The sequence below is a fragment of the Afipia birgiae 34632 genome, assembly GCF_000308295.2.
In the GTDB taxonomy this organism is placed as follows: domain Bacteria; phylum Pseudomonadota; class Alphaproteobacteria; order Rhizobiales; family Xanthobacteraceae; genus Afipia; species Afipia birgiae.
The window spans coordinates 2491419-2549089 of sequence record NZ_HG326652.1 but is presented as its reverse complement, the minus strand read 5'-3'; the positions used below and the strand labels follow the sequence as shown (position 1 = coordinate 2549089).

At 62.5% G+C, this 57671-nt stretch carries 46 protein-coding genes, 1 other RNA gene and 2 pseudogenes (2 of these 49 cut by a window edge); 32 read left to right on the top strand and 17 right to left on the bottom strand.

Annotated elements, in window-relative coordinates; all coding sequences use genetic code 11:
- Positions 1-1288, top strand: the 3' portion of a protein-coding gene (locus BN32_RS11960) for a CHASE2 domain-containing protein (RefSeq protein ID WP_019198435.1). Its footprint begins 617 nt before the window's first position; 1288 of the gene's 1905 nt are visible here — the last part of the coding sequence; the start codon falls outside the window, past its left edge; the stop codon is at positions 1286-1288.
- Between the two features lie 23 nt (positions 1289-1311).
- On the opposite strand, the gene BN32_RS11955 is transcribed toward BN32_RS11960, so the two are convergent.
- Positions 1312-2157, bottom strand: a complete 846-nt coding sequence (locus BN32_RS11955; protein ID WP_019198434.1) for a LysM peptidoglycan-binding domain-containing protein — start codon at positions 2155-2157, stop codon at positions 1312-1314.
- 155 nt (positions 2158-2312) lie between these two features.
- Positions 2313-2746, bottom strand: an RNA gene (gene rnpB / locus BN32_RS25620) — RNase P RNA component class A.
- Positions 2747-2898: 152 nt separating this feature from the next.
- Between rnpB and BN32_RS11950 the strand changes: the two genes are divergently transcribed.
- The 3 genes from BN32_RS11950 (at position 2899) to BN32_RS26175 (ending at position 5311) form a co-directional block, all read left to right on the top strand.
- Positions 2899-3252, top strand: coding sequence for a YciI family protein (locus BN32_RS11950; RefSeq protein WP_019198433.1), 354 nt, complete (start codon positions 2899-2901; stop codon positions 3250-3252).
- A gap of 17 nt (positions 3253-3269) precedes the next feature.
- On the top strand, positions 3270-4505 hold the full coding sequence (locus tag BN32_RS11945; protein ID WP_019198432.1) for an RNA polymerase sigma factor: 1236 nt from the start codon (positions 3270-3272) through the stop codon (positions 4503-4505).
- A 54-nt stretch (positions 4506-4559) separates the two neighbouring features.
- Positions 4560-5311 (top strand): IS5 family transposase gene (locus BN32_RS26175; RefSeq protein ID WP_156946932.1). Its coding sequence is split into 2 segments (ribosomal slippage): positions 4560-4890 and positions 4890-5311, totalling 753 coding nucleotides; the frame shifts between segments, so codons are not numbered across the junction.
- Positions 5312-5337: 26 nt separating this feature from the next.
- On the opposite strand, the gene BN32_RS11930 is transcribed toward BN32_RS26175, so the two are convergent.
- Positions 5338-6111, bottom strand: a complete 774-nt coding sequence (locus BN32_RS11930; protein WP_019198431.1) for an N-acetylmuramoyl-L-alanine amidase — start codon at positions 6109-6111, stop codon at positions 5338-5340.
- A gap of 361 nt (positions 6112-6472) precedes the next feature.
- Between BN32_RS11930 and rsmH the strand changes: the two genes are divergently transcribed.
- From rsmH to murG, 9 genes are all read left to right on the top strand, one after another.
- Positions 6473-7657, top strand: a complete 1185-nt coding sequence (gene rsmH, locus BN32_RS11925) for a 16S rRNA (cytosine(1402)-N(4))-methyltransferase RsmH (RefSeq protein ID WP_019198430.1) — start codon at positions 6473-6475, stop codon at positions 7655-7657.
- A 1-nt stretch (position 7658) separates the two neighbouring features.
- On the top strand, positions 7659-8069 hold the full coding sequence (ftsL, locus tag BN32_RS11920; protein WP_019198429.1) for a cell division protein FtsL: 411 nt from the start codon (positions 7659-7661) through the stop codon (positions 8067-8069).
- On the top strand, positions 8066-9805 hold the full coding sequence (locus BN32_RS11915) for a peptidoglycan D,D-transpeptidase FtsI family protein (protein WP_019198428.1): 1740 nt from the start codon (positions 8066-8068) through the stop codon (positions 9803-9805). Before ftsL ends, BN32_RS11915 begins: the two co-directional genes overlap by 4 nt.
- A gap of 82 nt (positions 9806-9887) precedes the next feature.
- The gene (locus BN32_RS11910; protein ID WP_019198427.1) at positions 9888-11336 is read left to right on the top strand and encodes a UDP-N-acetylmuramoyl-L-alanyl-D-glutamate--2,6-diaminopimelate ligase; all 1449 of its coding nucleotides are present in this window, start codon (positions 9888-9890) and stop codon (positions 11334-11336) included.
- On the top strand, positions 11333-12769 hold the full coding sequence (locus tag BN32_RS11905) for a UDP-N-acetylmuramoylalanyl-D-glutamyl-2,6-diaminopimelate--D-alanyl-D-alanine ligase (RefSeq protein ID WP_019198426.1): 1437 nt from the start codon (positions 11333-11335) through the stop codon (positions 12767-12769). Before BN32_RS11910 ends, BN32_RS11905 begins: the two co-directional genes overlap by 4 nt.
- A gap of 11 nt (positions 12770-12780) precedes the next feature.
- A complete protein-coding gene (gene mraY, locus BN32_RS11900; protein WP_019198425.1) occupies positions 12781-13866 on the top strand; it encodes a phospho-N-acetylmuramoyl-pentapeptide-transferase in 1086 nt (361 codons plus the stop codon).
- Positions 13867-13870: 4 nt separating this feature from the next.
- Entirely contained in the window at positions 13871-15268 is a 1398-nt protein-coding gene (murD, locus tag BN32_RS11895; RefSeq protein WP_019198424.1) for a UDP-N-acetylmuramoyl-L-alanine--D-glutamate ligase, read from the top strand.
- A 187-nt stretch (positions 15269-15455) separates the two neighbouring features.
- Complete coding sequence (gene ftsW / locus BN32_RS11890) at positions 15456-16607, top strand: putative lipid II flippase FtsW (protein ID WP_019198423.1); 1152 nt, start codon at positions 15456-15458, stop codon at positions 16605-16607.
- Positions 16608-16622: 15 nt separating this feature from the next.
- On the top strand, positions 16623-17723 hold the full coding sequence (gene murG / locus BN32_RS11885) for an undecaprenyldiphospho-muramoylpentapeptide beta-N-acetylglucosaminyltransferase (RefSeq protein ID WP_173405771.1): 1101 nt from the start codon (positions 16623-16625) through the stop codon (positions 17721-17723).
- 11 nt (positions 17724-17734) lie between these two features.
- On the opposite strand, the gene BN32_RS11880 is transcribed toward murG, so the two are convergent.
- Positions 17735-18640: a LysR family transcriptional regulator gene (locus tag BN32_RS11880; protein WP_019198421.1), complete on the bottom strand. Its 906-nt coding sequence runs from the start codon at positions 18638-18640 to the stop codon at positions 17735-17737.
- A 177-nt stretch (positions 18641-18817) separates the two neighbouring features.
- On the opposite strand from BN32_RS11880, the pseudogene BN32_RS11875 reads away from it, so the two are divergent.
- The 3 genes and pseudogenes from BN32_RS11875 (at position 18818) to murB (ending at position 22427) form a co-directional block, all read left to right on the top strand.
- Positions 18818-19944, top strand: a pseudogene (locus tag BN32_RS11875) (MFS transporter).
- Positions 19945-20095: 151 nt separating this feature from the next.
- Complete coding sequence (murC, locus tag BN32_RS11870) at positions 20096-21499, top strand: UDP-N-acetylmuramate--L-alanine ligase (RefSeq protein ID WP_019198417.1); 1404 nt, start codon at positions 20096-20098, stop codon at positions 21497-21499.
- A gap of 4 nt (positions 21500-21503) precedes the next feature.
- Positions 21504-22427, top strand: coding sequence for a UDP-N-acetylmuramate dehydrogenase (gene murB / locus BN32_RS11865; RefSeq protein WP_019198416.1), 924 nt, complete (start codon positions 21504-21506; stop codon positions 22425-22427).
- A gap of 4 nt (positions 22428-22431) precedes the next feature.
- Here the strand turns inward: murB and BN32_RS11860 are convergent, their stop codons facing one another.
- The gene (locus tag BN32_RS11860) at positions 22432-23205 is read right to left on the bottom strand and encodes a bestrophin-like domain (RefSeq protein ID WP_019198415.1); all 774 of its coding nucleotides are present in this window, start codon (positions 23203-23205) and stop codon (positions 22432-22434) included.
- 124 nt (positions 23206-23329) lie between these two features.
- On the opposite strand from BN32_RS11860, the gene BN32_RS11855 reads away from it, so the two are divergent.
- The 8 genes from BN32_RS11855 to ligA all read left to right on the top strand — a co-directional run bounded on the left by BN32_RS11855 (position 23330) and on the right by ligA (position 34724).
- Positions 23330-24256 carry a D-alanine--D-alanine ligase gene (locus tag BN32_RS11855; protein WP_019198413.1) on the top strand — a complete coding sequence of 309 codons (927 nt, stop codon included), beginning with the start codon at positions 23330-23332 and terminating at the stop codon, positions 24254-24256.
- Entirely contained in the window at positions 24223-25206 is a 984-nt protein-coding gene (locus BN32_RS11850; protein ID WP_040425664.1) for a cell division protein FtsQ/DivIB, read from the top strand. Before BN32_RS11855 ends, BN32_RS11850 begins: the two co-directional genes overlap by 34 nt.
- Positions 25203-26525 (top strand): cell division protein FtsA, encoded by a 1323-nt coding sequence (gene ftsA / locus BN32_RS11845; protein ID WP_019198411.1) that lies wholly within the window; start codon positions 25203-25205, stop codon positions 26523-26525. The genes BN32_RS11850 and ftsA overlap by 4 nt, the downstream gene beginning before the upstream one ends.
- An 87-nt stretch (positions 26526-26612) precedes the next feature.
- Positions 26613-28373, top strand: a complete 1761-nt coding sequence (gene ftsZ / locus BN32_RS11840) for a cell division protein FtsZ (RefSeq protein WP_019198410.1) — start codon at positions 26613-26615, stop codon at positions 28371-28373.
- 360 nt (positions 28374-28733) lie between these two features.
- Complete coding sequence (lpxC, locus tag BN32_RS11835) at positions 28734-29696, top strand: UDP-3-O-acyl-N-acetylglucosamine deacetylase (protein ID WP_019198409.1); 963 nt, start codon at positions 28734-28736, stop codon at positions 29694-29696.
- A 262-nt stretch (positions 29697-29958) separates the two neighbouring features.
- Positions 29959-30852, top strand: a complete 894-nt coding sequence (locus BN32_RS11830) for an outer membrane protein assembly factor BamD (protein ID WP_019198408.1) — start codon at positions 29959-29961, stop codon at positions 30850-30852.
- Between the two features lie 28 nt (positions 30853-30880).
- On the top strand, positions 30881-32554 hold the full coding sequence (gene recN, locus BN32_RS11825) for a DNA repair protein RecN (protein WP_019198407.1): 1674 nt from the start codon (positions 30881-30883) through the stop codon (positions 32552-32554).
- Positions 32555-32564: 10 nt separating this feature from the next.
- Complete coding sequence (gene ligA, locus BN32_RS11820) at positions 32565-34724, top strand: NAD-dependent DNA ligase LigA (protein ID WP_019198406.1); 2160 nt, start codon at positions 32565-32567, stop codon at positions 34722-34724.
- A 16-nt stretch (positions 34725-34740) separates the two neighbouring features.
- Here ligA and BN32_RS11815 read toward each other — a convergent pair whose 3' ends face one another.
- Together BN32_RS11815 and BN32_RS11810 are read right to left on the bottom strand one after the other, a co-directional pair.
- The gene (locus tag BN32_RS11815) at positions 34741-36021 is read right to left on the bottom strand and encodes a multidrug effflux MFS transporter (RefSeq protein WP_019198405.1); all 1281 of its coding nucleotides are present in this window, start codon (positions 36019-36021) and stop codon (positions 34741-34743) included.
- A gap of 60 nt (positions 36022-36081) precedes the next feature.
- The gene (locus BN32_RS11810; RefSeq protein WP_019198404.1) at positions 36082-37917 is read right to left on the bottom strand and encodes an aminopeptidase P family protein; all 1836 of its coding nucleotides are present in this window, start codon (positions 37915-37917) and stop codon (positions 36082-36084) included.
- 214 nt (positions 37918-38131) lie between these two features.
- Here BN32_RS11810 and BN32_RS11805 point away from each other — a divergent pair, with 214 nt between their 5' ends.
- Positions 38132-38338, top strand: coding sequence for a hypothetical protein (locus tag BN32_RS11805; RefSeq protein ID WP_040425663.1), 207 nt, complete (start codon positions 38132-38134; stop codon positions 38336-38338).
- Between the two features lie 19 nt (positions 38339-38357).
- Here BN32_RS11805 and BN32_RS11800 read toward each other — a convergent pair whose 3' ends face one another.
- Positions 38358-39293: a 50S ribosomal protein L11 methyltransferase gene (locus BN32_RS11800; RefSeq protein WP_019198402.1), complete on the bottom strand. Its 936-nt coding sequence runs from the start codon at positions 39291-39293 to the stop codon at positions 38358-38360.
- Positions 39294-39465: 172 nt separating this feature from the next.
- A pseudogene (locus BN32_RS11795) lies at positions 39466-41066 on the bottom strand (phytoene desaturase family protein).
- A gap of 293 nt (positions 41067-41359) precedes the next feature.
- On the opposite strand from BN32_RS11795, the gene BN32_RS11790 reads away from it, so the two are divergent.
- Positions 41360-43633, top strand: a complete 2274-nt coding sequence (locus BN32_RS11790; RefSeq protein WP_019198401.1) for a fused MFS/spermidine synthase — start codon at positions 41360-41362, stop codon at positions 43631-43633.
- Between the two features lie 8 nt (positions 43634-43641).
- On the opposite strand, the gene BN32_RS11785 is transcribed toward BN32_RS11790, so the two are convergent.
- A complete protein-coding gene (locus BN32_RS11785; protein WP_019198400.1) occupies positions 43642-44397 on the bottom strand; it encodes a L,D-transpeptidase in 756 nt (251 codons plus the stop codon).
- Positions 44398-44607: 210 nt separating this feature from the next.
- On the opposite strand from BN32_RS11785, the gene BN32_RS11780 reads away from it, so the two are divergent.
- Both BN32_RS11780 and BN32_RS11775 read left to right on the top strand, forming a co-directional pair.
- Entirely contained in the window at positions 44608-44913 is a 306-nt protein-coding gene (locus tag BN32_RS11780; RefSeq protein WP_019198399.1) for a hypothetical protein, read from the top strand.
- A 213-nt stretch (positions 44914-45126) separates the two neighbouring features.
- A complete protein-coding gene (locus tag BN32_RS11775) occupies positions 45127-45465 on the top strand; it encodes a hypothetical protein (protein WP_019198398.1) in 339 nt (112 codons plus the stop codon).
- A 49-nt stretch (positions 45466-45514) separates the two neighbouring features.
- Here the strand turns inward: BN32_RS11775 and BN32_RS11770 are convergent, their stop codons facing one another.
- The 5 genes from BN32_RS11770 to BN32_RS11750 form a co-directional block, all read right to left on the bottom strand.
- Complete coding sequence (locus BN32_RS11770) at positions 45515-46276, bottom strand: ABC transporter permease (RefSeq protein WP_019198397.1); 762 nt, start codon at positions 46274-46276, stop codon at positions 45515-45517.
- A 19-nt stretch (positions 46277-46295) separates the two neighbouring features.
- Positions 46296-47219, bottom strand: a complete 924-nt coding sequence (locus BN32_RS11765) for an ABC transporter ATP-binding protein (RefSeq protein WP_040426351.1) — start codon at positions 47217-47219, stop codon at positions 46296-46298.
- Between the two features lie 67 nt (positions 47220-47286).
- Positions 47287-47577, bottom strand: a complete 291-nt coding sequence (locus BN32_RS11760) for a type II toxin-antitoxin system HicB family antitoxin (protein WP_019198395.1) — start codon at positions 47575-47577, stop codon at positions 47287-47289.
- Positions 47578-47585: 8 nt separating this feature from the next.
- On the bottom strand, positions 47586-47780 hold the full coding sequence (locus BN32_RS11755) for a type II toxin-antitoxin system HicA family toxin (protein WP_019198394.1): 195 nt from the start codon (positions 47778-47780) through the stop codon (positions 47586-47588).
- Between the two features lie 85 nt (positions 47781-47865).
- Positions 47866-50346 (bottom strand): ATP-dependent helicase, encoded by a 2481-nt coding sequence (locus BN32_RS11750; protein WP_040426349.1) that lies wholly within the window; start codon positions 50344-50346, stop codon positions 47866-47868.
- 291 nt (positions 50347-50637) lie between these two features.
- Here BN32_RS11750 and BN32_RS11745 point away from each other — a divergent pair, with 291 nt between their 5' ends.
- Complete coding sequence (locus BN32_RS11745; RefSeq protein WP_040426347.1) at positions 50638-50811, top strand: DUF1328 domain-containing protein; 174 nt, start codon at positions 50638-50640, stop codon at positions 50809-50811.
- 30 nt (positions 50812-50841) lie between these two features.
- On the opposite strand, the gene BN32_RS11740 is transcribed toward BN32_RS11745, so the two are convergent.
- Entirely contained in the window at positions 50842-51360 is a 519-nt protein-coding gene (locus tag BN32_RS11740) for a thioesterase family protein (RefSeq protein WP_019198391.1), read from the bottom strand.
- A gap of 78 nt (positions 51361-51438) precedes the next feature.
- Between BN32_RS11740 and BN32_RS11735 the strand changes: the two genes are divergently transcribed.
- Complete coding sequence (locus BN32_RS11735) at positions 51439-52866, top strand: FAD-binding oxidoreductase (RefSeq protein ID WP_019198390.1); 1428 nt, start codon at positions 51439-51441, stop codon at positions 52864-52866.
- Entirely contained in the window at positions 52863-53687 is an 825-nt protein-coding gene (locus tag BN32_RS11730) for a 2-keto-4-pentenoate hydratase (protein WP_040425662.1), read from the top strand. Before BN32_RS11735 ends, BN32_RS11730 begins: the two co-directional genes overlap by 4 nt.
- A 9-nt stretch (positions 53688-53696) precedes the next feature.
- On the opposite strand, the gene BN32_RS11725 is transcribed toward BN32_RS11730, so the two are convergent.
- A complete protein-coding gene (locus BN32_RS11725) occupies positions 53697-54557 on the bottom strand; it encodes an SAM-dependent methyltransferase (RefSeq protein ID WP_040426344.1) in 861 nt (286 codons plus the stop codon).
- Positions 54558-54718: 161 nt separating this feature from the next.
- Between BN32_RS11725 and BN32_RS11720 the strand changes: the two genes are divergently transcribed.
- Positions 54719-57671: the 5' portion of an AsmA family protein gene (locus BN32_RS11720; protein ID WP_051488457.1), read on the top strand. The gene runs 752 nt beyond the window's last position; only the first 2953 of its 3705 coding nucleotides appear in the window; the start codon lies at positions 54719-54721; its stop codon lies off the right edge, out of view.

Here is a 57671-nt window from a genome sequence, read left to right as displayed (position 1 = left end):
CGCTGCGGAGAATCCCGGTGTAGAGCCGGACCGCCTGACGCTCGCAGGCAAGTCGATTCCGACAGATATCAGTCACGTTCTTCCGCTGAGTTTCTATGGCCCTCGCGGCACAATCCCGACGTTCAGCGCCGGGGCGGTACTCAACGGACAGATAGACAGCAAGGCGATCCGCGACCGGATTGTGGTGATCGGTGCAACCGTCACCGGCGGAGGTGACGTTTTCCCGACCCCCTTCGATTCCGTGCTGCCGGGTGTCGAAGTCATTGCCACCGCGATTACGCATTTGATCGCCGGCGACGGTATCGTCCGTAACCGGAACGTGCGGCTTGCCGATGTCGGCATTGCCGTTTTGCTGCCCATGATTCTCGTCGGCCTCCTGGCATGGCGTCGCAGCGCTGTCGCACTGATCTTGATTGCAGTCGTGTTTCTGTCCTGGCTTGGATTGAACTTCGCCGTGTTTTCGCGGGGCGTCTGGTTGAGTGCAGCACTGCCGATGGCCGCTGCAATTCCGCCGGTCATGCTGTTCGGCGCCGTGCAACTCTTGCAGGGAAGGCGGCGTGCGCAATATTTTGCGATGAGGAACAGTCTCCTCCAGCAGTTTCAGGCACCCGTCGTGCGAGATTGGCTGACTCGTCATCCCGATTTTCTTTCGGAGCCGGTCCAGCAGCATGCAGCGATCGTTTTTATCGATCTGTCCGGTTTTACGGCGCTGAGCGAGACGATGGACGCGGACGAGATCCGTGAACTGCTGAAGTCCTTTCATGCCTTGATCGATAAGGAAGTTGTGGCAGCCGGCGGTGTGATCACGAGTTTCATGGGCGATGGCGCGATGATCCTGTTCGGTTTGCCCGAACCGGGGCGTGGCGATTCCGCCAATGCAGTTCGTTGCTGCGTCAGTCTCTGCACCGGGACTCAAAGATGGCTTGCTTCGCTGCCGCCGTCGATCGCGGCGCGGCTCGGCTTCAAGGTCGGCGCGCATTTCGGGATGATCGTTGCATCCCGATTGGGCGGCAGAAGCTATCAGCACATCACCGCAACCGGCGATACCGTCAATGTCGCGAGCCGCTTGATGGAAGTCGCGGCGCGGCAGGGCGCCGAGCTTGCGATGAGCGCGGAAATGCTCCGCGCGGCCGGTGCCGACAACGCGTTGTCGGCGTCGGGTTTTCTCAGCGGACCGCTGGATACCAAGATCAGAGGGCGGTCAGGCTCACTGACGATCTGGCTCTGGAAAAGTGCCGCGCATCCTTTGCTGGATCACGCGCAGATAAAGCAACCGGCCAGTCTCTAAGCCGGGTTTGCAGGGCGCGCGTTTCAACGCGCTGGCACCGGAAGGGCAAAGACCTGACCGGGATAAATAAGATCTTGATGTCGGATTTGGTCACGGTTCGCCTTTAGAACGAGCGGGTATCGCATGCCCGTGCCGTAGGTGGCGCGGCTGATGCGCCAGAGGCTGTCGCCGCGCGATACGACGACGGAGGAGCGTGAGCCTCTGTCTGACGAAACGGGCGCTTGAGAAGATCCAGCGGCTTGATCCCGCCCGGAACGGTTCGCCACTGCCGTCTCCGGAACATTGGCCGGTGCTCCGGCGCGCGATTGACCCGCGGCTCCGAAACTCGGCTCCGTCGCGTCTAGCGCGACCGCCACGCTCTGTTCGGATGTCGCTTGCGTGCCGTCCGGCTGTCTGGATCTCAACGTCAGCTCGTAGCTTCCGGCGGGAAGCCGGGAAGGGGCCATGATGAATTGTCCGGACTGATCTGCGACCGCTCGATCATGCGGCTCTCCGTTACGCAACAGTTCCACGATCGCGCCGGGTGCAGCCCTGCCGGCGATGACTGCGTCACCCGTGCGGTCAATGCGGGCAATGTCGAAGGCGGGCGCGGATTTATCTGTGTCCGGCGGGCGGGGCGGTTCGGCGAGCGCGCCCGTCACGGCGTTTGCTTCAGTTTGTGCCGTTGCGAGCGCGGCCGAGCCCTCATCTCGCGCGCCCGGTGTTGGCGGCGCAATCGCCGGCGCGGCGATTACCGTTCTGGCTTCAACTTTGGCTTCAACCGGCGGCTCGCGCTGTGTGTGTGTGATGCCGAAGACAAGCGCGGCACCACATACCGCAACAAGCGCCAGAGACAGAAAAATCACCCGGCCCATCGATGTGGCTGCCATGGTAACCGCCCCTTTGCCAGATCGTGACTCGTCAGCCCCTCGGCAAGCCTGCGCCGATTTATTCCGGTCATCAAGTCCGCAGCTATTCGGTCAGCCGCTCGAACAGTCACGAATTGGCGAGGGGTCCGGCGTGTTGCGCCGAACCCCTCATTCTTAATATCAGCCGGCCTGTAAGCCGGGTTCTGTAGGGCCTGAATGGTTTGCACCATGCAGACGTGACGGCCATTCCTCTGGGACGCAAGTTGCGTTGCGCCTCGAGCAACCTACCCGGACAGCGGGCCTGACATCGCCCCGCGGAGTTATCGCTCGAGAGCGAACTTTCCACTGTGCTGTCCCTATTCGGTTTTGCTCCCGGTGGGGTTTGCCATGCCATCTCCGTTGCCGGAGATGCGGTGCGCTCTTACCGCACCTTTTCACCCTTACCTTCACCCAAATCCTTTCGGTTGGTGAGAAGGCGGTTCGTTCTCTGTGGCACTTTCCCTGGGGTCGCCCCCGCCGGGTGTTATCCGGCACCGTATGTCGATGGAGCCCGGACTTTCCTCCCCGGCGACCTTTCGATCCTTGCCGGAGCGGCCGTCCGGCCGACTGACGTCTGAGGACATGAGCGTTCCGGGCTGTCGCGTCAAGCCAAATGCGGCGCAGCCGGCCTCCGAAAATAATTTATCCTGAAGATGTCGTTCGGCCCTCGGCCCGTTCGTCTAGGTTTACGGCGAATGGCGCCGGTCAAACGGAGTGACCCAGATGCAGTATCTGTTGCTGATCTATCAGAACGAAGTCAACGATGCCAAGCGGACGGAAGCAGAAGCCAATGCACGAAGTGCGGAATATGGCGTGTTCACGCAATCCATCATCCAGTCCGGAAATTTCAAGGCCGGCGACCGGTTGCAGCCGACGTCGATGGCGACCACGGTGCGGGTGCGCGACGGTAAGACGCTCACGACCGACGGGCCATTCGCGGAAACGCATGAGCAACTCGGCGGCTATTACCTGATCGAGGCAAAGGATCTCGACACAGCGTTGGCGATAGCCGCCCGCATGCCCGGTGCGAAATATGGTTCGATCGAGGTCCGGCCGATCTGGGTCTATAACAAGTAGCGCGGATTGGCGGCAGGATGACGCCTGTTGAGATCGAAAACATATTCCGGAGCGAGGCGGGTCGCGCGCTTGCGACGCTGATCCGTCTCGTCGGAGATTTCGATCTTGCCGAAGACGTGTTGCAGGACGCGTTTGCCGCCGCACTGGAGTGCGGAGAGGTGCCGTCGAATCCGCGTGCGTGGCTGGTTACCACCGGGCGCAACAAGGCCATCGACCGTATCCGCCGCGAGACCGCGTTTCGCACGAGGCAAGACCAGATTGTTCACGAGACGAAATCGAGAAATACGGATGCGACCGGTGGCATCGGTCCGGCGGAAGACGCGATGGACGATGATGCGTTGCGGCTGATCTTCACCTGCTGTCATCCGGCTTTCGCGATCGAAACCCAGGTCGCGCTGACATTGCGGACGATCTGCGGTCTCACCACGGGGCAAGTCGCGCGCGCGTTTCTCGCCAGCGAGGATGCGATGGCGCAGCGTCTGACCCGCGCCAAGCAGAAAATTCGACTTGCTGGAATTCCCTATGAAGTGCCACAGCACGATGCGCTGAATGCGCGGCTGCACGGCGTGCTCGCGGTGGTCTATCTCGTTTTCAACGAAGGTTATGCGGCGACCGCCGGCGAGACGCTGATGCGGCCGGACCTTGCTGGGGAAGCCATCCGGTTGTGCCGTTTGCTTGACGTATTGATACCGGCACGGAGTGAGATTCGCGGGCTGCTTGCGCTGATGCTCCTGCACGACGCGCGGCGGACAAGCCGCGAAACCGCCGAAGGCGACATCGTGTTGCTTGAGCATCAGGACCGTGCGCTTTGGAACCGCGTCCAGATCGCCGAGGGGCTGGCGCTTGTCCAGCAGGCGTTGTCGGAGCCGGGCCGCCCCAATTCTTATGCGGTGCAGGCGGCCATTGCGGCGCTGCATGCGCGCGCGCCAAGTTTCTCGGAGACGGACTGGCCGCAGATCGCAGGACTCTATGAAGTGCTGGTGCGGATCGCGCCGTCGCCGGTTGTCGCCCTCAACCACGCGGCCGCCATCTCGATGGTCGACGGACCGGCCAAGGCGCTCGCGCTGGTCGACACGCTCGCTGCTTGTGGCGAACTCGACGGCTATGATCTGTTGCCCGCAGTTCGGGCCGATTTGTTGCGACGGCTGAAACGCGACGGCGAAGCGCGCGCCGCTTATAGGCAGGCGCTCGAGTCCACCAGTCTCGAACCGTTGCGGCGTTTCTATCTGCGCCGTCTTTCGGAACTGAGCTAGGGTCTGTTGAGAATCAGGATTCCACCTGAGGCTTGGTTGTGATTCAAGCTTTGGATGGAACGATTCGTACTGACAGACGCCCAATGGGCGAAGATGGAGCCGCATTGTCTGGGTAAGCCGACGGACCCCGGGCGCAGCGGAAGCGACAACCGCCGCTTCATCGAAGCGGTACTTTGGATCGTGCGGACGGGAAGCCCCTGGCGTGATCTTCCGCCGTTCTTCGGCAACTGGAACACTGTTTTCAAGCGCTACCGCGACTGGGTCAAGGCGGACGTTTTCACCAGGCTTTTCGAGGCCTGCTCGGACGCGCCAGACATGGAATACGCCATGGTCGACGCCACCATCGTCAAGGTCCATCGCCACGGACAGGGCGCAAAAGGGGGACACAGAGCCAGGCCATCGGCCGCTCCAAAGGCGGCATGACGACCAAAATTCTCGCGCTGACCGACGCGCTCGGCAATCTGGTGCGCTTCGTTCTCCTGCCCGGCCATCGTTTCGATACGGTGGGCGTCGCTCCGCTCATCGACGGTCTCGCTTTTGAGGGCTTCATCGCCGACAAGGCCTTCGACAGCAATTCCATTATTGCAGACCTCAACGAGCGCGGCGCTAAGATCGTCATCTCACAGCATCCACGGCGCGCCTCGCCCCTGCCGATCGACGCTGAGATCTACAAGTGGCGCCACCTGATCGAGAATTTCTTCTGCAAGCTCAAGGAATTCAAGCGCATCGCCATGCGCGCAGACAAAACCGATCAGAGCTTCGCCGCAAACATCCATCTCGCCGCAGCCGTGATAAACTCCCGATGAATCTCAACAGACCCTAGTACGCCCACTCAGCTCACGAGCGCTTCTTTCGGCATCAGCGCGAGCAGATCGTTCAACGTGGTCAATGTCGAGGTGTCGGCGATGCCGTCCACGCGCTCGGGCCGGAAGTGCCGCTGGAAGGCGGCGACCACATCCATGGTATTGGCGTCGTAAAGTCCGTTCAGCGGAACGCCGTAACCGAAGCTCGCGAGCAGCTTTTGCAGGGCAAGGACATCGTCGCCGGATGCGCCGAGCATGGTCTTCACGCCGCGGACAATCGGCGCGGGTTCGACCCAGAGGCCGACGCCGGAATCCGCCAGCAGCCGCCACGGGAATTTCTCGCCAGGGTCTTTCTTGCGGCCGGGCGCGACATCCGAATGTCCGAGAATCCGATGCTTTGGAATCTCGCGGCGGATCATGATGCCCTTGCACAGCGCGATCACCGCAGCGGTCTGGCGCAGCGGGAAATCGGTGTAGCCGAGATCATGGCCGGGGTTGACGATCTCGATGCCGATGGACGCCGAGTTGATGTCGGTTTCGGCGCCCCACGAGGAGGCGCCCGCATGCCAGGCGCGATCCGCTTCGCGCACGCACTGAACGATATTGCCGTCCTCGAGCACGACATAATGTGCGGAGACTTCGGTGCCCGTCGTGCACAGCCGCACGATCGCGCTCGCCGGATCGGCCATCCCGGTGTAGTGCAGAACGATCATGTTCGGCGACAGCACGCCCTTGCGGTCGCCGTAGTTCGGCGACGGCGTGACGTTCGAGACGACGGACGAATCCGGCACGAAGTTCGGCATTTCAGCAGTATCCCCCAGGTGAACAATCGGGACGCTGACGCTTCGAACCAAATCCAGCAGACTCAAACGATCCTCGCGGCATACAGGTACTCGAAACAGGGCGAGAGAAGGGCGGTAGAAAACTAGTGACGGCAATGCACATCCGGGGCAATCCGCGCGGGTTCCATGGCCGCGGCTTGCCCCCAGGAACATTTGCATGCCCAGGTTGCTCACCGGCGTCGCTGAAACACACCTTCTTTAAAGGCAATCTTCCGCGTCAACCATTCCTTAACGATAACTGCCGCTACTGAAGGGTGTAGAGTCGCGCCGGAACGGGGCGACTGCGGTTCATCGATGCGCAAGAAGCCCCGCGACAACCCCCATGGCTGGCCAGAAAATCCCATGCGGAACCTCGAATTTGCGGCGCGTCATCGCCAGCGCCTCCGCGTTCAGGTCAATCTGGGCGCCGGAACGGGCCAATCTCGGACTTTTCGGACGGGATCTCGCGGATCGGCCCGGGTATTCAGGCCGGCATGCGGCCGTCTTTCACCGGCAGGCGTTTGAAATGTCGCCCGACGATGCACCTGTACGCCATGTTCCGGTTCTCGGCCGTGAGGTCGTCGACGCGCTCGCACCGCGTGATGGCGGCGTTTACGTCGATGCCACCTTCGGCGCCGGCGGGTACAGCCGCGCGATCCTGAAAGTTCCCGGCACGCGCGTGATCGGCATCGACCGTGACCGCACCGCCATTGCCGGCGGCTTCGACCTTGTGGAGTCTTCCGAGGGGAGACTCACGCTGGTCGAGGATCGCTTCTCCAATTTAGCCGAGGTGTGTGCCGGACAAGGTCTCGACGCTGTCGACGGCATCGTGATGGATGTCGGCGTCTCGTCGATGCAACTCGATCAGTCGGAGCGTGGCTTCTCCTTCCGTCTCAACGGCCCGCTCGACATGCGGATGGGCCATGACGGCCCAACCGCGGCTGACTTGGTGGCGAAAGCATCCGAAACCGATCTTGCTAACATCATCTATATCTTCGGTGAGGAGCGCCATTCGCGCGCGGTGGCCCGCGCCATCGTCGCGGCAAGGAAAGAAGCACCGATCACGACGACGCGCGCGCTGGCCGACATCGTCTCGCGCGTTGTGCGGTCCAAGCCCAACGAAATCCATCCAGCCACCCGGACGTTTCAGGCGCTGCGCATCTTCGTCAACGAAGAGCTGGACGAACTGCACGCGGCGCTTGTGGCTGCCGAAAAGATGCTGAAACCCGGCGGACGTCTTGCGGTGGTGTCGTTCCATTCGCTTGAGGATCGCATCGTCAAGAATTTCCTCAACGAGCGCGGCAAGCGCGGAGGCGGTTCGCGCCATCTGCCCGACGTCAAGCAGGCGCTGCCGAGCTTCGAGATTCTCACCAAGCGGCCGGTTGTTGCGGGTGACGACGAGGTTGAAGCCAACCCGCGCGCCCGTTCCGCGAAACTGCGCGCCGCGGCTCGCACCGATGCGCCCGCGCGGTCCGAGACCGCATCGTTCGACTGGCCGCAACTGGCCGACGTGATGAGGGGAGGCTGACATGCGCATCGTCCACCTCTTCGTCATCTGCGCGCTGGTGTTCGCCGCGGCTTATGTCTACCGCATCAAGATGGAATCGACGGTGCGCACCGAGAGCGTGTTGCGGCTGCGCGCCGACATCCGCCAGCAGCGAGATGCGATTGCGAGTCTGAAGGCCGAATGGGCCAAGCTCGAATCGCCGAAGCGCATGCAGGAACTGGCCTTGCGCCATCTCTCACTGCGCTCGATCGAGGCCATCCAATATGACTCGCTGAAGAACCTGCCGCCGCGTCCGCCGAGCTTCGCCAAGCCGGGCGATCCCGATCCGATCGGCACCATGATTGAAAGTGTCGATCTGGAAGCGCTTGCTGCCGCCGCTTCGGAGGACGAAACCCTTACTGGCTCGATTCCCCAGCCGGAGGGCGCGCGGTGACCGATCAGATCACACGTCCTCCTGAACCTTGGCGGCAGAGGCTGATCCGCACGCTCCTCTACGGCCGCAATGTCGACCGTTCGGCCAAGGCGCGCGCGCGCGTTGGTCTCGCAATCATCGCTTTCTCGCTGATCTATGCCGTGATCGCGGGCCGCCTTGTCATGTTCGCGGTGAATGGAGACGGCCATGGCGCGCGGCGCACGGCGTCGCAGGATGCCATCGCCACCGCGCGGCCTGACATCCTGGATCGCAACGGGATGATCCTCGCCACCGACGTCAAGACGCCGTCGCTGTTTGGCGAGCCGCGCCGCATCATCGACAAGGACGAGGCCATTGAGCTTCTGACCGCGACGCTCCCCGACGTCGATGCGGGCGAGGTGCGGGACCGGCTGTCGTCGCGCAAGGGCTTCGTCTGGCTGAAGCGCGAAATCACGGCGCAGCAACAGAAGGATATCTACCGTCTCGGCATTCCCGGCATCGGCTTCCTGCGGGAGAATAAGCGCGTCTACCCGAGCGGTCCTGTGGTGTCGCATCTGATCGGCCATGTGAACATCGACAACCAGGGCATCGCCGGCATCGAGAAGTGGCTGGACTCCAACGGCCTTGCCGATCTGCATCGCGCCGGGTTCGCGACCGACCGGCAGCAGGAACCTGTCCAACTCGCGGTCGATCTGCGCGTCGAGCATGCGCTGCGCGATGAACTGATGAAGGCCAAGGACAAGTACAAGGCGAAAGCGGCGGCGGGTCTGGTCTCGAACGTCAACACCGGCGAGATCATCGCAATGGTCTCGGTGCCCGATTACGATCCCAACAATCCGCGCGAGGCCAACGACCCGACCCGCATCAATCGCCTGACCACCGGCGTATACGAAATGGGATCGACATTCAAATCGCTGACGCTCGCCATGGCGCTCGACTCCGGCCGCGCCACTGTCAACACGCTTTATGATGCCCGCGCGCCGCTGACCTACGGCAAGTTCAAGATTCACGACACCCACAATCTCGGGCGTTCCGTTCCGATGTGGGAAGTGTTCACCGAATCCTCCAACGTCGGTGCCGCGCGTGTCGCGTTGTCGATGGGTGTCGAGGCGCACAAGGCATTCCTGCGCAAACTCGGCCAGCTCACGCGGCTGCGTACCGAACTGCCCGAAAGCGCGGAACCGCTGGTGCCGAAGCGCTGGGGCGAATTGAACACCATCACCATCGCTTTCGGCCATGGCATGGCAGTGGCTCCGCTGCAGGCGGTCATGGGCATCAATGCGCTGGTCAACGGCGGCTACCTCGTTCCGCCGACATTCCTGAAGCGCTCGCGCGAGGACGCGATGCAGGTGGCCAAGCAGGTGGTCAAGCCCGAGACCAGTTACAGCATGCGCTACCTGATGCGGCTGAACGCGGAAAAGGGCACGGCGCGCAAGGCCGACATCAAGGGCTATTATGTCGGCGGCAAGACCGGCACCTCGGAAAAGGTCGTCAACGGACGTTATTCCAAAAAGCAGGTGCTGAATTCCTTCACGGCGATCATGCCTGCCGACAATCCGCAGTATCAGCTCCTGATCATGCTGGATGAGCCGCAGGGGCTCCCGGAAACCCATGGCTTCATTACATCGGGCTGGAACGCTGTGCCGACCGGCGGCAAAGTGATTGAGCGAATCGCCCCGCTGCTGGGGATGGTCCCGCGGTTCGATTTGCCGCCGTCCGAGCGCCTTATTCTTGCGGCATCGAAGGAAAGCCGGTAACCGCACGGCTGCGCGCATTCCGCAAAAGTGGGCACCGGTTTTGCGGCTGGAATACGCGCATGCTTAGATGTACCGGGGTGAGATGAAACTACGCGACCTTTTCAGCGGGGACGCCGTGATCGGCGCGCAACATGCCGATGTTGCGGTCACGGGCGTTGCTATGGACAGCCGTGTGGTGAAGCCGGGCGACGTATTCTTCGCGCTGGCGGGGGGCAAGACCGACGGCGCGCGCTTCATCGATCAGGCGATGGCCTCCGGCGCTGCTGCCGTCGTCAGCGACCGTATTCCCGAGAACGGCACCCACGTTCCGTTTATCGCGGTCTCCAATCCACGCCGCGCGCTGGCTCTGGCCGCTGCGCGTTTTTATCCACGTCAGCCCAGCACCATTGCCGCCGTCACCGGCACCAGCGGCAAGACATCGGTTGCGGTGTTCACGCGGCAGATATGGCAGCGCCTCGGTTATGCAGCTGCCAGCATCGGCACCATTGGACTCGTCTCGCCGAAGCGAACCGTCTACGGCTCGCTGACCACACCTGACCCGATCGCGTTGCATCGCTCACTCGACGAGATCGCGGGCGAGGGGGTGACACATCTGGCGTTCGAGGCGTCGTCGCATGGCCTCGATCAGCACCGGCTCGATGGCGTGCGCGTCAATGCCGGCGGATTCACCAATCTGTCGCGCGATCACATGGACTATCATCCAACCGTGGAACACTATCTCGCGGCCAAGCTGCGGCTGTTCACCGATCTGATCGGCGATGGCGGCGCCGCGGTGATCGCCGCCGATCACGACCATTCGCAGACCGTGATTGATGCCGCGCGCATCCGCAAGTTGCGGATCATGACGGTCGGACGCAAGGGCGAAGGCATCAAGCTCGTCGATGCTGCGGTGGACGGGTTCGCGCAGAAGCTGACGCTCGAGCATGACGGCAAGCGCTATCTGGTGCGGCTGCCGCTGGTGGGCGAATTCCAGATCGAGAATGCGCTGGTTGCTGCAGGACTTGTGGTCGCTACGGGCGGTGAGCCTGATCGCGTGTTCGCGGCGCTCGAACATCTTGAAGGCGCGCCGGGCCGGCTCGAACTGGTCGGCGAGCGAAATGGCGCGCCGGTGTTCGTTGATTACGCACACAAGCCTGATGCCCTGGCGAAGGCACTCGAAGCGCTGCGGCCCTACACCAAACGCAAGCTCGTCGTGGTGTTTGGTGCAGGCGGTGATCGCGACGCCGGCAAGCGGCCGCTGATGGGTGCGATCGCCGCGGAGAACGCGGATACGGTGATTGTGACCGACGATAATCCGCGTTCGGAAAATCCGGCATCGATCCGCGCGGCGATTATGGCTTCTGCGAAAGGTGCGACGGACATTGGCGATCGCGCCGAGGCGATCCGTGCGGCGATCGCTGGCTTGCAGCAGGGCGACGCGCTGCTGATCGCCGGAAAGGGCCACGAAACCGGACAGATTGTGGGAGATAAAGTGTTGCCGTTCAGCGATCACGAAGCCGCCGCAGCGGCCCTGGCGGAGCATGCGGCATGAGCACGGCCCTGTGGACGAGTGCTGCGATGGCGGAGGCGATGCGTGCCGTGATGCGTGGCGCGCTGCCGAACGATGTGACCGGTATTTCCATCGACAGCCGTACCCTGACGCCGGGCGAGGCTTATTTCGCGATCAAGGGTGACGTGCACGACGGTCACGATTTCGTCGAGGCTGCATTGAAGAACGGTGCGGCGCTCGCTGTCGTCGCGAAAACCCACGCGGAGAAATTTGCGGACGACGCGCGGCTTCTGGTTGTCGATGATGTGCTCGCGGGTCTTGTCGATCTCGGGCGGGCGTCCCGCGCGCGGCTTGGCGCGAAGGTGATCGCAGTGACCGGGTCGGTTGGTAAAACCTCGACCAAGGAAGCGCTGCGCGCGGTGCTGGGTGCGCAGGGCGAGACCCACGCGTCGGTGGCGTCGTTCAACAATCACTGGGGCGTGCCGCTGTCGCTGGCGCGCTGTCCGGCGTCATCGAAGTTCGCGATCTTCGAGATCGGCATGAACCACGCCGGTGAGATCGAACCGCTGGTCAAGATGGTACGGCCTCATGTGGCGATCATCACCACGGTCGAGCCGGTGCATCTGGAGTTTTTCTCCGGCATCGAGGCGATAGCCGACGCCAAGGCCGAGATCTTTGCCGGCGTTGAGCCCGGCGGTGCGGTCGTCCTCAACCGCGACAATCCGCAGTTCGCGCGCCTGAGCAAGAATGCCAAGGCAGCGAAGATCAAACGCATCGTGTCGTTCGGCAGTGACGAAAAAGCCGATGCACGGCTGATCGACGTGTCGCTGCATGCAGCGTGTTCGGCTGTCCGTGCGACCGTCCTCGGTCAGGACATCACCTACAAGATCGGGATGCCCGGACGCCATATGGTGATGAATTCGCTTGCGGTGCTGGCTTCGGTCGCGCTGGCCGGCGCAGATCTCGCGTTGTCGGCGCTGGCGCTGGCGCAACTTGAGCCCGCTACGGGGCGTGGCGCGCGGCAGCAACTGGCTTTGGGCGAAGGTGCTGCAACGCTGATCGATGAAAGCTACAACGCCAATCCGGCGTCGATGGCGGCGGCGATCACGGTGCTCGGTCAGGCGACCGTTGGTCCGCGCGGACGGCGCATCGCGGTGCTGGGCGATATGTTGGAACTCGGCACAACCGGTCCCGATTTGCACCGTAGCCTTTCTGAAGCCATTAAGGCGAACGGGATCGACTCGGTTTTTTGCTGTGGTCCATTGATGCGCAATCTGTGGGAAGCCCTTCCTTCCACGAAGAAGGGCGGCTATGCCGATAACTCGGCCGCGCTCGTGCCGCAGGTGATTTCTGCTGTTGGCGCCGGCGATGCCATTATGGTCAAGGGGTCGCTCGGTTCGCGTATGAAATTGATTGTGACGGCACTGCAAAAGCGCTTTCCGGAAAAGGCCACGCTCGATGGCGTCGCACCATAAGGCAATTGGAAATGTTCTATTGGCTCACTGAATTCGCCGGCACGATCCCCGGCATCAATGTGTTTCGCTACATCACGTTTCGCACCGGCGGTGCGATGGTCACTGGGGCGCTGTTCGTCTTTCTGTTCGGTCCGTGGATCATTGACCAGCTTCGCCTCGCGCAGGGCAAGGGGCAACCGATCCGCGCTGACGGTCCGCCGACGCATCTGGTGACCAAGAAGGGCACGCCCACCATGGGTGGCTTGATGATCCTGTCGGGCCTGATCGTCGCGACGCTGCTGTGGGCCAACCTGCGCAACGCCTATGTCTGGATCGTGCTGCTGGTCACGCTCGGCTTCGGCTTCGTCGGCTTCTATGACGACTACCTGAAAGTCTCCAAGCAGACCGACAAGGGATTCTCCGGACGCTCGCGCCTTGCGGTCGAAGGGCTGATTGCCTTGATCGCGTGCGCCTGCATCGTCTGGTTCGGACGCGACGCGTCGGTCACAGCGCTGTCGATCCCCTTCGTCAAGGATTTCATGCTGAACATCGGCTGGTTCTACGTGATGTTCGGCATGTTCATCATCGTCGGCGCCGGCAATGCAGTGAACCTCACCGACGGCCTCGATGGTCTCGCCATTGTGCCAGTGATGATCGCGGCTGCGAGCTTCGGCATGATTGCCTATCTCGTCGGCAACGCGGTGTTCTCGGAATATCTGCAAATCCGCTACGTCCCCGGCACCGGCGAACTCGCGGTGCTGTGCGGCGCTGTGCTCGGCGCGGGGTTGGGATTTCTCTGGTTCAACGCGCCGCCGGCCTCGATTTTCATGGGCGACACCGGATCGCTCGCGCTCGGCGGCATGCTTGGCGCGATTGCTGTCGCGACCAAGCATGAGATCGTGCTGGCGGTGATCGGTGGCCTGTTCGTAGTTGAGGCGTTGTCGGTGATTGTGCAGGTCGCGTCGTTCAAGCTGACCGGCAAGCGTTTTTTCCGCATGGCGCCGATCCATCATCACTACGAGCAGAAGGGCTGGACCGAACCGCAGATCGTGATCCGCTTCTGGATCGTCTCGGTGATGCTGGCGCTGGCCGGCCTTTCGACGCTGAAGCTGCGGTGAGCGCGTGACGCCGGTCACTTCCTTTAAAGGCAAAACGGTTGCGGTGTTCGGCCTCGGCGGATCCGGGCTTGCAAGCTGTTACGCGCTGAAGGCGGGCGGCGCGGAAGTCATCGCCAGCGACGACACGCCCGCGAAGCTGGCCGAAGCCGCGAAAGCAGGCTTCATCACCGCCGATCTACGTGCGGTTTCCTGGGCGAACTTCGCGGCGCTGGTCCTGACGCCCGGCGTGCCGCTGACCCATCCGCGGCCGCACTGGACCGTCGTTGCCGCGCAAGCCGCAGGCGTCGAAGTGATAGGCGACATCGAACTGTTCTGTCGCGAACGCAAACGTCATGCACCGGACGCGCCGTTTATCGCTATCACCGGGACCAACGGCAAGTCGACCACCACGGCGCTGGTGGCACATCTGATGCGCGAGGCCGGTTACGACACGCAGATGGGCGGCAATATCGGCACCGCGATCCTCTCGCTGGAGCCGCCGGCGAAAGGCCGCGTCCATGTGATCGAGATGTCATCGTATCAGATCGATCTTACGCCCTCGCTCGATCCGACCGTCGGTATCCTGCTCAATATCACCGAAGATCACATCGATCGCCACGGCAGCATCGAACACTATGCTGCGGTGAAGGAGCGTCTGGTCACCGGCGTGCAGCGGAACGGCACTGCCATCATCGGCGTCGACGATCACTGGTGCGCGGCGATTGCAGACCGCGTGGCGCAGGCTGGCAAGAACGTCGTTCGCGTTTCAGTCAGGCATCCGGTGGCCGACGGCATTTGTTTTGAAGGCGACACCATCGTTCGTGTCGATGACGGCGCGCGGTCGCGGATCGCCAGCGTCGCGGAGATCGGCTCGTTGCGCGGTCGCCACAACGCGCAGAATGCAGCATGTGCGTCGGCCGCAGTGCTGGCGCTTGGGGTCGGCAACGAGACGTTGCAGCAGGGATTGCGCAGTTTTCCCGGCCTTGCGCATCGCATGGAGCAGATCGGCCGCAATGGCCGGGTGCTGTTTATTAATGATTCGAAAGGCACCAACGCAGACGCCGCGGCGCGTGCGCTGTCGTCATTCAAGGATATTTTCTGGATCGCGGGCGGCAAGCCCAAGACCGGCGGTATCGAATCCCTGCGCGAGTTCTTCCCGCGCATCCGCAAGGCCTATCTGATTGGCGAAGCTGCGGAAGAGTTCGCGAAGGCGCTCGGCGATGTTCCGCACGAGATCAGCAAGACGCTGGACGTGGCCGTGCCGAATGCCACGCGCGAAGCGGAAGCATCGGGGGTGGTGGAGCCGGTGGTGCTGTTATCGCCGGCCTGCGCGTCGTTCGACCAGTTTCCGAATTTCGAGAAGCGCGGCGAATATTTCCGCAAGGTCGCCGATGCGCTGCCGGGCGGCCTGAAGTCGGTGTGAATCCCTCTCCCTCTTCCGCAAAGGCGGGGAGAGGGAGAGGCACCTGTTCGCCGCGATATTCGTACCTTCGAATTTGGATATTTCAGACACTTTGACGAGATTTTTTCTCGTATCCGTCCATCTTTAACCCTTCGGCAACCATGATGCGGGAGTAATAACCCGTTAATCTTTTGCGCAGGACACGCACATGATCTCCCGCGAACAACGCACGCCCCTGAGCGAATGGTGGTGGACGGTGGATCGGCTGCTGCTGGCGGCGTTCATCACGCTGATGCTGGGCGGCGTCATCCTGTCGCTGGCCGCGAGTCCGCCGGTGGCGGCGCGCATCGGCCTCGATCCGTTTCACTTCTTCAACCGGCATGTTTTCTTTCTGGTGCCCTCGCTGATCGTGATGCTGGGCGTCTCGTTCCTATCGCCGCGGCAGGTGCGCCGCAGTGCGTTGATCGTGTTTACGATCAGCATTGTGCTGGTTGTGGCGACGCTGCTATTCGGACCCGAGGTGAAGGGCGCGAAGCGCTGGATCACCATTCTCGGCCTTAACATTCAGGCATCGGAATCCCTGAAGCCCGCATTCGTGGTGCTGGTGGCTTGGCTGTTCGCGGAATCCGCCAAGCGGCCGGAAATGCCCGCGACGTCGATGGCGCTCGGGCTTCTGCTGATGACCGTCACGCTGCTGGTGCTAGAGCCGGACTTCGGCCAGACCATGCTGCTGCTGATGGTATGGGGCGCGCTGTTCTTCATCGCAGGCATGCGGATGATCTGGGTTTTCGGTCTGATGGGCGCGGGTGCGGTCGGATTGTTCGGCGCCTACATGATGGTGCCGCACGTTGCGGGCCGCATCAAGAGGTTCATGGACCCATCGTCGGGCGATACCTTCCAGGTCGATACCGCGATGGAAGCCTTCACCCATGGCGGCTGGTTCGGACAAGGGCCGGGCGAGGGCACCGTGAAGCGTATTCTGCCGGACAGCCACACCGACTTCGTGTTTGCGGTGGCGGCCGAGGAATTCGGAATCATCCTGTGTCTCGTGCTGCTCTCGCTGTTCGCCTTTATCGTCATCCGCGCGCTGTCACGCGCCTATGCCAGCGAGGATCTGTTCGCGCGCTTTTCGGCCGCAGGCCTTGCGATCATGTTCGGCATTCAGGCCTCGATCAACATGGCAGTGAACCTGCATCTGATGCCGGCGAAGGGCATGACGTTGCCGTTCATCTCGTATGGCGGATCGTCGATGATCTCGCTGGCTTACGGCGTCGGCATGCTGCTGGCCTTGACGCGGCAGCGCCCGCGCGTGGAAATGGAATCCATCAGCGCTGCCAACGCCGCGCACAGCTTCGCGTGATCCGCGAGTATTTCGATGCCTGACAGACCTCTCATCATGTTGGCGGCTGGCGGAACGGGTGGCCACCTGTTTCCCGCCGAGGCGCTGGGCGTTGCGCTGATGAAGCGCGGCGTGCGGGTGCGATTGATGACGGATTCCCGCGCGCTGCGTTATGGCGGGATGTTCACGCGCGACATGATGGACGTGGTGCCGAGCGAAACCGTGCGCGGACGCACGCCGTGGGCGCTGGCGCGGACCGGTACGCTGCTCGCGGCCGGTGGCGCGATGTCGCTGGCGTTGCTGTTGCGTCGGAAGCCAAAGGCCGTTGTCGGCTTCGGCGGCTATCCGACGCTGCCGCCCTTGATCGCGGCGAAGCTGCTTGGCATTCCGACGGTCATTCATGATTCCAATGCTGTGCTTGGCCGCGCCAACCGCTTGCTGTCGACGCGAGTCAGCGCGATTGCGACGTCGCTGCCGGGTGTGCTGGATCGCGATCCTGCGCTTGCGGGCAAGACGACGGTGACCGGCACGCCGATGCGGCCCGCGATTCTCGCCGCCGCTGCCGTGCCGTATATTTCGCCGGACTCTGATGGTCCTGTGCGCCTGCTCGTGGTCGGCGGCAGTCAGGGCGCACGGGTAATGGCCGACGTCGTGCCGCCTGCGATCGAGCGGCTGGAGCCGGCGCTGTGGCGCAGGCTCAGTCTCGTTCAGCAGGTTCGTGACGAGGATATGAGCCGCGTGCGCGCGGTGTATGACCGGCTCAAGATCGAAGCCGAACTGGCGCCGTTCTTTACAGACCTGCCGGCGCGCTTCGCTGCGACGCATCTTGTGGTGTCGCGTTCGGGCGCAGGGACTGTCGCCGAACTCGGAGCGATCGGCCGGCCCTCGATTCTGGTGCCGCTGCCCGGCGCGATTGATCAGGACCAGTACGCCAATGCAGGTGTACTCGAGAAAGCCGCTGGCGCGATCCGCATTTCCCAGACCGAGTTCACGCCTGACCGCCTTGCAGCGGAGATTTCCGCACTCGCCGCCGATCCGGCGCGGCTGAGCGCGATGGGCACCGGCGCGCGCACGGTCGGCAAGCTCGATGCCGCCGAGCGGCTCGCCGATCTACTGATCAAGGTCGCCGGGATTTAGGTCTTCGCTTCCTAAAGCCGCACATTCTCCACGAGATAATCGAGAAACGCCCGTACACGCGCGGGCAACTGTCCACGGTGGCCGACGAACACGGCATGGATCGGTTCAAGATCGCCGGGATTGAAGTCTTCGAGCACCGGCACCAGTCGTCCTGCCTTGATATCCGCATCGACGTGAAAACGGGCGAGGCGAGACAGGCCCGCGCCGGCAACCGTTAGCCGCTGCATCGCTTCGCCATCGGAGACCAATGTATTCCCCACAGGCGGGATGGTGACAATGCCACCCTTGCCGTCACGAAACGGCCAGCCGTCGATCTGTTTGGCAAAGCAGAAACCGAGCATGTTGTGTTTGGCAAGATCGGCTGGCGTGCCCGGCGTTTCGTGTTCTGCGAGATAGGCGGGTGCGGCGACCACAATCATGCGGCTCTCGCCGAGTTTGCGCGCAAGCAAACGGGATTCGCGTAGCGGCCCGACGCGGATGGCGATGTCCGCGCGTTCTTCCATCAGGTCCACCACGGTATCGGTCAGCGACACGTCGATGCTGACGCCGGGATGCAGCTTGAGAAACCCGGGCAGCAGCGGCAGCAGCCAGTGCAGCCCGAACGGCACGCTGGTGTTGACGCGCACCCGGCCGCGCGGGATTGCGCCGACGGCAGCTTCGTGTTCCGCCGCATTGATGTCGTCGAGGATGCGAACGCTGCGATCGTAATAGGCCGTGCCTTCCGGTGTCAGTTGCAGCTTGCGGGTCGAGCGGTTGATCAGACGCACGCCGAGCCGCGCTTCCAGCCGAGCCACCAGCTTGCTGACTGCTGACGGGCTCATACGGAAGGCGCGCGCCGCCGCGGAAAATCCGCCCAGCTCGACCACCCGGGCGAACACTTCCATCTCGCCGGATCGGTTGATGTCCTGCCGTGACATTGTGACTTCAGTTCATAAATATTGTTACTTAGGCAACTCTAGTTCACGAATGGCTTTGCGTCCACTTCTCGTGAATACCGGCGGTTGGCCGGATTCGCTGAGGACTGCACCATGCCACTCGCACTCTACGCTCTCACCGCCGGCGCCTTCGGAATCGGCGTCACTGAATTCGTCATCATGGGTCTGTTGATCCAGGTCGGAATCGATCTGGGCGTTTCCATCCCGGCCGCAGGCCTGCTGATTTCCGGCTACGCCCTCGGCGTCGTGGTCGGCGCGCCGGTCATGACCATCGCGACCGCGCGCTGGCCACGCAAAACGGCACTGCTGGTGCTGATGGCCGTCTTCACGATCGGCAACCTCGCCTGTGCAATCGCGCCGAACTACTGGACCCTAATGGCTGCGCGCGTGCTCACGGCATTCGCGCATGGCACATTCTTTGGATCGGCTCTGTGGTTGCGACCTCGCTGGTGGCTTCCGACAAGAAGGCATCGGCCATCGCGATCATGTTCACGGGCCTTACCGTCGCGACCATCCTCGGTGTGCCGTTCGGGACCTGGCTCGGTCAGCATTTCGGCTGGCGCGCGACATTCTGGGCCGTCACGCTGGTCGGCGTGGTTGCTTTCGCGATCATCGCAGCATTGGTTCCGGCCAGTAAGTCGGCGCCTGAACCCTTCAATCTCAGGGAAGACCTTGCGGTTTTGAAGCGCGGCCCCGTGCTTGCAGGTCTGCTCACGACTGTTCTTGGATGGGTCGGCGTGTTCGCTGTCTTCACCTATCTCGCTCCGCTGCTCACCAAGGTCACCGGCTTTTCTGATGCCGCCGTGTCGCCAGTCCTGCTGGTGGTCGGCATCGGCTTGCTGGTTGGCAACCTGCTCGGTGGACGGTTCGCGGACAAGCGGCTCATGCCGACGGTGTTCGGCAGCCTGTTCGCTCTGGCGCTGGTGCTCGCCTTGATGACGTTCGTGCTTCACGACAAGATCGCAATGGTTATCTTCGCAGGTCTGTTTGGCGTCGCCGCCTTCGCAACAGCGCCGCCACTCCAGATGTGGGTACTGGACAAGGCGCATGGGGCGGGCCAGTCGCTGGCGTCGAGCTTCAACATCGCGGCGTTCAATCTCGGCAATGCGATCGGTGCGTGGCTGGGCGGTCTGGTCATTGATCACGGGCCGGGACTCGAGGCGGTGCCGTGGATCGCGGCGCTGGTGCCGTTGGCGGGTCTCCTGTTGGCGATCGCTAGCCATCGGCTGGATATGCGGCAGGCCAGGCTGGTTCCCGCCGGTGCTTGCCCCGAAGCCGCTGAGTAACCGGCGGAATCGGGCTCCTCCGGGCCTGATTTGAAAAGAATCGTGCTATTTTTCTGAGCTGGCCGGGCTTGTCCCGGCCAGCTTCGTCTGTTTGAAGGACGTCATGGATGCCGGACCACGCCGCGTATCCCGATCACTGAGAGATTGATGTATGAGACTGCCGCGCGAGATCGGACCCATTCACTTCGTCGGTATCGGCGGCATCGGCATGAGCGGCATCGCCGAGGTGCTGTGCAACCTCGGTTATACGGTGCAGGGCTCGGATGCTTCGGAGAACGCCAACGTCACCCGGCTGCGCGACAAGGGCATCAAGATCAGCATCGGCCACAAGGCCGAGAACGTGAACGGCGCGGACGTGATGGTGGTCTCGACCGCAATCAAGCGTGACAATCCGGAATTGATCGCCGCGCGCGGCTTGCGTATTCCGGTGGTTCGTCGCGCTGAAATGCTGGCCGAGCTGATGCGGCTGAAAAGCTGCATCGCCATCGCCGGCACTCATGGCAAGACCACCACGACCTCGATGGTCGCGACCCTGCTCGATGCAGGTGCACTCGATCCCACCGTCATCAATGGCGGTATCATCAATGCCTACGGGACCAACGCGCGGCTCGGTGCGGGCGACTGGATGGTGGTGGAAGCCGACGAGAGCGACGGTACCTTCCTTAAGCTGCCCGCGGACGTCGCCATCGTCACCAACGTCGACCCCGAGCATCTCGATCACTTCAAGACTTTCGATGCCGTGCAGGATGCGTTCAGGGCATTTGTCGAGGGCGTTCCGTTTTACGGCTTCGCGGTGATGTGCACCGATCATCCGGTGGTGCAGGCGCTGGTCGGCAAGATCGAGGACCGGCGCATCATTACGTACGGCGAGAATCCGCAGGCCGACGCGCGGCTGGTCGATCTTGTGCCGTTCAGCGGCGGATCGAAGTTCAAGGTGGAATTCCGCCACCGCAAGACCGATGTTGCTCACCGGATCGCGGATCTGGTGCTGCCGATGCCCGGGCGTCATAACGCATTGAACGCGACGGCGGCGATCGCCGTGGCGCACGAGATCGGCATTTCGGATGAAGCGATCCGCAAGGCGCTCGCCGGGTTTGGCGGCGTGAAACGGCGCTTCACCAAGACGGGAGAATGGAACGGCGTCACCGTAGTCGATGACTACGGTCATCATCCGGTTGAGATCGCGGCCGTGCTCAAGGCCGCGCGCGATTCGACCAAGGGCCAGGTCATCGCCGTGGTGCAGCCGCATCGCTATACGCGCCTGCAGTCGCTGTTCGAGGAATTCTGTACCTGCTTCAACGATGCGGATACCGTCGTCGTCGCCGACATCTATGCGGCCGGTGAGGATCCGATCCCGGGCATCGATCGCGATTCATTCGTGCTTGGCCTGCGCGCCCATGGACACCGCGAAGTGATCCCGCTTGAAGGCCCTGAGAAGCTTGCGTCGCTGGTGCGCGACATCGCGAAGAAGGATGACTTCGTGGTCTGCCTCGGCGCGGGCAATATCACGCAGTGGGCCTATGCGTTGCCCGGCGAGTTGAAGGCGCTGGGGTAATCGCGTGAGCTTCCCTGACATCAGCGCTGATCTCAAGTCTGCGATGCCCGATCTACGCGGGCGATTGCTGGCGAATGAGTCGCTCGCGCCCCTGACGTGGTTTCGCGTCGGCGGTCCGGCGCAAGTCTTGTTCACGCCGGCGGATGAAGACGACCTCGCCTATTTTCTGTCGAAGTTGCCGCAGGACATTCCCGTCTACACGGTAGGCGTCGGCTCGAACCTGATCGTACGCGACGGCGGCGTCAGTGGTGTCGTCATTCGCTTGTCGCCGCGTGGCTTCGGCGAAACCAAAGCCGAGGGCGACACTGTGCGGGCGGGAACGGCTGCACTTGATAAACGGGTTGCGGAAGCCGCTGCCGCCGCAAATATCGGCGGGCTGGAATTCTATTTCGGAATTCCCGGTTCGATCGGCGGCGCGTTGCGCATGAATGCAGGCGCCAACGGCGGCGAGACCAAGGATGTATTGGTCGAGGCGAGGGGCGTCACGCGCGCGGGCGAGAAGATCACGTTCTCCAACGCTGACATGAAATTCGTCTATCGCAATTCAGGCGTCGACACGTCGGTGATCTTCACCTCTGCATTATACCGGGGGCGCGTCACCGATCCCGAGACAATCCGGGCTCGCATGGCCGAGGTGCAGAATCATCGTGAGACCGCGCAGCCGATCCGCGAAAAAACCGGTGGCTCGACGTTCAAGAACCCGCCGGGCCACAGCGCGTGGAAACTGATCGACGCGGCGGGCATGCGCGGTTTTCGTGTCGGCGCTGCGCAGGTGTCGGAGATGCATTGCAATTTTCTGATCAACACGGGTGACGCGACCGGGCACGACATCGAGACGCTCGGCGAAACCGTACGCGCACGCGTGATGGAAAACTCAGGCATCGATCTGCATTGGGAGATCAAGCGGATCGGGGTGGAGCGCAGCTAAGCGCTCAGTCGCTCAATGACTGCAGCGCCTTGATCGGCTCCGGCGACACCTGAAACGCGCCGTCGAACGGATATTCCTGAAGCGCCAGGATACCGAGCGCCACCACCGCCGCAGTCGAGAATACGATCAGCGATGCGAAAAACGCCCGCGGTTTATCGAGATGAACCAGGGCGATCGCAACCTGCGTGATCAGGCCGAGCACGATCACCACGAGCCATTTCAGATCGTTGGTATGATCCGACGACAGCGCGAGGCGATCGTCGCGCGCCGTACCGACATGCAGCGCGGCGGTGAGCAGCGCGGACTGCACGGCAGGTCCGGAAGCTTTTGCGATCGACGGAATACTCACTTCGCGCAGCAGGTTGTCATAGGCTGCAGTTGCGGATGGAGACACGCGCGTCCCTTCCATCGCCGGCCACTCGTCTGCGACCACCGATGTCACATAGGCCTTGAGCGCCGTACGGATGGTGCGCATGTCCGAGACGGACGCGACGCTGAGCGTATGAATGTTGCGCAGCTCGCCGGCCTCCGTATGGACTACGCGATAGGCCTGTCGCCCGCGCTCGGCCACGTCGGCGGCGAGGAAGCCGGTCAGCAGCGCAAACAGAATCGCGACTGCATTGAAAAAGGGTGCGACGACGCCGGTCAGTGATTGCGTGGGCTGGGCAAACGGACGGCGAAAGGTGATCGCGGCCAGCAGCAGCGTCACGCCGAAATACAGCCCGATCAGGACGAGGAAAATTCCAGCGGGGGACATGTCGAGCCAGGCTCTGATCATGGAAATGGCTTTCTTTTGGAGACTGGTTGAGACGCCGGATTCGGTGCGGTCGCGACATTATCTGAATCGCGGCGGCTTGGTCATCGGCTCAAATCAGCGTAGGTAGGGCGAATTGGGAGAGGTCATGAGTCAATTCAAACACGTCGCCGTGCTGATGGGCGGATGGTCATCCGAACGGGAAGTCTCGCTGCGCTCGGGCAAGGCTTGCGCCGATGCACTGGAGCGCAAGGGCTACCGGGTCACACGCATCGACGTGAAACGCGACATCGCGACCGTGCTGGACACGCTGAAGCCCGATGCCGCGCTGGTCATGTTGCACGGCCGGCCGGGTGAGGACGGCACCATTCAGGGCGTGCTCGAAACATTGGGGATTCCCTATTCGCATTCGGGGGTGCTGGCCTCGTCGCTGGCGATGCAGAAGGATCTCGCCAAGACGGTGATGGCGACGGCGGGGGTGCCGGTGCCGGAAGGACTGACGTTGACCCGCACTGAGGTGGCGAAAGGGCACGTCATGGCGCCGCCTTATGTCATCAAACCGGTGGCGGACGGCTCCAGCGTCGGGGTTTTCATCGTCACCGAGGCCCATGCGCACCCGCCGCAGGAACTGTTCCGCGAGGACTGGCCCCACGGCGACCAGCTTCTGGTCGAAAAGTACGTCGCCGGGAAGGAACTGACCTGTGCGGTCATCAACGGCGAGCCGACCGGGGTGATCGAGATCGTACCTTTAATTAAATTCTACGATTATGAGGCAAAGTACTCTCCTGGCGCATCAAAACACATCCTGCCTGCACCTATTTTACCTTTTGTTTACCAGGAAGTCCGAAGGTTAACGCTGGCGGCGCATGTGGCGCTTGGCTGCCGGGGCGTAAGCCGTGCGGATTTCCGTTACGACGACCGCATCGAGGGACTTGGGGGATTGTCCTGCCTCGAGGTTAACACCCAACCCGGCATGACCGAGACGTCACTTGTTCCAGAGCTTGCTGCGGATGCAGGCGTAACATTTGACGAGTTGGTGCAATGGATGGTGGAGGACGCCTCTCTCGGTCGTTAAGCCGGACGAGGTCCCAGTCTAATCCTCAGACAAGGGTCGCTTCAGCGATCCAGCGCCCGCGCGCCCGCGGGCAGGCTTCCACGCGCCGCGCCAACGTCACCTCTGTTTCCCGTTATGAAGAGCCGCACTGGATTGCCGTGCTGGAACGCCGGCGTCCGCGTGGTTTCGGATTGGCTGCGACCGCTGTTGTGCTGATCGGCGCCATCGTAATGGGCGTGACGAAGGGCGGGCACACCGAGGACGTTCTCGGCGCGCTGAGCGATACCCGCAATGCCGCGGCCAATGCGATCGGTTTCCGGATCACCAGCGTCGGGATTACCGGCCGCAAGCAGCTCACGCAGGATGAAATTCTCGCGGTCGGCGGCGTCAATGGCCGCTCCTCGCTGCTGTTCCTCGATGCGGCTTCCGCGCGCGACAAACTAAAGGCCGATCCGTGGATATCCGATGCCACGGTGCAGAAGCTTTATCCGGGCCGGCTGCAGATCGACATCACCGAGCGCTTGCCATTCGCGCTATGGCAGGAAAACGGCCGCGTGTCCGTGATCGCGGCGGACGGCACCGTGCTTGAGCCATACGTCGCGCGGCGCTTCGTGTCGCTGCCGCTGGTGGTGGGCAAGGGCGCTGAAACCCGCGCCAAAGATTTCCTGAGCCTGCTGGGGCAGTACCCGCAGGTGCGTTCCCAGGTGAAGGCCATCGTGTTTGTCGGCGAGCGCCGCTGGAATCTTCGTCTGGCGGATGGCATCGACGTCCGGTTGCCGGAAGCGGATGTCGAGAAGGCGCTGGCGACCCTGTCGAAGATGGACAAGGAGACCGGTCTGTTCTCGCGTGACATCACCGCCATCGACATGCGGCTGCCGGACCGGCTGACCGTGCGCTTGTCGGAGGATGCGGCAAAGGCGCGCAACGACCTGCTCAAGGACAAGAAACCGAAGAAGGCTGGAAACGCATGACCAGTCTCGATGGCGTTCAGACCCCGAAGACCCGGCAGATGCCGCCGAACAAGACGGCGCTGGTCGCCGCGCTCGATATCGGCACCAGCAAGATCGCCTGCCTTATTGCGCGGCTGAAGCCGTGCCCGCCGAGCGACGCGCTGCGCGGCCGGACCCATGCGGTCGAACTGATCGGGCTGAGTCACATTCAGTCGCGCGGCGTCAAGGCCGGCGCGGTGGTCGATCTCAACGAATGCGAACAGGCTGTGCGCCAGGCGGTGGCGCTGGCGGAGCGGATGGCCAAGGTCCGCGTCGAATCGGTTTTGCTGTCGGTATCGGCCGGCCGTCTGCAGGGCGATCTGGTCGAAGCCTCCTCGGAATTGCGTGGCGGCGCGGTGACGCCCGCCGACATGAGCCGCGTCATCAGCGCGGGCATGCATCACGCGACGCCGCGCGGACGCACGGTGCTTCATGTCCTGCCGGCCAGCTACTCGCTGGACGGTGTCAAGGGAGTCCGTGATCCGAGCGGTATGGTCGCGCGCCACTTCGGAATCGACATGAACGTTATTACCACCGACGCAACGGCGGCGAAGAACCTGATGCTGGTGGTCGAGCGCTGCCATCTCAACGTCGAGGCGATGGCTGCAGCGCCGTATGCATCCGGACTGTCGGTCCTGACCGACGACGAAGCCGATCTTGGTGCGGCTGTGGTCGAGATGGGCGCGGGCACCACGACGATCGCGACCTATTCGGCCGGGCAGTGTGTTCACACCAGCGGATTTGCGGTCGGTGGCCAACACGTCACGATGGATTTGGCGCGCGGACTCGGTGCGTGCATTGCGGATGCCGAGCGAATCAAGACGTTATATGGCACCGTGCTGACCGGTGGTTCTGACGCGCGCGAAGTCATGAGCGTGCCAACGGCGGGAGACCACGATCGGGACGAGCCGCAGATTGTTTCCCGCGCCACGATCGCCAACATCGTGAAGCCGCGGGTCGAGGAGATTTTTGAAATGGTCAGGGACCGGCTCGCGGATTCCCCCTTTGCGGCAGAGCCGCGAGCGCGAGTTGTGCTGACCGGCGGTGCGTCGCAGCTCACCGGTATTCCCGAACTAGCCAGCCGCATTCTGGGCCGCGAGGTGCGCATCGGCCGCCCGCTTGGGTTCGCCCGGCTGCCTAACGAGGCCAAGAGCGCATCGTTCGCGGTGCCGACCGGTCTCCTGGTCTATCCGCAATTCGCACATCTAGAACACGTCGAACCGCGGCACACGCGGCAGCTCATGACAGGGACCAACGGCTATTTCGGAAAGGTCGGCAGATGGCTTCGAGAGGGCTTCTGATGATCTCAACACCGGATCGGACCATTCCATCAACCGCTTTGGCGTGCAGCCCAAGCCCCCACGCGCGCGCATAATCGAGAGGCAACCATGACCATCAATCTCACACCCCCGGATGTTCGCGAGCTGAGGCCACGCATCACCGTGTTCGGCGTCGGCGGCGCGGGCGGCAATGCCGTCAACAACATGATCACCGCCGGTTTGCAGGGCGTTGATTTCGTCGTCGCCAACACCGACGCGCAGGCCCTGACCATGTCGAAGGCCGAACGCATCGTGCAGATGGGCACCCAGGTCACCCAGGGTCTGGGTGCGGGTTCGCAGCCGGACGTAGGTGCCGCAGCCGCCCAGGAAGTAATCGACGAGATCAAGGATCACCTCTCCGGTGCGAACATGGTGTTCGTCACCGCGGGCATGGGCGGCGGCACAGGCACGGGGGCTGGCCCCGTCATCGCCGCGACCGCGCGCGAGATGGGCATCCTCACCGTCGGCGTCGTCACCAAGCCGTTCCACTTCGAAGGTCAGCGCCGCATGCGCACCGCGGAGGCCGGCATCGCCGAGCTTCAGAAGGTGGTTGACACGCTGCTGATCATCCCGAACCAGAACCTGTTCCGTGTTGCCAACGAGAAGACCACCTTCGCCGACGCCTTCGCGATGGCCGACCAGGTGCTTTACTCGGGCGTCGCCTGCATCACCGACCTGATGGTCAAGGAAGGCCTCATCAACCTCGACTTCGCCGACGTTCGCGCCGTGATGCGCGAAATGGGCAAGGCGATGATGGGCACTGGCGAGGCCACGGGCGAGAAGCGCGCGCTGACTGCGGCGGAAGCCGCAATCGCCAACCCGCTGATCGACGATTCGTCTATGCGCGGCGCACGCGGCCTGCTGATCTCGATCACCGGCGGCAAGGACCTCACCCTGTTCGAAGTCGACGAAGCCGCCACCCGTATCCGCGAGGAAGTTGATAACGACGCCAACATCATCGTCGGCGCGACGTTCGACGAGAGCCTTGATGGCGTCATCCGCGTGTCGGTGGTCGCCACCGGCATCGACACCGTGGCCGCCAGCCGCGCGGCGACTCCTCCGCAAGTCACGAGCGGCGGTGCTCCGGAAAGCCGCCTTGCCGAACTGACCGCACGTTTGCGGGCCGACAACCAGCGCATGGCGGAACGCGCACAGCAGCAGAAGCAGGCCGCTGCCGCGCCTGCGCCCGCTCGTGCAACAGCCGACCAGATCGACCGCGCGGCGCTCGCGGCGATTGCCGAAGCCGTGTCGCCTTCGGCTCCCGGGCAGGCCCCGATGCAGCCCGCCGCCTATGGCGATGTCAGCGTGCGTCCGATCCCGCCAAAGCCATCGCTGTTCCCGGATCACGATGAGCCGATGAACCTGCAGGAAGCCGCGCCGCCGGCGTCCTTCATTCCGCAGCCTGCCGAACGCATGCCGGTTCGTGCGCCGCGCATGCCGCAGTTCGAGGAATTGCCGGTACCTGCCCAGAATCAGATTCGGCAGGCCCGCGGCGAGACCGCCGAGGAGCATCCTCCGCAGAAGCGTGCCTCGCTGCTGCAGCGTCTGGCGAATGTCGGTCTTGGTCGCCGCGACGAGGACTCCGAGCCGCCGATCGCGGCCCGCGCTTCCGGTCCGGCAATGCCGTCCATGCCGCCGCTGCCTGAGCGTAAGCCGCAGCGTCCGGTTCCTGCCGAGTTCGGTGGATCGGGTGCTCCGGTATCCGAATACGCTCGTCGGCCAGCGCCTCAGGGCCTTGATTCGCACGGACGTCCAGCGCCGGTTGCTCCCCAAAACGGTGGGGACGACCATCTGGATATCCCCGCCTTTTTGCGGCGTCAGGCCACCTGACGTTTGTTACAATCCCCTGAATGCTCCAATGCCCCGGCCCAAAGCCGGGGCATTTTGCTGACAACCGGTCACTTGGCGGAGGCCGTAAATTAAATATTTGTTTTTACTGGTAAAATCTGCGAGCTGCAGAGGCCTTAGATCGCTTGGGAATGCGCCTGCGGCCGCCTGAATGGGCCGGACCGGCGGCACGAATGCGGCGAGTTTGGGGTAACAATCTGTAAACAACCGTGAGTAGCGCTCTCGCGTGCAGGGGTTAAGGTTCTCGCACTTGGGGATGATCCTTGGTCGCAGCGCCGGTTCAACAGGCGAAACCAGTTTGGTTACAGCGACTTGGATGACTAAACTTTTGGGCAAGCGGGAATGAAATCGAGTCGGCAGACAACGCTCCGGTCGCAAGTCACCGTGACGGGCATCGGCGTTCATTCCGGATCTCCGGTCAGCGTTACGATCGGACCAGCCGACATCAATTCGGGCTTTGTCTTCACTCGCATCGGCGCCGATCGTGAAGTTCAGGCCGTCGCCGCGTCTGTCATCGCCACCGATTTTGCGACCGTTCTCGGCGACCATCTGGGCCCGCTCGTTTCCACCGCGGAACATGTTCTGGCTGCGCTGCGCGGCATGGGCGTCGACAACGCCACCATCGAAGTCGATGGACCCGAAGTGCCGATCATGGACGGCAGCGCCGCTCCCTTCGTGGATGCGATTGATCGGGCCGGTACTGTGCAGCAGCACGCTGCGCGCCGTTTCATTGAAGTCCTGAAGCCCGTTCAGGTTGAATTCGGCGAATCGTTCGGCGAACTCCGCCCGTATGCGGCAGGTTTCCGCGCCGAACTCGAAATCGATTTCGCTAATTCGCCGATCGGTCGCCAAGCTTATGCGTTCGATCTCGATGCCGACAGCTTCCGCCGCGACATTTCCCGCGCTCGCACCTTCGGCTGCATGGGCGATGTTACCAAGCTCTGGAGCGCAGGCTACGCACTCGGCGCTTCGCTCGAGAATTCTGTAGTGTTCGACGAGACACGCGTCCTGAACACCGAGGGCCTGCGCTATGCCGACGAATGTGTCCGTCACAAGGTTCTCGACGTGGTTGGCGATCTGGCGCTGGCCGGATTGCCGCTGATCGGGCTCTATCGCTCGGTGCGCGGCGGCCACAAGCTCAACCATGCCGTGCTCACCGCCCTGATGGCCGACCGCCATGCCTGGCGGGTGGTGGAAGCGACCGAGCCGGTGCTCGAACGGCCGGTTGTTGCCCGCCGTGCGCGCGGCCACGCCGATGTCGCTGGCGGCATGGTCGCCGTTGCGTTCGCGCCGGACGTGTCCTGAACGGCCTCCCGCCCGCGGGCTGTCGGAACTCCCGATTTAACCAATTCGTCGTTTAACCAAGGCATTGTTGAACTGCGGCAATCCGCCTTAATACCGGCGAATTGTCCTCCTATCCGGTTGGTTAAGGTCCGTTTTTCAGTTACATAGGCGCGCTGGACGAGCCTTGGGGATTGCTTGGGGATTGTTTGTGCCGCGATGACGGCAACAGGCTGGTCAGCTACCCAAAACCGCGTCGGATTTACATTCAGGTCGGCCCAAACGTATGACGCTCGAACTGCGCAATAGTCCCGACCCGTCCCTGATGAGCCGTATCGGCCGTCAGGCGCGCCTTGCATTCGGTCTGATGATTCTGGCCGTGCCCTTGAGCGGCTGCGGCACCGGCGCGCTATGGGACAAGTATTTCACCAAGGAAGAAACCTTCGTCGATGAGCCGGCGGACAAGCTCTACAACGAGGGCTTGTACCTGATGAACAAGAAGGGTGACCGCAAGTCGGCGATGAAGAAGTTCGAGGAGGTGGATCGCCAGCATCCATATTCCGAATGGGCGCGCAAATCGCTGCTGATGTCGGCTTATGCGGCTTACGAAAACGGCGACTACGACGAGTGCATTTCTTCGGCCAACCGCTACGTCGCGCTTCATCCCGGCAGCCCGGACGCCGCTTATGCGCAGTATCTGATCGCAGCTTCTAATTTCGACCAGATACCGGACATCTCGCGCGATCAGGGCCGCACCGAAAAGTCCATTGCCGCGCTTGAGGAAGTGATCCGCAAGTATCCGACCTCCGAGTACGCCACCAGCGCCAAGCGGAAGATCGAAGCTGCCCGCGACCAGCTCGCGGGCAAGGAAATGAACATCGGCCGCTATTACATGGACAAGAAGGACTACACGGCCGCGATCAACCGCTACAAAGTGGTGGTGACGCAGTACCAGACCACCCGGCACGTTGAAGAAGCACTGGCCCGTCTCACCGAAGCCTATATGGCGATCGGCATTGTCGGCGAGGCCCAGACAGCAGCGGCGGTTCTTGGCCACAACTTTCCTGACAGCCGCTGGTACAAAGACGCCTACAATCTTGTAAAGTCCGGCGGAGTCGAGCCGACCGCCAACAAGGATTCCTGGATGACCCGGGCGTTCAAGAAGGTCGGCCTCGGCTAGCTTCGAAACGCCTCAGGACTAACCTCTTATGCTCGCCCGGCTTTCGATCCGTGACATCGTCCTGATCGAGCGGCTCGATATCGATTTCCTCAAAGGTCTGGCTGTCCTCACCGGTGAAACCGGCGCGGGCAAATCCATCCTGCTTGACGCGTTCGCGCTGGCGCTGGGCGGGCGCGGCGACGCGAGTCTTGTCCGCCACGGCGCGGAGCAGGGCCAGGTGACGGCCGCGTTCGACGTGCCGAAGAAACATCCCGCCAGCGCCATCCTGCGCGAAAACGGTCTGGACGATACCGGCGAGATGATCCTGCGCCGGGTGCAGTTCGCCGACGGCCGCACCCGCGCGTTCCTCAACGATCAGGCGATCAGCGTGCAGACCCTGAAAGCGGTTGGCACGACGCTGGTGGAAATTCATGGCCAGCACGACGAGCGTGCGCTGGTGGATACCGCGACGCACCGGCGGCTGCTCGATGCCTTCGCCGCGCTTGAAAAGGACGTCAGCGCGGTCGAGACGCTGTGGGATGCGCGCCGTAGCGCCCGGGCGGCGCTGGACGAGCATCGCGCCGGGATGGAGCGCGCCGCCCGCGAGGCGGATTATTTGCGCCATGCCTCGGATGAATTGAAGAAACTCAATCCGCAGGACGGCGAGGAGACTTCGCTGGCAGGACGCCGCACGGTGATGATGCAGGGCGAGAAGGTTGCAGAGGATCTGCGGGAGGCGCAGGCCGCAGTCGGTGGACCGCAGTCACCGGTGTCATCGCTTGCCGCCGCCGTGCGCCGGCTGGAACGCCGCGCGGGCGCGGCACCTGCGCTGATCGAGCCCGCCGTGAAGGCGATGGATGCCGCGTTGAACGCGCTAGCCGAGGCGGAGCAGCATCTCGATGCGGCATTGATAGCCGCCGACTTCGATCCGCTCGAACTCGAACGGATCGAGGAGCGGCTGTTTGCGCTGCGCGCAGCGGCGCGAAAATACTCGACGCCGGTCGATGGGCTGGCGGCGCTGGCGCAGCGCTATGCTTCGGACGTCGCGCTGATCGACGCGGGTGCGGATCAGTTGAAGGTTTTGGAAAAGGCGGCATCCTCCGCTGACAAGGCCTACGACGCTGCCGCGCAAAAGCTCTCCACTGCGCGCAACAAGTCGGCCGAGAAGCTGAACAAGGCGGTCAATTCCGAACTCGCGCCGCTCAAGCTGGACCGCGCGAAATTCTCCGCGCAGATCGAGTCCGATCCTGCATCGCCGGGGCCGCAAGGATATGATCGCGTCGAATTCTGGGTGCAGACCAATCCGGGCACAAAACCAGGGCCGCTGATGAAAGTCGCGTCCGGCGGCGAACTCTCACGCTTCCTGCTGGCGCTGAAGGTTGTGCTGTCCGACCGCGGCTCGGCGCCGACACTGGTGTTCGACGAAATCGACACAGGTGTTGGCGGCGCTGTGGCGGACGCGATCGGCGCTCGGCTGGCGCGGCTGGCTGAGAAGGTTCAGGTCATGGCTGTGACCCATGCGCCGCAGGTGGCGGCGCGCGCGGATCAGCATTTGCTGATTTCCAAGGACGCGCTCGACAAGGGCAAGCGCGTGGCCACAAGCGTGGCGACACTGGCCAAGGATCACCGCCGCGAGGAAATCGCGCGGATGCTGGCTGGCGCGGAGATCACCGCCGAAGCGCGCGCGGCAGCGGAACGGCTGCTCAAAGCTGCGACGGCGTGAGTTCGCAGTCATGGCTGTGAAAGCAAAAAAAATCCCCGTTTCCGTCGACAAGCTCACCGAGACCCAGGCCAAGGTCGAACTGGTGCGGCTCGTGCTTGAGATCGAGCGTCATAACGAGGCGTACTATAGCGAGGACGCGCCGAAAATTTCGGACGCGGACTATGATGCCTTGCGTCAGCGCAGCGACGCCATCGAGGCGCGGTTTCCGGGTCTCGTCACGCGGGACTCGCCATCGCAGAAAGTGGGCGCTGCGCCATCGGGCCGCTTCGCCAAGGTACCGCATAGCGTGCCGATGCTCTCGCTCGGCAACGCGTTCAGCGATGAGGACGTTACTGATTTCGTCGATCGCGTGCGGCGTTTCCTGAAACTCGCAGATGGTGACATTCCGGCGATCGTCGCCGAGCCGAAGATCGACGGACTTTCACTGTCGCTGCGCTACGAGGACGGTGAACTGGTGCGCGGCGCGACTCGCGGCGATGGATTTACCGGCGAGGATGTGACCGCGAACGTGCGGACCATGTCGGACATTCCGCACAAGCTGAAGGGCCGCAATATACCAGCCGTCTGCGAAATCCGCGGCGAAGTCTACATGCTGAAAAAGGATTTCCTTGCGCTCAACAAACGGCAGGCGGAAGCCGAGGACACTGTATTCGCCAATCCGCGCAATTCAGCCGCTGGCTCGCTGCGTCAGAAGGATGCGTCGATCACCGCCTCGCGGCCGCTGAAATTCTTCGCCTATGCCTGGGGCGAGATGAGCGCGATGCCGGCGAAGACCCAGTTCAAGATGATCGATTGGATCGGTCATGCGGGTTTCGTCACGAACCCGCTGATCACGTTGTGCGAAGATGTGGAAGGGCTGTTGAAGTTCTACCGCAAGATCGAAACCAGGCGCGCATCACTCGGCTACGACATCGACGGCGTGGTTTACAAGGTCGACCGGCTCGACTGGCAGGAGCGGCTTGGCTTTGTCACCCGCACGCCGCGTTGGGCCATCGCGCACAAGTTCGCCGCCGAACAGGCAACCACGGTTCTCAACGACATCGAAATTCAGGTTGGCCGCACTGGCGCGCTGACCCCGGTGGCGAAACTCGCCCCCGTCACCGTGGGCGGTGTGGTGGTACAGAACGCCACGCTGCACAACGAGGATTACATCAAGGGCATCGGCAACGACGGTCAGCCGATCCGCGAGGGCGTCGATATCCGCATCGGCGACACGGTGGTGATCCAGCGTGCGGGCGATGTCATTCCGCAGATCGTCAGCGTGGTGGTCGACAAGCGACCGAAGACCGCGAAGCCGTATCAGTTTCCGACGGTATGTCCGGCCTGCGGCAGCCACGCCGTGCGGGAAGAGGATCCAAAGACGGGCAGGCCGGATTCGGTGCGCCGCTGCACCAACTCGCTGGCCTGTCCGGCGCAGGCAAAGGAACGGCTGAAGCATTTCGTCGCGCGCAACGCCTTCGATATCGACGGGCTCGGCGACAAGCAGATCGAGGAGTTTTTCGCCGACGGCCTGGTGATGTCGCCGGTTGATATTTTTACCCTGCAGAAGCGCGATGCGCGGTCGCAGAAGAGGCTGGCTGACCGTGAAGGCTTCGGCGCGACGTCGGTACGCAACCTGTTCGCGGCCATCGATGCGCGGCGGACGATTGCGCTGCATCGGTTTATTTTCGCGCTCGGCATCCGTCACGTTGGCGAGGGCAATGCCAAGCTGCTGGCGCGGCACTATGGAACGGTCGAGGCTTTCCGCGCGGCGATGATTGCGGCGGGTGAGGGACCGCAGTCCGAAGCCTATCAGGATTTGAACGCCATCGAGGGCATCGGCACGGTTGTGGCCAACGCTATCGTCGAATTCTTTGCTGAACCGCATAGCGTCAAGGCGGTGGACGATCTGCTCGGCGAGATCGAGGTTCAGCCCGCGGAAAGGGCCAAGACCGACTCGCCCATCGCGGGCAAGATCGTGGTCTTCACCGGCTCGCTGGAAAAATTCACCCGCGACGAGGCCAAGGCGACCGCCGAACGTCTCGGCGCCAAGGCGTCGGGCTCGGTGTCGAAGAAGACCGATTACGTGGTTGCAGGGCCAGGCGCGGGCTCAAAGCTCGCCGAGGCGAACAAGCTCGGCGTCAAGGTGCTGACCGAGGACGAGTGGCTGGCGCTGGTCAGCGGCGCGTAATCGCCGCGCGGCGCCCTCAAAGCAACCCTGTATCTTCCTGGTCGGCCTTGCGCTTCACGTCGGCAGTCAGGACCTTGCGTTGCCGCGGTATCAGAAAGATCATTGTCGCCGCGCAGGCGAGCGACAGAGCAACGATGCAGATCGTGAGCGGGAGCGTGCTCCGGAAGTTGCCACCCAGATACGCGCCGAACTGCGAACACAGCGAACCGAAGCCCATCTGCGCAAACCCCATCAGCCCGGACGCAGTGCCGGCTGCCAGCGGTCTCACGCTGATGGCGCCTGCGGCCGAATGGGACATCACGAACGCGTTTGCGAACATCACCAGCATCTGCGTTCCGAACAGCCAGGCCGGCGTTTGATCGAAACCTATCGCAGCCCAAAGCACGTTCAGCAATGCGCCGCCGATCTGGATGGCGAGGCCGAACCAGATGAGCTGATCGAGCGTGTAACGGTGAGATACGCGGGCGCTGCTCAGGTTGCCGATCAGGAATGCAAATCCGGTGACTGCGAACCACGCGCCGTATTCTGCCGTGGTCCGGCCCATCTGGCTGACGACGAGATAGGGGCCGCCGCCCGCGAACGTGAAGATGATCGACGAGGCAAGCACCTGACACAGCGCGTATCCGATATACGCCCTGCTTGAGAGCAGGGTGCGCGAGTCCTTTATGAAGCCGGGGCGGTCGCCGTCTGCGGCAAGGCGGCGCGTTTCCGGAAGCCCAAACGCGATGATCGCCGTGACGAAGATCGATGCTCCAGCCATGGCGTAGAAGATCGAGCGCCAGCCGAAACTGGTTTCCAGAAGCCCGCCGATGAGGGGGCTGATCAATTGCGCGATCATCATCACGCCGATCACGAGGCTGATCATGCCGCCGACGCGTTCGCGCGGGTAGAGGTCGCGGATGACGGCGCGGCTCATCACCATACCCGCGGCGCCTCCGACGGCTTGCAGGAAACGCCCGGCGATCAGTTGCGGTAGCGTTTGCGCGAAAATACAGACGATGGTCGCTGCCACCATCAGGCCTAGTCCTGAAAGCAGCACGGGGCGCCGCCCGAAGCGATCGGATAGTGGGCCAGTCACCAGCTGCGACATCGCCAGCCCAACCATGAACAGCGAGACGTTGAGCTGCACGGCCGAGACATCGCTTACAAATGTCGTTGCAAGGATCGGAAGCGCCGGTACCAGGATGTAGAGCGAGATCGGTGCAATGCCATTCATCGCAACAAGCAGCAGCAGGATTTTCCACGATCCAGGCGTCGCAACTTTCGCGGCTGCGATCTCTATCTTTTCTTCGGTCACGTTACCCGGACTCTTTTTTTGTATTCAGTGTGCCGCTCTCAACGGGTCATCCCTAGTGGATCATCTCTTATGAGTCATGGGCTCCGTCGCGGCATCGAGCCACACTTTCGTCGCTTCATCGACCAGCGGGCGGATCTCCTCGCGCACCCGGGCGTGATAGTCGTTGAGCCAGCGCAGTTCTTGCTTGCTGATTCGGTCGGCATCGATCAGCCGCCGGTCGATCGGCGCGAGCGTCAGGGTCTCAAACGCGTTCATCGGCTTCTCTGCGCCATCGATAGCTTTCTCAACCACCAGTTCGAGATTCTCGATGCGGATGCCGAAGGCGTTGGTCTTGTAGTAGCCGGGCTCGTTGGACAGGATCATGCCGCGCTTCAGCGGTGTGGTGCCGAGCTTGGAAATTCGCGCCGGCCCTTCGTGCACCGACAGATAGCTGCCGACCCCGTGGCCGGTTCCGTGATCGAAATCGATGCCGGCGTGCCAGAGGAATTGCCGCGCGAAGGCGTCGATCTGCGCGCCGCTGACGCCATCGGGAAACACTGCGCGGGCGATGGCGATGTGTCCACGCAGCACACGCGTAAAACGATCGCGCATTTCGTCGGTCGGCTCGCCGATGGCGATGGTGCGGGTGACGTCGGTGGTGCCGTCCTCGTACTGCGCGCCGGAATCGATCAGCAACAGGTCGCCCGGCGCGACGCGGCGGTTGGATTTACGCGTCACGCGATAATGCACGATGGCGCCGTTCGGGCCGGTGCCGGAAATGGTGGGGAAGGAGACGTCCTTTAGCGCGCCGGTCTCACGACGGAAGGTTTCCAGCGCTTCGACGGCATCGATCTCGGTGAGCTTGCCGGACGGGGCTTCCTGATCGATCCACGCCAGAAACTTTGCCAGCGCTGCGCCGTCGCGCTTGTGTGCCGTGCGGGTCCCGGCGATTTCGGCGTGGTTCTTGACCGCCTTGAGCAGGGCCACCGGATCCGACACGCGCACCGGCTTGCCGCCTTCTGCGGCGATCAAGCGGCTGAGCGCATCGGCGGCAGTTGCGGTGTCGAGGCCGATGGCCGCCTTGGTCTGTGCCAGTTCGGTAAGCCGTGGAATCAGGGCCTCCGGCTCTTCGACGCTCGCGTTCTTTTCGAGGTGATCACGTGCGCTGTTCGAGAGCTTGCGGTGGTCGATGAAAATGGTGGCGCGGCCGTCTTTCGGGACCAGCGCATAGGACAGCGGCAGCGGCGTATGAGCGACGTCCGCGCCGCGAATGTTGAAGGTCCACGCCACGGCGTGGGAATCCGACAACACCAGCGCGTCGATGGTGAGCCTGGCAATTTCCTTGCGGATGCGCGCGAGTTTGTCGGCTTCGCTTTCTCCGGCGAATTGCGCCGGATGAACTTTTACAGCGCCGAGTGGCGGGGTCGGGCGGTCGCTCCAGATCGCATCGACCGGATTGTCATCCACCGCGACCAGCTCCGCACCGGCTTTTTCGCAGGCCTTGGCGAGGCGTTCGGCTGCCGCGGAAGTGTGCAGCCAGGGGTCAAATCCGAGGCGGTCGCCGGGTGCGAGTTGCGCGGTCAGCCAGCTCTCAGGGGGCGGTTCGATCAGGGATTCGACGCTCCAGGCCGCTGTATCAACTTGTTTGGCGGCCTGCAGGGTGTACCGGCCGTCCACGAACACGGCCGCTTTCCCGGTCAGGACAACCGCCAATCCTGCGGAGCCGGTAAATCCTGTGAGCCACGCCAGCCGCTCGTCACAGGGCGGCACATATTCGTTTTGCTGGCTGTCTGCGCGCGGAATCACGAAGCCGGTCAATTGTCTGCGCAGCAATTCCTCGCGGAAGGCCGACAGTCGCGCAGTCAGCGCCACGCCGCCTTCGGGTTCTTCGAATGTCTGGAACTGGGCTTCGAACATCGGTCAACCTTAAGAGGCGGGGGTTGTGGCGGCAATCGGCGGAGCCGGAATGGGCCCGCGACAATTGGGAATGGCACGATCCGTGCTTTGTAATCCTTGGCTACAGGGAAGGCCAATCTGAGGAACCATTTGAGACCACTTATGCTTGAACGGAATGGACCTCGCGGAAATGCGGAGGGGTGTGTTTTTCAACTCAATGGCGAGGGGATAGGGCATGCCAGCTTTTATGTTTGAGAAGATTTCGCCGCCGGCACATCAGGGCAACATTCCGGCGGTTACGATCAAGGAGCCGCGCGGCGTCATTGTTCAGATGCTCGACCGTTTGACGGAAAGCCGGCTGCAGCGCGAGGCGCGGCGTGCGAGGTTTGAAGCAGGCTATACCGAAGCCGACATCACGCCCCACCGGATGAAGCGGGAGTAAGCCCGAGAACGATGCGCGCCTAGCGCCGTTGCATCAAGAGGCTGCTCCAGCCTTCAATCTGGATTCGCTTGAGCAGCTTCACGCCCGCACCGCTATAGGCGGCGACCACGCTGTTCGCCTGATGCGGCAGCAACCCTGACAGAATGACAAAGGCCTGCGGCGCCAGATGCGCCGCCAACGCGGGCGCAAGCTGCCGCAGCGGGTTGGCGAGAATATTGGCCAGCACCAGCCCGAACGGGCCGTTGGCGGCAAAATGCGGCGACTGAAATCCGGTCGCGTGGACGGCTTGGACCAGATTTCCGACGCCATTGAGATGCGCGTTCTCGCGCGCCACGACCACTGAACGTGGATCGATGTCGCTTGCCAGCACGCGCCGCCGGAGCGCCTTGGCGGCGGCGATGGCAAGGACTCCGGTCCCTGAGCCGAGGTCAAGGACACGCTTGGGTGTGCGCTGGTGCAGCACCTGATCGAGCAGCAGGAGGCAGCCGCGCGTGGTGCCGTGATGGCCGGTGCCGAAGGCCAGCGCGGCCTCAATCTCGATGCCAAGTTTATTGACCGGGACCCGGTCCCGATCATGGCTGCCGTGGACGACAAAACGTCCGGCGCTGACCGGCACGAGATCGGCGAGGCTGGCCTTCACCCAGTCCTTGGTTTCGACCTTGCTGAACACGATGGATCTAGCCGCCGCTTCCCCCGCCGTATCGGTCACCAGCGCACGGATGACGTCTTCGTCCGGGGCCTCGGCGAAATGCATCGTAACGTCCCAGCGTCCACCGGGCGCCTCGAACGCCGCAATCGCCAGGTCGTGGCTCGGATAGCTTTCGGTGATGATATCCACAACGCGGCTGGCCGTGCGCTCATCGCCGATGGCGAAGGTGGCTTGGGTCGCGGGCGAGGGGGGCGGTAAATTCACTGGCTGGTCCAAATGGCTGAAATCGCTGACTGCATCGCCCATTTCCCCACAGCCTGTCCACAGGTTACTGACTGGTTGGACACCAGTTCTTCACAGTTTGTTAACTGCGGTTTTCCACTTGTTAGTGAAGCTTTAACCAAACGAAAATCCACAGATTATCCACAGGATTATCCACAGCTCCTCAACAGCCGTTCGTGGCCGTTTCGCTTTCGGTTCAGGTGAAGATTCCCTGATGATCCTTGAGAATAATCTGCGCCGCATTGTGGCCCGGGGCGCCGGTGACGCCGCCGCCGGGATGCGCGCCGGAACCACAGTGATAGAGCCCCTTGAGCGGCCCGCGATACCCCGCATGACCCAGCATCGGCCGCGCCGAAAACAACTGGTTGAGCGACAGGGCGCCATGGAAAATGTCGCCTCCGAGCAGTCCGAAATCGCGCTCGAGATCGAGCGGCGACAGCACCTGCCGCCCGATGACACTGCGGGCGAACCCCGGCGCGTAGCGATCCACGGTGGCGATCATCAGGTCCGCAACCTCGTCACGATGGTCGTCCCATGAGCGGCCGTCCGGCAGTTGCGGAGCGACGTGCTGGCAGAACAGGCTGGCGACATGCCGGCCCGGCGGCGCCAGCGAGTCGTCGAGGGTGGAGGGGATCAGGACTTCGATCACCGGCGCGCGGCTCCAGCCGTGCTCGCGGGCATCGAGCCAGGCGCGGTCCATGTAGCCGAGGCTGGGCGCCAGGATGATCCCCGCGGTTAGGTGATCACCTTCCCCGGTAGTGCCTTGAACGACGGCAGCGCCGACAGGGCGACGTTCATCCGGAAGGTGCCGGACCCGTTGCGCCAGTTCGTGATGCGGTCGAGGAAGGGTTTTGGCAGTGCGTCCGCCGGGATCAGTTGCGTGTAGAGCAGTTTCGGATTGACGCTGGAGACGACGAAGCGCGCGCGCACCGACTCGCCGTTGTCGAGAACGGCTCCGGCGGCCCGGTCGCCGTCGATGATGACTTCGCGCACACCAGCACCCGTCTCGATCTCCGCGCCATGGGCACGGGCTGCGGCTGCCATTGCCTGCGTGATTGCACCCATCCCTCCAATGGCATGGCCCCACAACCCCTTCCGGCCGTTCACTTCGCCGAACGCATGATGAAGCATGACGTAGGCCGAGCCTGCCGCGTAGGGGCTGGCATAGTTGCCGACGATGGCGTCGAAGCCGAACAGGGCCTTGACCAGATCGCTTTCAAAGACGTCGTCGAGCATATCGCCGGCGGATCGCGTGAACAGGTCAAGCAAGGTACGCTGGCTCTCCAGCGTCAGCCCGCGCAGGATATTGCCGCTCGCCAACGCGTTGAACGCCTCGCGCATGGCGTGAAGGCCAAACCCTTCGACCACGTTCGGCGGTGCGCGCAGCACGAACTTGCGCAGCACATCCGCGATCGTCTCCAGTTCGCGGTTGAAATCGTCGATCGCCAGCGCGTCGCGCTCGCTGAACTTCGCGATCGATTGATGCGTCCGGCCGTCACCGGTCAGCAGGTAGCGGCCGTCCGGTGCCGGCAGGAAATTCTGCGCGCGGCGCTCCACGATCCGCAGGCCGTGGTGATGCAGGCCGAGATCCGCGATCACCTTCGGGTTGAGCAGGCTCACCGTGTAGGCGGCTACCGAATTGCGGAACCCCGGATGAAACTCTTCGGTCACGGCCGCGCCGCCGATCACCCTGCGGCGATCAACCACCTTCACGCGCAGGCCACGCATTGCGAGATAGGCCGCGCAGGTCAGGCCGTTATGGCCTGCGCCGACAATGAGTGCATCGTAATCTGACATGACCCAGTCATAATCGCGGGTAGCGTCACGCGCGAGTGATTTCTGTCACGCGCATGTTATTGCTCGCCTTTGGCCGCTATGCTCCACTCCGCTAGTGATCCGATTCTGACATTCGTATTATATCTTTCGCGGGCATCTTTTACGAATGTCAGAATCGAAGGATCACTAAAATCATAATTTGCTAGTGTCCTTTCGAATCCGACGTTCGCGCGGAAGGTGCCGCAAAGCCAAGCGAACGTCGGATTCGGGACACTAGCCTCCGGTAATTTGCCGGAATCTATTCCGGAGCTTCCATGATTTCAGTGCCGTCTGATACCGCGAGCCAGTCCGGCGCGAGAAACATACTTGTGCTGGTGGTCTATACCGCTGCGATCTTCACCAGTGCGTTGCTGCTGTTTTCGGTGCAGCCGCTGTTCACGAAGATGGTGCTGCCGCGGCTCGGCGGCTCGCCGGCGGTGTGGTCGGTGGCGATGGTGTTCTTCCAGTCGCTGCTGCTCGGCGGTTACGCCTACGCCCACTACCTGATGACGCTGAAAAGCCGCACTGCTCCCGTGGTCATCCATCTCGTGCTGCTGACTGCCGCGCTGCTCACATTGCCGCTGTCGATTGCCAGCGGGTGGGGCGAGCCACCCGCAAGCGGCTATGCGTTCTGGCTGCTCGGCCTGTTTGCGGTTTCGATCGGCCTCCCGTTTTTTGCGCTCGCCGCCAACAATCCGATGCTGCAGGCGTGGTTCGTCCGTACCGGGCATCCCGACGGTCCCGATCCGTATTTTCTTTATGCGTCTTCGAACATTGGAAGCTTCCTCGCGCTGCTGTCCTATCCGGTGCTGCTCGAGCCGATGTTCTCGCTGCGGACCCAGAACCTGATCTGGACCAGCGGTTACGCATTGCTGATCGTTCTGATCGCGGCATGCGGCGTAATGCTGTTGCGCTCGCCGCCGATGACCGTTGAAGCAATCAGTGTCGGCGAGGGCGATGCGCCGGCGCCAGCGTGGATGATGCGGCTGCGCTGGATTTTCCTTGCGGCGGTGCCGTCCGGTCTGCTGATCGCGGTGACCGCGCATATCTCGACCGACGTTGCGGCAGCACCGCTGCTGTGGGTGTTGCCGTTGTCGCTGTACCTGTTGACATGGGTGCTGGTGTTCCAGTCGCGGCCGCTGCTGCCGCATCGCCTCATGTTGATGCTGCAGCCGTTCGCCATTGCTGGTGTCATGTTGCTGCTTGTGGTCGGCGGCGAACAGAACCTGCTGGCGACGCTCGGCGGTCATCTGGTGTGTTTCTTCGTTATCGCCATGGCCTGTCACGGCGAACTCGCGCGGACGCGGCCTGCCGCGCGCCATCTCACCGGTTTTTATGTTGCATTGTCGTTCGGCGGCATGGTCGGCGGCTTGTTCGCGGGCCTGATTGCGCCTTACACATTCTCGTGGATCGCGGAGTACCCGATCCTGCTGGCGCTGGCGGCGCTTTGTCGCCCAGCGGGGACATCCGCAGTTCGCGGCGGATTCGGACTCTGGCTGGTTGCGGTCGTCGCCGGACTTGTCCTTATCGGGCTTGCTTACCGACAGGGATCTGTCACTTCCTTCCTGGAAGCCAAGAGGATTTGGATGGTCGCAGGCTTCGCCTGCGTCATGATGGTGCTGGCGGTGTTGTGGAGAATCGATCGCTGGAGCATGGCGGTGCTCGTTGTGCTTGGGTTGATTCTGATCCGCGTCTACCCCGCCGACGAGGGCCGCGTGGAAACGGTGCGCAGCTTCTTCGGCGTTCATAAGATCGTGGTGACCTCGAACGGCCGGTATCATGTGCTGATGCATGGCACGACGATCCACGGCGCGGAAAGGTTCCTGAATGACGACGGCACACCGATCAAGGGGCGCCCCGAGCCGATCACCTACTATCAGGACAATGGCGGTATCGGCCGCGCCATTGCGGCGATCCGCGAACGCAAGGGCGGCCCGATCCGCGTCGCGGTGATCGGTCTCGGCGCTGGCACGCTCGCCTGCCAGTCGAAGCCGGGCGAAGAATGGAAATTTTTCGAGATCGATCAGACCATGGTCGATACCGCGCGCGATCCGAAGTATTTCACTTTCGTGAGTGCCTGCGAACCCAATATGAAGCCGGTGATCGGCGACGCGCGGCTCACCTTCGCCAAGGAGAAGGATGGGGCTTACGATCTGATCATCGTCGATGCCTATTCGTCGGATGCAATTCCGATCCACCTCGCGACTGAAGAGGCGATGGCCATCTACAAAGAGAAGCTTGCGCCGCAGGGCGCGGTGCTGATGCATGTCTCCAACCGCCACCTCGAACTGGCAAGCGTGGTCGTCGGGATCGCCGAGGAGAATGACCTGAAGAGCTGGGTCTTTAACGAGGATTCCGGACGCGACAACGAATACATTTTCACGACTGAGGTCGTGATCTCGGCCCGCGAGGAAGCCGACGTCGGCAAGATATCGTCGGACGAAAAGTGGGTGCTAAAGGAGGCCACTGAAGGCCAGCGGGTCTGGACCGACGATTATTCCAACGTGCTCGGCGCGGTGTGGCGGCGGCTCAGAACTCCGGACGAGTAACCAGGGCGTCAATCCGCGTAGTAGTAATAGCCGCCGCGCGGTGATTGATACCTCGGCCGCGGCTGGTAACCGTAGCCATAACCGTTCTGATAGCCGTAGCTGTTCTGATAAATGCGACGCTGCATCGGGCCTGCGTCGGCGGCTCCGTAGTAAGCTTGGTCCTGCGCATAAGTCTGATCGCGGTAGACGCGATCCTGCGAGAACTGGCGCGAACGCGTGTTGGCGTTGAGGTCCTCGCCATATCCGGTCTGCGGCGCGATCTGCACCGGCTCGCCGATCCCGTCAGCATCGCCACGCGCAACGGTGGTGCGTGTCCTGGGATTCCGCGCGAGTGCAACCCGCGACGATCCTGTCAGGGTGACGGTGGTGTTGAGCAGGCCCTCGGTCTTGACCAGATCCCACAGCTTCAGCGCGTTGGCGCGCGACAGCCGCACGCAGCCATGCGAGGCGGGGCTGCCGAGACGTCCGACGGCGTCGGTGCCGTGAATGGCATGGCCTTGCTTGGTGAAGAAGATCGCATTCGGCATCGGAGCTTCATCGAATTCCTTCGAATAGTGATCCTCCTCCATGCGAAAGGTCTTGAAGCTGCCGTTCGGCGTTTCGTGCGAGGGATTGCCGCTGGAGACAGGCCACGTGTAGCGCGTCGCGCCATCGACCGAGACGGTCATCTGCTGCGTGTCTTTGTTGACCAGGATGGAGACCGCAGCCTGCGCGCTGCCGTAGAGCAGCATCAAACCGGTCACCGAAATCAGTATTGCACGCATGACACTCGCCTCGTCTCTGCCCTTCGCTCTCAATAAAGCATGGAAAGCGGCCGTTTTAACAGCGTCTTCGTCTTAAGGTTGATGGAGGCGGCCATACAGTTTCGTGAACGGTGCTTGTTTGTGACGTGTTTTCGCCAAACTTGACGCAACCTTCTCCGTGCCGGGACGTTACAGAAGGTGACGATAAGAGGCTTATGGAGATTTCCCGTAATGAAGACTGAGGCCCTGTTCAGATCCACCGCGGCGTACCGCCGCTTCACGTTTGTCGCGGCGGCGCTGGCTGTCCTGGCGTTGCCGGTCGCGGCGCATGCGCAAGGCGTCATCAGAGGCATGGAAGGCGGCGCGGCGGAAGGCTCCTACCGGGGCAACCGCGCGGCAGGGCCGGTCGGTGGTGCTGTCGGCGGGGCAGTCGGAGCCGGTGTCGGCGGCGTCGTCGGAGGCGTGAACGGTGTGCTCGGCATCGACAACCGCCGCAGCTACCGTCATCGTCATTACCGCCACAAGCACTATCGCTAACCAGCCGGCGGCAGACATTCAAATCGCGTATCCTGAAACGGATGCGCCACTTTTGTCGTTGTGCGGGTGGGTAGCCGCAATTTTAATGAGATGAGAAACGCTGCAGATGCATGGCTGTCGCGGATTGTATTTCCCGCGAACCTGACGCAACCTCAGGTGCTGATTTGCTTCGAGGCGGGGCCGGGATTCGGCCGGGCAGGGAGGTTTTCTCACATGAAGATTGCAGCTTCGTTCATGTCCATTTCGGGTCTTGCCTGTGCCGCAGCGGCGCTGGCTCTTTTCGCGACGCCTGCCGCCGCGCAACAGCAGGATCCCATCAACGGCGCCATCAGCGGCGCCGCGCAAGGGACATATCAGGGGAAAACTGCAGCCGGACCGGTCGGAGGATTGGTCGGCGGCGCACTCGGTGCTGGCGTGGGTGCGGTTGCCGGTACGCTTGGCGTGATCGGGGATGGCGCTGCGCGGGCGGTGCAGCCAATGGCTGTGCCACCGCCGCCCGGCAGCGGGCCCAGCGGATACTATGATAGCAATGGAAACTGGCGCCCGAACTGAACGGGCACGGCCATGTCCACACGCCCGCTTGCCGGGCGTGTGTCTGGCGTCAGGTCTTCAGCCGGTAGCCGGTCTTGAAGATCCACCACACCACGATCATGCACAGCGCGAGAAAGCCCAGCGTCATGCCGAGACTGACGGCCACGCTGACGTCTGCGATCTCGAAGAAGCTCCAGCGGAAGCCGCTGACCAGATACACAACCGGGTTGAACAGCGTCACGGTCTGCCAGATCGGCGGCAGCATGTGGATCGAATAGAAGCTGCCGCCCAGAAACGTCAGCGGTGTGATCACCAGCAGCGGGATCACCTGTAGTTTCTCGAAGCCATCGGCCCAGATGCCGATGATGAACCCGAACAGGCTGAAGGTTACCGATGTCAGCACGAGGAAGGTCAGCATCAGGAATGGATGCGCAATCTTCAACGGCACGAAAAGGCCTGCGGTGGCAAGAATGATGAGGCCGAGGATGATCGACTTGGTTGCGGCCGCGCCGACGTAACCGACTACGGCCTCGAACGCCGAGACCGGCGCGGACAGCAACTCATAAATGGTACCTGAGAATTTCGGAAAATAGATTCCGAATGACGCGTTGGCGATACTTTGCGTCAGCAACGACAGCATAATCAAGCCCGGCACGATGAAGGTGCCGTAGCTGATGCCGTCGATCTCGGTAATGCGCGAACCGATGGCCGCGCCGAACACCACGAAATACAGCGATGTCGAAATCACCGGCGAGACGACGCTCTGCAGCAGCGTGCGGAAGGTACGCGCCATTTCGAATTTGTAGATGGCGCCGATCGCGTGAAAGTTCATTGCGCTGTTCTCTTCCGGATCATGCTCGATGCACCAGGCTGACGAAGATTTCCTCCAGCGAGCTTTGCGTTGTATTGAGATCGTTGAAGCGGACGCCGGCCTGATTGAGATCGTTCAGCAGGGCGGTGATGCCGGTGCGTTCGCCCTTGGTGTCGTAGGTGTAAACCAGTTCCTCGCCGCCCGGTGACAGTTCGAGGTGATGGGCTGCAAGGGCCGCAGGAATTTCTGTGAGCTTCGATTGCAGATGCAGCTTGAGCTGCTTTCTGCCGAGCTTCTGCATCAGCTTGGCCTTTTCTTCGACCAGCACGATCTCGCCCTTGTTGATGACACCGACGCGGTCGGCCATCTCCTCGGCTTCCTCGATGTAGTGCGTGGTCAGAATGATGGTGACGCCGGCGTCGCGCAGGCCGCGCACGACCTCCCACATCGCCTTGCGCAACTCGACATCGACTCCAGCTGTGGGCTCATCGAGAAACAGAATCTGCGGTTCATGCGCCAGCGCCTTCGCGATCATCACGCGGCGTTTCATGCCGCCGGAGAGGGTGATGATCTGGCTCTTTCGCTTGTCCCACAGCGACAGATCCTTCAGCACCTTTTCGATATGCGCTTGGTTCTTCGGCTTGCCGAACAGGCCCCGGCTGAACGAGGCGGTGGACCACGGGCTTTCCCACGCGTCGGTATGCAGTTCCTGGGGCACCAGTCCGATCAGCGAGCGTGCGGCGCGGTAGTCCTTGACGATGTCATGTCCATCCACCGTCACCGTGCCTTCGGTCTGCACAGCGAGGCCACAGATCACGCTGATCAGTGTGGTCTTACCGGCGCCGTTCGGACCGAGCAACGCGAAGATCTCGCCGCGGCGAATATCGAGATTGATATTCTTCAGCGCAGCAAGACCGGACGGATAGGTCTTTGAGACGTTCGAGACAGAGATGATGGGAGACATGAGCGCAATCTGCAGAGGCGGGAGCATGGACATAGTGGTCCCGGCCCCTTGGCGCAACGCATATCGCCTATTCGGCTGCGTGCGCACGCGTAGGTAATTCTATGACCGCGACCATGTAGGTCTTGATGTCATCGGCTACGGACGGATCATTTCTGAGTTCAGTCAATGTGCGAGGCGTGGGCAGCGCTCTGCCTTCCGCGATCTGGCCTTCAGCATAGAGCTCCAGTGCTTCGGGCGCATTGAGGAGGGCCTGATCGATGTCGTCGCCGGCGGAAAAGCAGCCGGGAAGGTCCGGAAACCAGACGCCGACGGCGTGGTCCGGTCCTGCATCCTCAATAATGGCAATATAGTGGGTCATGCCAAGCCTCAGTCAGGTTTCCAGCCTGCGCTCTTATAAATGGCATGGACAAGACCTTTTCCCAAGTCCTTCTTGGGATGGGGAACAACCACCGTCTCGCCGGAAAAGGGGTTCTTAAAGACGTGATGCGAGCCCGTGACGCGTTCCAGCGACCAGCCTTCCTTTTGCAGGCGGCGTATGATGTCGCGGCTGTTGGTCAGCATGAGTCACCTTTTTTGATTCGAGGCGACTACGGACACTAATGTCACTCGACCGACGTTAAGCGTGCTGTCCACAGAGATATTTTATCTACGCGCGCGTCACGAAGCTGTCGACCACCTTCTTTTCACCGGCCTTTTCAAAGGCGATGGTGAGCTTGTTGCCGTCCACCTTGGCTACGCGGCCGTAGCCGAACTTTTGGTGAAACACCCGATCGCCGGGCGAGAAGTCCGAATTGGTGCCGGTGGATTTGGCGATCAGTTCGCCCTCGATCACCGTCGGCTTGCGGTTGAAGCTGCCGCGCGAGCTGGAATCGTATCGTGCACCGGTTTCATCGAAGCCGCCGCCGCCGTTGCGGGCGCGATTGGCCTGCGCGCGCTGCCAGCCCGGCGTCGAATAGGTCGAGCCGAAGGATTCCACCTTGTCGAAACGCGATGTGCCGTAGCCGCCCGAGCCGCCCCATCCAGAGCCGCCTTTGGACTCGGTGATCTCGACATTGGCGGCCGGCAATTCGTCGAGGAAGCGCGACGGAATGGTCGTCGTCCACGAGCCGTGGATGCGCCGGTTGGTGGCGAAATAGAGCATGGCGCGTTTGCGCGCGCGCGTGATGCCGACGTGGGCGAGGCGCCGTTCTTCTTCGAGGCCGGCGCGGCCCTGTTCATCGAGTGTGCGCTGGCTCGGAAACAGGCCTTCCTCCCAGCCGGGCAGAAACACGTTGTTGAATTCCAGCCCCTTGGCGGAATGCAGCGTCATCAGTGAAACCGCGTCGTCATCGGCGCTGCCTTCGCGGTCCATCACCAGCGAGATGTGTTCGAGGAAACCCTGCAGGTTTTCAAACTCTTCCATCGAGCGTACGAGTTCTTTCAGGTTGTCGAGCCGCCCCGCGGCGTCCGCGGATCTGTCCTTCTGCCACATCTCGGTGTAGCCCGACTCGTCGAGAACAATCTCGGCCAGTTGCGTATGTGAGACGATGTCGCGTTGAACGCGCCAGCGGTCGAAATTGGCCATGACATCGCGCAGGCTGCCGCGCGCCTTCGGCTTCAATTCGTCGGTCTCGATCACGGACCGCGCGGCTTCGGTCAGCGGGATGCGCCGCTTGCGCGCGATGTCGTGCAGCATCTGCACGGTGGCGTCGCCAAGGCCGCGCTTTGGCGTGTTGACGATGCGCTCGAAGGCGAGATCGTCGGCCGGTGAATTGATGACGCGCAGATAGGCCAGCGCGTCGCGGATTTCCGCCCGTTCGTAGAACCGCGGTCCGCCGATCACGCGATAATTCAGGCCGAGGGTGACGAAACGGTCTTCGAACTCACGCATCTGGAACGACGCGCGCACCAGAATGGCGATCTCGTTGAGCTTCTGGCCTGAGCGCTGAAGCTGCTCGATCTCCTCGCCGATGCCGCGGGCCTCTTCTTCGGAGTCCCATGCGCCGGTGACGGTGACTTTTTCGCCGTCCTCGTCCTCGGTGCGGAGTGTCTTGCCTAGGCGGCCTTCGTTGTACGCGATCAGATGGGAGGCGGCGGCGAGGATATGTCCCGTCGAACGATAGTTGCGCTCGAGGCGAATAACCTTCGCGCCGGGGAAGTCATGTTCGAAGCGCAGGATGTTGTCGACCTCCGCGCCGCGCCAGCCGTAGATCGACTGGTCGTCGTCGCCGACGCAGCAGATATTCTTCGGCGTGGCGACAGTCAGGCTCGGAGTGTCCGGTTCTTCATCAGCGGTTTGTTGCACGGCGCCCGGACCAGCCATCAATTGCTTGGATGGCGCCTGCGCCAGCAACCGTAGCCAGAGATATTGCGCGACGTTGGTGTCTTGATACTCGTCCACCAGAATGTATCTGAAACGACTCTGATACTGCCGCAGCACGTCAGGATGCTCGCGGAACAGCCGGATGTTTTCCAGCAGCAGGTCGCCGAAGTCCGCGGCGTTGAGAATCTTCAGCCGCTCTTGATAGGTCGTATAAAGCTTGCCGCCCTTGCCGTTTCCGAACACGGCGGCTTCGCCGGCAGGAACCTGCGATGGCGTCAGTCCGCGGTTCTTCCAGCCGTCGATCAGACCGGCCAGCATCCGCGCCGGCCATCGCTTGTCGTCGATATTTTCGGCCTGCAGCAGCTGCTTCAGGAGACGGATCTGATCATCGACATCCAGCACAGTGAAGTTGGATTTCAACTGCACCAGTTCGGCGTGATAGCGCAGAATCCGTCCACCGATGGAGTGGAAGGTGCCGAGCCACGGCATGCCCTCAACCGCCTGGCCGAGCATCTGGCCGAGGCGATGCTTCATCTCGCGCGCCGCCTTGTTCGTGAAGGTGACGGAAAGGATCTCATGAGGCCGCGCACGGCCCGTTGAGAGAATATGCGCAATGCGCGAGGTCAGCACGCGTGTCTTGCCGGTGCCCGCGCCGGCCAGGACCAGAACCGGCCCGTCGAGTGTTTCGACCGCGTCGCGCTGTTCGGGATTGAGCCCGGCCAGATACTGCGGCCCGGCGGCCGCACGCGCGCGCGCAGCGATGCCGCCAGCGGCAGGCTGGTAGCTCGGCAGGTCAAGAGGAGGCAATTTCTTGGGCTCAGTCATGCGATTCGTCTTTGCGGCCCACGATGACACCGGGACGCCGGGAAGGGGAGGCTTCATATCAGGATTGGGGACATATAGGCACGATTAGGCCTGCCGGACAGGTTTGTTTTCCCAGGCTCATGCGGCCCCAAACATGCCGAGATCGGCGGATTTTGTTCCGTCCAGTATGCGATTTTTCGGGTTTTGGGGGCCTGCAGAGCCGGGAACTTTCATTCTGGTGCAGGATTGGTTTTGCATCAGGGGCGCGCACCGAGTGTGACGCCGCTCCCATACGAAACACAGGAGCGTGTCATGATGAGTTGGGTGGTTACATTTCTGATTATCGCGCTGGTCGCGGGCCTTCTGGGCTTCGGCGGTATTGCAGGTGCGTCGATCGAAATCGCCAAGATCGTGTTTTTCGTGGCGCTCATCCTGTTCCTGATTTCTGCCGTGGTGGGTTTGGCGCGCCGCAGCAGCGGCCCGTAATCCCTCAAGGTTAGCGGCGCCGCGACAGCATCATTTGACCGGCATGGCGATGCGCCGGCCGATGCCATCGGGGCGCGGCACTGCGCCATGGGCCGCGGCGACTTCACGAATGCGCGCGGCAATGTCCGGTGGAAATGGCGCGGTTTTCCGTGCATTCATGTCAACGTGAAGGGTCATGTTCTCGGATGTGGCTGAAATCCAGCCCTCGGTAGCGTGGCGCAGTTCTTCGAATGTGTGGATGCGTTTCTCGTCAGCGGCGATCAGATAAACCGATACCTGCACCGGATCGCCCAGATGCACCTCGCGCACATAGCGGACGTGCGCCTCAGCTGTGAATGTCGAGCTGTGACGCTGTTTCATGTATTCCGGGCCGATGCCGAGTTCGAGCCACATCTGGTCGATGCCGCGGTCGAACAGGACATTGTAATACGCCATGTTGAGATGGCCGTTGTAGTCGATCCACTGCGGCTCAATCTGCATCACCGTGGTCAGGAACGGCGCAGCTATATGTTGCGGCGCATTGTTTTTCGGAAGCGTGCTTGATGTCATCTCAATTCCCGGTTCACTGAGCCTGATCTCTTGACCCGCTATACATCCTTTGCCACGCTTCGCGCCACACCAGCATAAATGAAACGAGCGACCGTGGCCTTTTCCAATGCAGCCCTGACACGTCCGGCACCGTCTGCGCTTTCGAGCGCGATCGAGGCGCTTGCCGCGCGGTTCGGCAATAATCTGATTACGTCGCAGGCGGTGCGCGAGCAGCACGCGCATACCACCACCTGGTTGCCGATGCAGCCGCCGGATGCTGTGATTATGGCGCGAACCACCGAGGACATTCAGGACGTGGTGCGGATTTGCGCGAGGCATCGCGTGCCGGTGATTCCATTCGGCACCGGCACTTCACTCGAAGGGCAGGTCAACGCGCCCGCAGGCGGGACCTGTATCGATCTGCGCGAAATGAACCGCATTCTCGCCGTGCATGCCGACGATCTCGACTGCGTGATCGAGCCGGGCGTGACTCGCAAGGCGCTCAACGAACATCTGCGCGATCAGGGGCTGTTCTTCCCGATTGATCCGGGTGCGGACGCCTCCATCGGCGGCATGGCCTCGACCCGCGCGTCCGGCACTAACGCAGTGCGCTACGGCACCATGCGCGACAACATTCTTGCACTAAAGGTCGTGCGCGCCGACGGCGAGATCATCACCACCGGCACGCGCGCCAAGAAGTCCTCGGCCGGTTACGATCTCACGCACCTGTTCGTCGGCGCCGAAGGCACGCTCGGAATCATTTCCGAACTGACGATCAAACTGCGCGGTATTCCGCAGTCCATTGCTGCCGGGTCATGCTCATTCACGAGCGTGCAGGGCGCCTGCAACGCGACCATTCTCGCCATTCAGACCGGCATCCCGTTGGCGCGCATCGAATTGTTGAACGCCGCGCAGGTTAAGGCCTGCAACGCTTATTCAAAGCTGTCGCTGCCCGAAACACCGCTGCTGCTGCTCGAATTCCACGGCACAGAAGCCGATGTCGCTGAGCAGTCGCGAATGTTCGGCGAGATCGCTGCCGAATGCGGTGGCGGATCGTTCGAGTGGACCACGCGGCAGGAAGACCGCACGCGGCTGTGGCAGGCGAGGCATGATGCCTACTGGGCGGTACGCGGGCTTCGCCCCGGCGCGCAGGCGGTGGCGACAGACGTCTGCGTGCCGATCTCGCGGCTGGCCGAGTGCGTGGTCGAGACCGAGAAGGATCTGGCGACGGTCGGCCTGATCTCGCCGATTGTCGGCCATGTCGGCGACGGTAATTTCCATTGCTCGCTGCTCTGCGATGTCAACGATCCAGACGAGATGCAGCGTGCTGAAGGTTTCCTGCATCGGCTGGTGGAGCGGGCGCAGGAGATGGACGGCACCTGTACGGGCGAGCATGGCATCGGCCAGGGCAAGCAGAAGTATCTTGAGGCGGAACTTGGACCGGAGGCAGTCGCGGCCATGCGTGCGCTCAAAGCAGCCCTCGATCCGCACAACATCCTCAATCCCGGCAAGATCCTGCCGTCATGACTACGACTGCTGCTTTGGACGCGACGAGTATCGCCACCGAGGCGCTGTCGGTGCTCGGTCAGGGCCGCCAGATTGTCCCGTTCTCGTCACGCGATCCGAGTTTCGGCCTCGAAGAAGCGTACAAGGTCACGCCCATCGTCCGGCAGATGCGGGAGGCGCGGGGTGAAAGGGTGCTGGGCCGCAAAATCGGTTTCACCAACAGCACAATCTGGGCGCAGTACAACGTGGACGGCCCTATCTGGGGCTACATGTATGACCGTACGGTTCGCAATCTGGCCGACATCGGCGGGGTTGCCTCCCTGACGAAACTGACCGATCCACGGATCGAGCCGGAGATCGTATTCGGCCTGTCGGCGGCGCCCGATGCGGCGATGGACGAGCGCGAGCTTCTGTCTTGCATTGATTGGCTGGCACTTGGCTATGAGGTCGTGCAGTCGATTTATCCTGACTGGAAATTCGCGGCGTCCGATACGGTGGCGGCTTTCGGTCTGCACGGCGCAATGCTGATCGGTGAACGGCATCGGATTTCCGGCGATTCCGCAGCATGGCTGGACCAGCTTTCGAACTTCGACGTGGAACTCGGCTGTAACGGCGAAGTCGTGGATCGCGGCCATGCGCGCAATGTGCTCGGTGGTCCGCTATCGGCCTTGCGTCATTTCGTGGGCGTGCTGGCCAAAGACGATTTGAACCCGGGTCTCACGGCGGGGGAGATGGTCACAACGGGCACGCTGACGCGCGCCCTGCCTGTGAAGCCGGGCGAGACGTGGACGACGACCGTCTCGGGTATCCCGCTCGGCAGTATCAGCGTCCGATTCAGTTGATCGCGGCGATCAGTATTTTTTCAGGAAGCTGAAGCGCATCAGGCTGACCATGCCCATGCGGAAGCCGGTGGCCGACAGCCGCAGGTAGCGGCGGAACTCCGCCGTCCGTTCATCGCCGACAAGAGCAACAGCCCTGTCATAATTGGCGAGCAGATTCTGCTCCCACATCAGCAGCGTCCGGTAATAGTGGTCCGCATCGTTGCGCGCGGCGATCAGGCTGAAACGGCCTTCGGCGGCGGCGATTGGTTCCCATTCCAGCGGCAGATCGCTTTCCGGAAAGGTTTTCTCCAGCAACGGCAGAACCTTGTGCCGCTCGGAATAGGCGATGGTTTGCAGCGACAGTCTGCCGCCGGTCACTAGCACGCTGTCGCAATAGGCGAAGAATTCGCGATAAGCATCAAGTTTGGTTGCGGGATCGAGGCCCTTCTGGACGAAATGCTCGAAGGCGCCGACCGAAATGATCGCGTCGTAACGGCGATCCGGCTTGTGATCGCGCCAGTCCTGTTCACGCACCTCGATCTTCGGATTCGCCCCGTCGCGGATCCAGCGGGCCTGTGACGGGCTGAGAGTCAGCCCCACCGCGTGGGCGACTCCTGCGTGATCAACCAGACGCCGGAGCATCGCGCCCCAACCGCAGCCGATGTCGAGAACCCGCGCAGTGTTCGCAGCGCCCGCTGCATCGATATGGTGGTCGAGCTTGTGGCGCTGTGCCGTGGCGAGATCGTCGTCGCCCTTGAACAGGGCGCACGAGTAGATCATCTCCGGATCGAGCACGAGCCGGAAAAAGTCGTTGCCCATATCGTAATGGGAGATGATCGCCTCGGGCGAGGCGCCCGTTCGTTCCGCTGGCCGTACCTGCTTTTCGGACATGTTGCTCACCGGGTTACAGGGTTGTGAACGGGGGGCGTTAAATTTAGTATTCGAACTACTCGACAGGTTCAATATTCGTGCCATCCGGTGCGCCATCGCGCTGCTATGCGATAAGGCGCTGCTGCCGTCACAAGATCGGCCGATCCCACTGAGGAAAGACCTTGCAGACCACGCTGCTCGGACTGGCCATCGCTCTCATCCTTGCGCTGATCGCAGCGCTGGTCGGGCCGTATTTCGTTGATTGGAGCCAATTTCGGCGGCAGTTCGAGGCGGAGGCGTCCCGTGTCATCGGAACGCCGGTGACGGTGACCGGCAAGCTCGACGCGCTGCTGCTGCCGACGCCCACGCTCCGGCTGCGCGATGTTGCGGTCGGCGGCGACAATGATCCGGCCAAGATCCGTGCCGGCAAGCTGGATGTGGAGTTCAGCCTCGGTGCGCTGATGCGGGGCGAATGGCGTGCCACCGAATTGTCGCTGGATGGTTTCGCGCTTGATCTTGGCCTCGACCGTCAGGGCCGTTTTCAGTGGCCCTCCACCGCTGGGCGCTTCAATCTTGGGTCGCTGGCAATAGACCGCATGAATGTCGCGGGACGGATTGCGCTTCACGATGCGTCAAGCGGCGCGACGCTGCGGGTCGACGATCTCAAGTTCAGCGGGGACGTGCGTGCGTTAGCAAGCAGCATGCGTGGGGAAGGATCGTTCACGCTGCTTGGAGCGCGAACGCCGTATCGCATTTCGTCGGGGCAAAGCAACGACGGCAAGGGCACGCGTGTGCACTTTACCGCGGAGCCCGGTGAGCGTCCGCTGCTAGCCGATCTCGATGGCACGCTGATATTCGACAATACGGTGCCAAAATTCGAAGGCTCGTTGACGCTGGCGCGGCCGGCGGACGTGAAGTCCATTGATGGCAGCCAGCGGTGGAAGCTGTCGTCGCGGGTGAAGGCCAATCCACGGTCGGCGGCGTTTGAGCAGGTCGAAGCCGCCTACGGCCCTGATGACAACGCGTTGCGGCTGACTGGCGGCGGCGATATCCGGTTCGGTTTGTCGCCTTTGCTGCGTCTCGCGCTGTCGGCGCGGCAGCTTGATGTCGACCGGCTGCTGGCGAAGGGCGCCAGCGCCGAGCCGTTGCGGCTGCTCCCTGCGCTGCGCGCGATGGTGACGTCGCTGCCGGTGTCGCCGCTTCCGGCTCAGATCGAATTGAGTTCGGACCAGATCGCACTGGGCGGGCGCCCCTTGCAGAATGTCGCCGCCGAATTGCGTGCAGACGACAAGTCCTGGACCATTGCGAAACTGGAAACGCGTGCCCCCGGTGCGACGCGGGTTACCGCGAGTGGCACGATCTCCGAACCCGGACCGTCGGCCCGCTTCACCGGACCGGTCACTATCGAGTCATCTGATCCGGACGTGCTGACAACGTGGCTGCAGGGACGCAGCGATGCGACGTATCGCAATCAGAAACCGTTGCGGTTGCGCGGCGAAGCAACCATCGCGGCGGATCGCATTGGGCTCGATGGAATGAAGGCCGAGATCAACGGCGGTGCGATCGACGGCCGGATCACACTGTCGAATATTGCCGACGGCAAGACGCGGCTGGAAGCGGCACTGAAAGCGGCGAGCCTTGATGTCGATGCGATGTCGTCGCTTGCAGGGATGCTCGCCAGCTCGCAATCCACGTGGCCGGACGAGGCGCAGATCTCGCTTAACGCTGAGAGCGCCGTGCTGGCGGGACAGACGGTTCGCCCCGCCGCTATCCGTTTGAGCTACGATCCCACAAAATTCGCACTCGACCGGATTGAGATCGGCGATGCGAGCAGCGATCTTGCCATCAGCGCCACAGGATCGTTCGATCGCGCCAAAGGTGGCGGCAATCTTGGGCTGTACGCATCGTCATCATCGCTGGCGCGGGTTGGAAGTTTCATCTCGCCGTTTGCCCCGGCGCTCGCTGAGCGACTGGCAGCGATTGCGACGGAGCCCGGTCCCGCGCTGATGCTGATGGCCGCCACGATCGGCAAGGCGAAAGATCGCTCCGGCCGCACCGATGCAGACGCTGTGCTCAACATTGACGCGCCGCAGCTTGAGGGAACGATTACCCTGAGCACACCGAACATCGATCTCGCACGCGGGTTTGATCTCGCGGCGTTGCGAGCCAACGAATTCAAGCTCGAAACCATGCTGACTGCGAAGCAGACCGCAACGATGGTGGCATCGCTGGGGCTCGGCCGGATTGTTTCGCCGGGCGATGGCCCTGCGCAATTCGAATCGTCGGTCACCGGCGTCTGGGGTTCGCCACTACAGCTGAAAGCCAAGTTGACCGGCGCTGGTCTTGATGGCGACATTCAAGGCACCGGCAATCCGTGGGCGGATCAATCCACGGCGGCGTTGAAAGTTGCGGTGCGCCGCGCCGACCTCGCTGCCCTGTTCAATCTGAAGCCGGCGAGTGTGCCATCGCCCGGCGTTGCGCTGTCGTCGCGCGTAGGTGTGGCGGGTAATACTTTTACCTTCGACGATCTCGATGCCACGGCAGGTGGCTCGCGAGTGCGCGGACGGCTGGTGCTGACGCGTGGCGAAGAGATCGGCGTCGATGGCCAAATCGGCATCGACACGCTCGATCTTGCGACGGTGACCGGCTTGGCATTTGGGGCAGCGGGTCATGACGCATCGGCACCGCTCGATAGAGGCTGGTTGCGCGGCTGGCGCGGAAAACTGGCGTTTCAGGCGCTGAGCGGAGTTCTCCCCGGTGGAACAGAGTTGCGTCCTGTCAGCGGGGCCTTCAAGGGCGACGGTCAGTCGCTGGTGCTGGAGGACGCCAAAGGCGGCATTGGCGGCGGCGAGGCGGTGATTGATCTCGACGCGCGGCAGACCGCGCCAGGAGCGACCCAAGGCACCCAGGGCACCTCTTTCAATGCGCGCGTGCAACTCACCGGTGTCGATGGTGCGGCGCTTCGTTACCGCAGCCTCGCAATGCCGGACGGCAGGGTGGCGCTGCAAATGACGCTCGCAGGGCAGGGCCGTAGCGCCGCCGGCCTGACAGGCGCGCTGTCGGGCGCGGGTACGCTGACGCTGACGGAGGCGCGTATCGCGGGGCTGGACCCGCGCGCGTTCGAGGTTGCGATGC

What these genes read in the sequence shown, in the direction of transcription:
- ftsA (WP_019198411.1), top strand. Translation starts at nt 25,203, where the DNA reads ATGACCAGTCTCGATGGCGTTCAGACCCCGAAGACCCGGCAGATGCCG.
- BN32_RS11930 (WP_019198431.1), bottom strand. Translation starts at nt 6,111, where the DNA reads ATGCCGAACTTCGTGCCGGATTCGTCCGTCGTCTCGAACGTCACGCCG.
- BN32_RS11785 (WP_019198400.1), bottom strand. Translation starts at nt 44,397, where the DNA reads ATGCGTGCAATACTGATTTCGGTGACCGGTTTGATGCTGCTCTACGGC.
- BN32_RS11770 (WP_019198397.1), bottom strand. Translation starts at nt 46,276, where the DNA reads ATGAACTTTCACGCGATCGGCGCCATCTACAAATTCGAAATGGCGCGT.
- BN32_RS11800 (WP_019198402.1), bottom strand. Translation starts at nt 39,293, where the DNA reads ATGGGCGATGCAGTCAGCGATTTCAGCCATTTGGACCAGCCAGTGAAT.
- BN32_RS11910 (WP_019198427.1), top strand. Translation starts at nt 9,888, where the DNA reads ATGAAACTACGCGACCTTTTCAGCGGGGACGCCGTGATCGGCGCGCAA.
- BN32_RS11810 (WP_019198404.1), bottom strand. Translation starts at nt 37,917, where the DNA reads ATGTTCGAAGCCCAGTTCCAGACATTCGAAGAACCCGAAGGCGGCGTG.
- BN32_RS11860 (WP_019198415.1), bottom strand. Translation starts at nt 23,205, where the DNA reads ATGATCAGAGCCTGGCTCGACATGTCCCCCGCTGGAATTTTCCTCGTC.
- BN32_RS11955 (WP_019198434.1), bottom strand. Translation starts at nt 2,157, where the DNA reads ATGGCAGCCACATCGATGGGCCGGGTGATTTTTCTGTCTCTGGCGCTT.
- BN32_RS11745 (WP_040426347.1), top strand. Translation starts at nt 50,638, where the DNA reads ATGATGAGTTGGGTGGTTACATTTCTGATTATCGCGCTGGTCGCGGGC.
- BN32_RS11765 (WP_040426351.1), bottom strand. Translation starts at nt 47,219, where the DNA reads ATGTCTCCCATCATCTCTGTCTCGAACGTCTCAAAGACCTATCCGTCC.
- BN32_RS11880 (WP_019198421.1), bottom strand. Translation starts at nt 18,640, where the DNA reads ATGTCACGGCAGGACATCAACCGATCCGGCGAGATGGAAGTGTTCGCC.
- BN32_RS11945 (WP_019198432.1), top strand. Translation starts at nt 3,270, where the DNA reads ATGACGCCTGTTGAGATCGAAAACATATTCCGGAGCGAGGCGGGTCGC.
- BN32_RS11855 (WP_019198413.1), top strand. Translation starts at nt 23,330, where the DNA reads ATGAGTCAATTCAAACACGTCGCCGTGCTGATGGGCGGATGGTCATCC.
- ftsW (WP_019198423.1), top strand. Translation starts at nt 15,456, where the DNA reads ATGATCTCCCGCGAACAACGCACGCCCCTGAGCGAATGGTGGTGGACG.
- mraY (WP_019198425.1), top strand. Translation starts at nt 12,781, where the DNA reads ATGTTCTATTGGCTCACTGAATTCGCCGGCACGATCCCCGGCATCAAT.
- BN32_RS11740 (WP_019198391.1), bottom strand. Translation starts at nt 51,360, where the DNA reads ATGACATCAAGCACGCTTCCGAAAAACAATGCGCCGCAACATATAGCT.
- BN32_RS11780 (WP_019198399.1), top strand. Translation starts at nt 44,608, where the DNA reads ATGAAGACTGAGGCCCTGTTCAGATCCACCGCGGCGTACCGCCGCTTC.
- BN32_RS11755 (WP_019198394.1), bottom strand. Translation starts at nt 47,780, where the DNA reads ATGCTGACCAACAGCCGCGACATCATACGCCGCCTGCAAAAGGAAGGC.
- ftsL (WP_019198429.1), top strand. Translation starts at nt 7,659, where the DNA reads ATGCGCATCGTCCACCTCTTCGTCATCTGCGCGCTGGTGTTCGCCGCG.
- BN32_RS11830 (WP_019198408.1), top strand. Translation starts at nt 29,959, where the DNA reads ATGACGCTCGAACTGCGCAATAGTCCCGACCCGTCCCTGATGAGCCGT.
- rsmH (WP_019198430.1), top strand. Translation starts at nt 6,473, where the DNA reads ATGGCTGGCCAGAAAATCCCATGCGGAACCTCGAATTTGCGGCGCGTC.
- BN32_RS11905 (WP_019198426.1), top strand. Translation starts at nt 11,333, where the DNA reads ATGAGCACGGCCCTGTGGACGAGTGCTGCGATGGCGGAGGCGATGCGT.
- murC (WP_019198417.1), top strand. Translation starts at nt 20,096, where the DNA reads ATGAGACTGCCGCGCGAGATCGGACCCATTCACTTCGTCGGTATCGGC.
- BN32_RS11790 (WP_019198401.1), top strand. Translation starts at nt 41,360, where the DNA reads ATGATTTCAGTGCCGTCTGATACCGCGAGCCAGTCCGGCGCGAGAAAC.
- BN32_RS11735 (WP_019198390.1), top strand. Translation starts at nt 51,439, where the DNA reads ATGAAACGAGCGACCGTGGCCTTTTCCAATGCAGCCCTGACACGTCCG.
- BN32_RS11760 (WP_019198395.1), bottom strand. Translation starts at nt 47,577, where the DNA reads ATGACCCACTATATTGCCATTATTGAGGATGCAGGACCGGACCACGCC.
- BN32_RS11805 (WP_040425663.1), top strand. Translation starts at nt 38,132, where the DNA reads ATGCCAGCTTTTATGTTTGAGAAGATTTCGCCGCCGGCACATCAGGGC.
- BN32_RS11730 (WP_040425662.1), top strand. Translation starts at nt 52,863, where the DNA reads ATGACTACGACTGCTGCTTTGGACGCGACGAGTATCGCCACCGAGGCG.
- ftsZ (WP_019198410.1), top strand. Translation starts at nt 26,613, where the DNA reads ATGACCATCAATCTCACACCCCCGGATGTTCGCGAGCTGAGGCCACGC.
- murG (WP_173405771.1), top strand. Translation starts at nt 16,623, where the DNA reads ATGCCTGACAGACCTCTCATCATGTTGGCGGCTGGCGGAACGGGTGGC.
- BN32_RS11775 (WP_019198398.1), top strand. Translation starts at nt 45,127, where the DNA reads ATGAAGATTGCAGCTTCGTTCATGTCCATTTCGGGTCTTGCCTGTGCC.
- ligA (WP_019198406.1), top strand. Translation starts at nt 32,565, where the DNA reads ATGGCTGTGAAAGCAAAAAAAATCCCCGTTTCCGTCGACAAGCTCACC.
- BN32_RS11750 (WP_040426349.1), bottom strand. Translation starts at nt 50,346, where the DNA reads ATGACTGAGCCCAAGAAATTGCCTCCTCTTGACCTGCCGAGCTACCAG.
- recN (WP_019198407.1), top strand. Translation starts at nt 30,881, where the DNA reads ATGCTCGCCCGGCTTTCGATCCGTGACATCGTCCTGATCGAGCGGCTC.
- lpxC (WP_019198409.1), top strand. Translation starts at nt 28,734, where the DNA reads ATGAAATCGAGTCGGCAGACAACGCTCCGGTCGCAAGTCACCGTGACG.
- BN32_RS11725 (WP_040426344.1), bottom strand. Translation starts at nt 54,557, where the DNA reads ATGTCCGAAAAGCAGGTACGGCCAGCGGAACGAACGGGCGCCTCGCCC.
- BN32_RS11950 (WP_019198433.1), top strand. Translation starts at nt 2,899, where the DNA reads ATGCAGTATCTGTTGCTGATCTATCAGAACGAAGTCAACGATGCCAAG.
- BN32_RS11850 (WP_040425664.1), top strand. Translation starts at nt 24,223, where the DNA reads ATGGATGGTGGAGGACGCCTCTCTCGGTCGTTAAGCCGGACGAGGTCC.